Source organism: Plantactinospora sp. A48 (genome assembly GCF_055793945.1).
In genome coordinates, this window is the sequence record NZ_JBTIXF010000004.1 from 57,672 (window position 1) to 115,342 (window position 57,671).

The 57,671-nt window shown below is 73.4% G+C and carries 48 protein-coding genes and 2 pseudogenes (2 of these 50 cut by a window edge); 35 read left to right on the top strand and 15 right to left on the bottom strand.

Features of this window, described 5'->3' with window-relative positions; genetic code table 11:
* The 7 genes from ACXN5W_RS03875 to ACXN5W_RS03905 form a co-directional block, all read right to left on the bottom strand.
* On the bottom strand, positions 1-718 hold the 5' portion of the coding sequence (locus ACXN5W_RS03875; protein ID WP_473156732.1) for a glycosyltransferase family 2 protein. 422 nt of this gene lie to the left of the window's left edge; only the first 718 of its 1,140 coding nucleotides appear in the window; the start codon lies at positions 716-718; its stop codon lies off the left edge, out of view.
* Positions 715-1,758, bottom strand: coding sequence for a carotenoid biosynthesis protein (locus tag ACXN5W_RS03880; RefSeq protein ID WP_473156812.1), 1,044 nt, complete (start codon positions 1,756-1,758; stop codon positions 715-717). The genes ACXN5W_RS03875 and ACXN5W_RS03880 overlap by 4 nt, the downstream gene beginning before the upstream one ends.
* 11 nt (positions 1,759-1,769) lie before the next feature.
* Positions 1,770-2,339: a GNAT family N-acetyltransferase gene (locus ACXN5W_RS03885; protein ID WP_473156733.1), complete on the bottom strand. Its 570-nt coding sequence runs from the start codon at positions 2,337-2,339 to the stop codon at positions 1,770-1,772.
* Positions 2,340-2,432: 93 nt separating this feature from the next.
* Positions 2,433-3,140, bottom strand: a complete 708-nt coding sequence (locus ACXN5W_RS03890; protein WP_473156813.1) for a monooxygenase — start codon at positions 3,138-3,140, stop codon at positions 2,433-2,435.
* 65 nt (positions 3,141-3,205) lie between these two features.
* Positions 3,206-3,694, bottom strand: a complete 489-nt coding sequence (locus tag ACXN5W_RS03895) for a YbaK/EbsC family protein (protein WP_473156734.1) — start codon at positions 3,692-3,694, stop codon at positions 3,206-3,208.
* Between the two features lie 195 nt (positions 3,695-3,889).
* Positions 3,890-4,435, bottom strand: a complete 546-nt coding sequence (locus ACXN5W_RS03900) for an FMN-binding protein (protein WP_473156735.1) — start codon at positions 4,433-4,435, stop codon at positions 3,890-3,892.
* Between the two features lie 76 nt (positions 4,436-4,511).
* A complete protein-coding gene (locus tag ACXN5W_RS03905; protein WP_473156736.1) occupies positions 4,512-5,909 on the bottom strand; it encodes a ferredoxin reductase family protein in 1,398 nt (465 codons plus the stop codon).
* Between the two features lie 687 nt (positions 5,910-6,596).
* On the opposite strand from ACXN5W_RS03905, the gene ACXN5W_RS03910 reads away from it, so the two are divergent.
* The 5 genes and pseudogenes from ACXN5W_RS03910 (at position 6,597) to ACXN5W_RS03930 (ending at position 13,798) form a co-directional block, all read left to right on the top strand.
* Entirely contained in the window at positions 6,597-7,043 is a 447-nt protein-coding gene (locus ACXN5W_RS03910) for an SAV_6107 family HEPN domain-containing protein (protein WP_473156737.1), read from the top strand.
* Between the two features lie 64 nt (positions 7,044-7,107).
* A pseudogene (locus ACXN5W_RS03915) lies at positions 7,108-7,851 on the top strand (hypothetical protein); the annotation flags it as partial.
* Between the two features lie 130 nt (positions 7,852-7,981).
* Positions 7,982-8,212, top strand: a complete 231-nt coding sequence (locus ACXN5W_RS03920) for a hypothetical protein (protein WP_473156826.1) — start codon at positions 7,982-7,984, stop codon at positions 8,210-8,212.
* Positions 8,213-8,239: 27 nt separating this feature from the next.
* The gene (locus ACXN5W_RS03925; protein ID WP_473156738.1) at positions 8,240-9,805 is read left to right on the top strand and encodes a DNA polymerase Y family protein; all 1,566 of its coding nucleotides are present in this window, start codon (positions 8,240-8,242) and stop codon (positions 9,803-9,805) included.
* Positions 9,806-10,156: 351 nt separating this feature from the next.
* Complete coding sequence (locus ACXN5W_RS03930; protein ID WP_473156814.1) at positions 10,157-13,798, top strand: error-prone DNA polymerase; 3,642 nt, start codon at positions 10,157-10,159, stop codon at positions 13,796-13,798.
* Positions 13,799-13,922: 124 nt separating this feature from the next.
* Here the strand turns inward: ACXN5W_RS03930 and ACXN5W_RS03935 are convergent, their stop codons facing one another.
* Both ACXN5W_RS03935 and ACXN5W_RS03940 read right to left on the bottom strand, forming a co-directional pair.
* Positions 13,923-14,645, bottom strand: coding sequence for a sulfite exporter TauE/SafE family protein (locus ACXN5W_RS03935; RefSeq protein WP_473156739.1), 723 nt, complete (start codon positions 14,643-14,645; stop codon positions 13,923-13,925).
* Between the two features lie 59 nt (positions 14,646-14,704).
* Positions 14,705-15,529, bottom strand: a complete 825-nt coding sequence (locus ACXN5W_RS03940; protein WP_473156740.1) for an SDR family NAD(P)-dependent oxidoreductase — start codon at positions 15,527-15,529, stop codon at positions 14,705-14,707.
* An 80-nt stretch (positions 15,530-15,609) separates the two neighbouring features.
* Between ACXN5W_RS03940 and ACXN5W_RS03945 the strand changes: the two genes are divergently transcribed.
* The 5 genes and pseudogenes from ACXN5W_RS03945 to ACXN5W_RS03965 all read left to right on the top strand — a co-directional run bounded on the left by ACXN5W_RS03945 (position 15,610) and on the right by ACXN5W_RS03965 (position 20,102).
* The gene (locus tag ACXN5W_RS03945; RefSeq protein WP_473156815.1) at positions 15,610-16,053 is read left to right on the top strand and encodes a MarR family winged helix-turn-helix transcriptional regulator; all 444 of its coding nucleotides are present in this window, start codon (positions 15,610-15,612) and stop codon (positions 16,051-16,053) included.
* 110 nt (positions 16,054-16,163) lie between these two features.
* Positions 16,164-16,925, top strand: coding sequence for a methyltransferase domain-containing protein (locus ACXN5W_RS03950; protein WP_473156741.1), 762 nt, complete (start codon positions 16,164-16,166; stop codon positions 16,923-16,925).
* Positions 16,922-18,076: an alkaline phosphatase family protein gene (locus tag ACXN5W_RS03955; protein WP_473156742.1), complete on the top strand. Its 1,155-nt coding sequence runs from the start codon at positions 16,922-16,924 to the stop codon at positions 18,074-18,076. Before ACXN5W_RS03950 ends, ACXN5W_RS03955 begins: the two co-directional genes overlap by 4 nt.
* A 238-nt stretch (positions 18,077-18,314) precedes the next feature.
* Positions 18,315-19,638, top strand: a pseudogene (locus tag ACXN5W_RS03960) (DNA polymerase IV).
* Between the two features lie 80 nt (positions 19,639-19,718).
* A complete protein-coding gene (locus ACXN5W_RS03965; protein ID WP_473156743.1) occupies positions 19,719-20,102 on the top strand; it encodes a DUF3040 domain-containing protein in 384 nt (127 codons plus the stop codon).
* Between the two features lie 752 nt (positions 20,103-20,854).
* Here the strand turns inward: ACXN5W_RS03965 and ACXN5W_RS03970 are convergent.
* Genes ACXN5W_RS03970 through ACXN5W_RS03980 form a run of 3 tightly spaced genes read right to left on the bottom strand, consistent with a single transcriptional unit; the run spans position 20,855 to position 25,661 of the window.
* The gene (locus ACXN5W_RS03970; protein WP_473156744.1) at positions 20,855-23,305 is read right to left on the bottom strand and encodes a transglutaminase TgpA family protein; all 2,451 of its coding nucleotides are present in this window, start codon (positions 23,303-23,305) and stop codon (positions 20,855-20,857) included.
* On the bottom strand, positions 23,302-24,600 hold the full coding sequence (locus ACXN5W_RS03975) for a DUF58 domain-containing protein (RefSeq protein WP_473156816.1): 1,299 nt from the start codon (positions 24,598-24,600) through the stop codon (positions 23,302-23,304). Before ACXN5W_RS03975 ends, ACXN5W_RS03970 begins: the two co-directional genes overlap by 4 nt.
* A 2-nt stretch (positions 24,601-24,602) precedes the next feature.
* Positions 24,603-25,661, bottom strand: a complete 1,059-nt coding sequence (locus ACXN5W_RS03980) for an AAA family ATPase (protein WP_473156745.1) — start codon at positions 25,659-25,661, stop codon at positions 24,603-24,605.
* A 431-nt stretch (positions 25,662-26,092) separates the two neighbouring features.
* On the opposite strand from ACXN5W_RS03980, the gene leuS reads away from it, so the two are divergent.
* The 3 genes from leuS to ACXN5W_RS03995 all read left to right on the top strand — a co-directional run bounded on the left by leuS (position 26,093) and on the right by ACXN5W_RS03995 (position 30,902).
* The gene (gene leuS, locus ACXN5W_RS03985; protein WP_473156746.1) at positions 26,093-28,933 is read left to right on the top strand and encodes a leucine--tRNA ligase; all 2,841 of its coding nucleotides are present in this window, start codon (positions 26,093-26,095) and stop codon (positions 28,931-28,933) included.
* Between the two features lie 894 nt (positions 28,934-29,827).
* Positions 29,828-29,956 (top strand): hypothetical protein, encoded by a 129-nt coding sequence (locus tag ACXN5W_RS03990; protein ID WP_473156747.1) that lies wholly within the window; start codon positions 29,828-29,830, stop codon positions 29,954-29,956.
* Positions 29,957-30,146: 190 nt separating this feature from the next.
* Positions 30,147-30,902, top strand: coding sequence for a hypothetical protein (locus ACXN5W_RS03995; protein WP_473156748.1), 756 nt, complete (start codon positions 30,147-30,149; stop codon positions 30,900-30,902).
* Positions 30,903-30,911: 9 nt separating this feature from the next.
* Here ACXN5W_RS03995 and ACXN5W_RS04000 read toward each other — a convergent pair whose 3' ends face one another.
* The 3 genes from ACXN5W_RS04000 to ACXN5W_RS04010 form a co-directional block, all read right to left on the bottom strand.
* Positions 30,912-31,634, bottom strand: a complete 723-nt coding sequence (locus ACXN5W_RS04000; RefSeq protein ID WP_473156749.1) for a TVP38/TMEM64 family protein — start codon at positions 31,632-31,634, stop codon at positions 30,912-30,914.
* Positions 31,635-31,774: 140 nt separating this feature from the next.
* On the bottom strand, positions 31,775-32,497 hold the full coding sequence (locus ACXN5W_RS04005; protein WP_473156750.1) for a type 1 glutamine amidotransferase: 723 nt from the start codon (positions 32,495-32,497) through the stop codon (positions 31,775-31,777).
* Complete coding sequence (locus ACXN5W_RS04010; RefSeq protein ID WP_473156817.1) at positions 32,487-33,728, bottom strand: MurT ligase domain-containing protein; 1,242 nt, start codon at positions 33,726-33,728, stop codon at positions 32,487-32,489. The genes ACXN5W_RS04005 and ACXN5W_RS04010 overlap by 11 nt, the downstream gene beginning before the upstream one ends.
* 512 nt (positions 33,729-34,240) lie before the next feature.
* On the opposite strand from ACXN5W_RS04010, the gene mraZ reads away from it, so the two are divergent.
* The 22 genes from mraZ to ACXN5W_RS04120 form a co-directional block, all read left to right on the top strand.
* Positions 34,241-34,672: a division/cell wall cluster transcriptional repressor MraZ gene (mraZ, locus tag ACXN5W_RS04015; protein ID WP_473156751.1), complete on the top strand. Its 432-nt coding sequence runs from the start codon at positions 34,241-34,243 to the stop codon at positions 34,670-34,672.
* 205 nt (positions 34,673-34,877) lie between these two features.
* On the top strand, positions 34,878-36,032 hold the full coding sequence (gene rsmH / locus ACXN5W_RS04020) for a 16S rRNA (cytosine(1402)-N(4))-methyltransferase RsmH (protein ID WP_473156752.1): 1,155 nt from the start codon (positions 34,878-34,880) through the stop codon (positions 36,030-36,032).
* A gap of 197 nt (positions 36,033-36,229) precedes the next feature.
* Positions 36,230-36,910, top strand: coding sequence for a cell division protein FtsL (gene ftsL / locus ACXN5W_RS04025; protein WP_473156818.1), 681 nt, complete (start codon positions 36,230-36,232; stop codon positions 36,908-36,910).
* A 3-nt stretch (positions 36,911-36,913) separates the two neighbouring features.
* The gene (locus ACXN5W_RS04030; RefSeq protein WP_473156753.1) at positions 36,914-39,160 is read left to right on the top strand and encodes a peptidoglycan D,D-transpeptidase FtsI family protein; all 2,247 of its coding nucleotides are present in this window, start codon (positions 36,914-36,916) and stop codon (positions 39,158-39,160) included.
* Between the two features lie 91 nt (positions 39,161-39,251).
* Positions 39,252-40,778, top strand: a complete 1,527-nt coding sequence (locus tag ACXN5W_RS04035; protein ID WP_473156754.1) for a UDP-N-acetylmuramoyl-L-alanyl-D-glutamate--2,6-diaminopimelate ligase — start codon at positions 39,252-39,254, stop codon at positions 40,776-40,778.
* Positions 40,775-42,181, top strand: a complete 1,407-nt coding sequence (locus ACXN5W_RS04040) for a UDP-N-acetylmuramoyl-tripeptide--D-alanyl-D-alanine ligase (protein ID WP_473156755.1) — start codon at positions 40,775-40,777, stop codon at positions 42,179-42,181. The genes ACXN5W_RS04035 and ACXN5W_RS04040 overlap by 4 nt, the downstream gene beginning before the upstream one ends.
* Positions 42,178-43,281, top strand: coding sequence for a phospho-N-acetylmuramoyl-pentapeptide-transferase (gene mraY / locus ACXN5W_RS04045; protein ID WP_473156756.1), 1,104 nt, complete (start codon positions 42,178-42,180; stop codon positions 43,279-43,281). The genes ACXN5W_RS04040 and mraY overlap by 4 nt, the downstream gene beginning before the upstream one ends.
* A 280-nt stretch (positions 43,282-43,561) precedes the next feature.
* Positions 43,562-44,968 (top strand): FtsW/RodA/SpoVE family cell cycle protein, encoded by a 1,407-nt coding sequence (locus tag ACXN5W_RS04050; RefSeq protein ID WP_473156819.1) that lies wholly within the window; start codon positions 43,562-43,564, stop codon positions 44,966-44,968.
* Positions 44,968-46,074 (top strand): undecaprenyldiphospho-muramoylpentapeptide beta-N-acetylglucosaminyltransferase, encoded by a 1,107-nt coding sequence (murG, locus tag ACXN5W_RS04055; RefSeq protein ID WP_473156757.1) that lies wholly within the window; start codon positions 44,968-44,970, stop codon positions 46,072-46,074. Before ACXN5W_RS04050 ends, murG begins: the two co-directional genes overlap by 1 nt.
* A 139-nt stretch (positions 46,075-46,213) precedes the next feature.
* Positions 46,214-47,695 carry a UDP-N-acetylmuramate--L-alanine ligase gene (gene murC / locus ACXN5W_RS04060; RefSeq protein WP_473156758.1) on the top strand — a complete coding sequence of 494 codons (1,482 nt, stop codon included), beginning with the start codon at positions 46,214-46,216 and terminating at the stop codon, positions 47,693-47,695.
* 176 nt (positions 47,696-47,871) lie between these two features.
* Positions 47,872-48,642 (top strand): cell division protein FtsQ/DivIB, encoded by a 771-nt coding sequence (locus ACXN5W_RS04065; RefSeq protein WP_473156820.1) that lies wholly within the window; start codon positions 47,872-47,874, stop codon positions 48,640-48,642.
* A 211-nt stretch (positions 48,643-48,853) separates the two neighbouring features.
* Positions 48,854-49,966 (top strand): cell division protein FtsZ, encoded by a 1,113-nt coding sequence (gene ftsZ, locus ACXN5W_RS04070; RefSeq protein ID WP_473156759.1) that lies wholly within the window; start codon positions 48,854-48,856, stop codon positions 49,964-49,966.
* 47 nt (positions 49,967-50,013) lie between these two features.
* Entirely contained in the window at positions 50,014-50,751 is a 738-nt protein-coding gene (locus ACXN5W_RS04075) for a YggS family pyridoxal phosphate-dependent enzyme (RefSeq protein ID WP_473156760.1), read from the top strand.
* A gap of 209 nt (positions 50,752-50,960) precedes the next feature.
* Positions 50,961-51,704: a cell division protein SepF gene (locus ACXN5W_RS04080; protein WP_473156761.1), complete on the top strand. Its 744-nt coding sequence runs from the start codon at positions 50,961-50,963 to the stop codon at positions 51,702-51,704.
* 16 nt (positions 51,705-51,720) lie between these two features.
* Entirely contained in the window at positions 51,721-52,026 is a 306-nt protein-coding gene (locus ACXN5W_RS04085) for a YggT family protein (RefSeq protein WP_473156762.1), read from the top strand.
* Positions 52,027-52,066: 40 nt separating this feature from the next.
* Complete coding sequence (locus tag ACXN5W_RS04090; protein ID WP_473156763.1) at positions 52,067-52,870, top strand: DivIVA domain-containing protein; 804 nt, start codon at positions 52,067-52,069, stop codon at positions 52,868-52,870.
* Positions 52,871-52,977: 107 nt separating this feature from the next.
* Entirely contained in the window at positions 52,978-53,592 is a 615-nt protein-coding gene (locus ACXN5W_RS04095) for a hypothetical protein (protein ID WP_473156764.1), read from the top strand.
* A gap of 145 nt (positions 53,593-53,737) precedes the next feature.
* Positions 53,738-54,040, top strand: coding sequence for a DUF167 domain-containing protein (locus ACXN5W_RS04100; RefSeq protein WP_473156821.1), 303 nt, complete (start codon positions 53,738-53,740; stop codon positions 54,038-54,040).
* Positions 54,037-55,539 (top strand): potassium/proton antiporter, encoded by a 1,503-nt coding sequence (locus ACXN5W_RS04105; protein WP_473156765.1) that lies wholly within the window; start codon positions 54,037-54,039, stop codon positions 55,537-55,539. Before ACXN5W_RS04100 ends, ACXN5W_RS04105 begins: the two co-directional genes overlap by 4 nt.
* Before the next feature lie 332 nt (positions 55,540-55,871).
* Complete coding sequence (locus ACXN5W_RS04110; RefSeq protein WP_473156766.1) at positions 55,872-56,288, top strand: TraR/DksA family transcriptional regulator; 417 nt, start codon at positions 55,872-55,874, stop codon at positions 56,286-56,288.
* Between the two features lie 99 nt (positions 56,289-56,387).
* Positions 56,388-57,020, top strand: a complete 633-nt coding sequence (gene lspA, locus ACXN5W_RS04115) for a signal peptidase II (RefSeq protein WP_473156767.1) — start codon at positions 56,388-56,390, stop codon at positions 57,018-57,020.
* 2 nt (positions 57,021-57,022) lie between these two features.
* Positions 57,023-57,671, top strand: the 5' portion of a protein-coding gene (locus ACXN5W_RS04120) for an RluA family pseudouridine synthase (protein WP_473156822.1). The gene runs 299 nt beyond the window's last position; the window shows 649 of its 948 coding nt (coding positions 1-649); the start codon lies at positions 57,023-57,025; the stop codon falls past the right edge of the window.

Sequence of the window (57,671 nt, forward strand, 5' to 3'; positions counted from 1 at the left end):
CGCGGGCCAGCTCGACGTCCTCCAGGATCCGGTCCCGGACCGCGCCGTGCCCGCCGGCCGCCGTGTAGCCGGTCCGGTCCACCACCAGGAACTGCCCGCCGGCCGCCGCCAGGGACGGGCGGCGGGAACGCTCCATCGCGCGCAACGGCAGGAAGGTCAGCCACAGCCACTGCAACAGCGGCTGCGCCAGCCGTTCACCGACGGACTCCGCCTCGATCCGCGGGTACGGCGACAGCAGCGTCACCCCCGCACCGCGCAACTCGGCCACCGCGGCGGCCACCGCGTGCGGGGCGAGCACCACGTCCGCGTCCACGAAGACCAGCACGGTGGCCGCCGGGTCCGCGTGCCCGGCCAACTGCTGGCAGGCGTACGGCTTGCCGAGCCAGCCGGCCGGCGGTGGTGTCCCGGTCACCAGCCGCAGTCGGGGGTCCCCGGCGGCCACCCGGCGGACCACCTCGGCGGTACCGTCGGTCGAACCGTCGTCGAGCACCACGATCTCCAACTCCGGCACCCCGCGCTGGGCCAGCAGGGCGCGCAGGCACGGCGTGACCCGGTCCGCCTCGTCCCGCAGCGGCAGCAGCACGGCGACCCGCTCGGCCGACCGGTCGGGCCCGGACGAAGGCCGGCGCAGCCAGCGGCCCGCGTTCACCATCGTGTGCGCGGTCAGCCCGGTCACGACGGCGGTGAGCACGATCGCGACGGCGAGCCAGACGCTCATGCCGGCGTCCGGGTCGCCGGCCGGTCGGAGGCGGGTCGACGCCGGGACCGCAGCAGGGTCACGGCCAGCGGAACGGCCACGGTGCCCATCGCGGTCGCTCCCCACACCGCCGACGCGGGCAGGCCCAGGAAGACCGCGTGGGCCAGCACGCTTGCCGCGTAGGTCCACAGGTACAGGGCGTACATCGGCGCGTCGCCGACGCCGTCCGCGCCGTCCTTCGCCGGTCCGGTGCCGGGGTGGGCGCTGGCCGGTCCGGTGGCGGGGTGGGCGCTGGCCGGTCCGGTGGCGGGGTGGGCGATGGTTGGTCCGGCGGGGTGGGCGACGGCCGGTCCGGCGGCGGGGCGGAGCAGGGCCATCAGCGCGACGGCGAAGAGCAGCCAACCCAGGTAGTTGCTGACCGGGATGCCGGGGACGCCGGGCAGCGCGGGCGTGCGGTCGTGCCAGGTCCAGTAGCCCTCCGAGACCATCTGCGGGTCGAGGAAGACGTCCCAGGCGGCGAGGCCGACCCCGGCGAGCACCACCCGCGCCACGGCCGGTCCGGCCCCATTCCAGTCCCACAGGCCCCGGCGCGGCAGGTCCCGGCGCGGCAGATCTTGGACGTGAACCGTTCGCGGCGAACGGTTTACGTCCAAGATCTGGAGATGACCGGCCCTGGCGGGAGCGGTGCTGAGCCGGAGCGCGGCCAGCCAGGCGGGCCAGGCCATCCAGGTCCAGGCCAGCGGGATCACCAACGGCACCCCGGCCAGCTCCGGCCCGAGGGCGCCGGGATAGTCGTACCGGCCGAAGGGCACCCCGGTGGCCACGCCGATCGCCTCCACGGCGAACCCGCCGCCGGTGGTCACCAGCACGAGCGCGGCGGCCACCCGAGGACCACGGCTGAGCAGGGCATGGCTCACCGACAGCAGGTAGCCGAGCAGCACGGTGGCCACCGTGAACCGGGCCCGGGTGGTGCCGCCGGTGAGTGGATAGCAGACCTGGGCCAGCACCAGCGTCCCGAGCAGCAACCAGGACAGCCCGGTCCGCCAGATCGGTCGGCCCAGGCGGCCGGCGGTCATTCGGCCGGCCGGTCCAGCGGCAGTTCCCGGTCCAGCGGCAGTTCCCGGCCCAGTACCGCGAACGACCGCTCGTCGCCCGGGAAGTAGAAGTTCCGCAGTGCGTCCACGAAACCGAACCGGCGGTACAGCCGCCAGGCCCGGGAGGTCCGCTCATCGGCCTCGGGGGTCGACAGTAGCGCGCTGTTGCCCTCGGCCATCCGCAGCAGCGCGGACAGTTGCCGGGCGCCCAGCCCGTGTCCCTGGGCGGCCGGCCGGACGTGCAGCTCCACCACCTCGAAGCAGTCCGGGAACCACAGTTTGCGCTGGTCGTCGGCGAGCGCGCCGAACACCTGGTCGTGCCACCACTGGCCCGGGGCGGACAGGTAGCCGTACCCGAAACCGGCCAGCCGGCCGTCGGTGGTCAGCGTGGCGACGGCGCGGAACCCGGGTCGGCGCAGATGGGTGGCGATGTACCCCCGGCGGGCCTCCAGCAGTTCCGGACGGTAGCCCATGGCCTCGCCGTAGACGGCGACCACGTCGTTCAGCCGCCGGGACAGGTCGTCCGGCCGCCACGGCACCAGCCTCATCCTCGTGCGCTCCTCGTCCTCGACCGCCCGGTGTCGGTCGCCGTCATCGTTCGTCCACCAGCCACGATCATGATGGACGCCCGTCCATGCCGATCATGATGGCCGGTCGTCCGTCATCCAGCCCAGCACCGTCCGGTCGCCGTGTACAGCCCGTACGGTGAACCGGGCGAACAGCTCCTCGGCGTACCAGTCCGCCACCGGGGTACGGTCGACCGCGGCCCGGTGCTCCGGCCGACGGTACGCGAAGTCGACCAGGTCAGCCGGGCTGCGCCACACGCTGATCGTGCCCTGCCAGCCGAGCGGTGCCTCGCCCACGCCGAACCGGGCCAGCAGACCGGGCGTACCGGTCAGGGCCGTGGCCACCGGCGGCACCGCGCGCCAGAAGGTGGCCGCGCGGGTCGGCCGTAGCCGGGCCCGGGTGAGCGCCAGCACCGGCCCGTCGGTACGACCGCCGGCCGGGTTCCCGAACGGCTCGACCCCGGACCACCGGCCGCGACTGCTCAACGGGCCCAGATCCAACCGCGCGCCGCTGATGCTCAGGGCCGACCAGGCCCGACCGACCGGAGTGTCGTCGAAGCCGGCGACCCGCGCCGGATCGTCCCAGACGACCAGCGCCGCCCACCGGGTGAGATCCGCGTCCGACGGGCCGAAGCTGGTACCCGTACCGGTGCCGAGCAGCTTGCCGAACCGTACCCCCGGGGTGGCGCGCAGCCGGCGTCGGTCGCGGGCCATGCGCCACAGCGCCCGGGGCAGCGCGCCGCGGCCGATCCGCCAGACGTGCAGGGTGACCAGCCCCGGCACGGCCGCCGAACGGCCCGCTCCGGCCTCCGGATGGTCCGGTGCCGGTGTCCGCCGGTCGGGGTCGGTCACGCCACCTCGGTCGGGGCGCCCGAGGTGATCCGCACCAGTTCGGCGTAGGTGGTCGGGAAGACCGCCCGGGGTACGCCACCGGCCGCCCAGATCTCGTCGTACGCGGCCAGCGCGGTGTCGACCAGGGTGCGTACCTGGCTCGGGTGGCCGATCGGGGCGACCCCGCCGATCGGCTGCCCGGTGTGCTCGCGGACGAACTCCGGGGTGGCCCGTTTGAGGCTGGTCACGCCGATCCGCGCGGCCAGGCCGGCGGTGTCCACCCGGTGCGCGCCCGAGGTGAGCACCAGCAGCGGCGCCCCGTCAGCGTTGAAGATCAGCGAGTTGGCGATCTGGCCGACCTGGACGCCGAGCGCGTCGGCCGCGGCCTGTGCGGTGTGTACGGCGTCGGGCAGTACGCGAACCCGACTCGGATTCTCCGCGCCGTCCCGGGCCGCGGCCTTGTCCAGCGCGTCCTGCACCGCCAACACGTTCGGATGCGATTCCATGCCGCCATCTTTCCCGCCGTACCCGTCGGGTTGGCCATCGGGTCGACTGCCGGCCCGCCGTCGGCTACCGCGTGTAGATCATGGAATCCTGCTGCCCCTCCAGCGGTAGCAGAATTCCATGATCTCGTTGCCGCACCGCGGCGCACCGCGGCGCGGTGGCGGCGGGTGGGGGCGGGCGTCTGGGCGCGACGTGGCTCAGCCCAGGTGGGCGGCGTCGAGGGCGGCCTGGAGGGATTCCAGGTACCCGTCGCTGGTTACGGTGGCACCGGAGACGGACTGGATCTGGGCGCTCTGTGCGGTCAGCACCTCCTGCTTGAGGATGGGCACGGCGTAATTGTTGATCTGCTGGTCCCGGAAGTTGTTGTCCGGCACCTGGACGGTCTGGACGTCCGTGATCCTTCCGCCGGAAACGGTGATCCGTACCTGTACCGGACCCCATCGGGTCTGCGCCACGGACCCGTCATAGCTGCCATTCTTCGCCGCGCCGCCCGAGGTCGACCCCGAGCCGCCCGAGGTCGACCCCGAGCCGCCCGAGGCCGAGCCTGAGTTGCCCGAGGTCGAGCCTGAGCCGCCCGAGGTCGAGCCCAAGCCGCCCGGAGACGAGTCGGACCCGGCGGCGGTGTCGCCGGTCAGTGTGGCCGCCGAACTGTCACCGCCCACGCCCATGGTGCTGGTCCGGTAGCTGAACAGCAGCACCACCGCGGCCACCGTCGAGACCAGCCAGAGGGTGATCCGTCGCATGTCAGTCTCCTTGTTCGGTCATCGGCCGCGGGCGTCCGTCGGAAAGTGGGAGGCGAGTCCGGTCGCCTGAGCGCCATCACCAGGAGAAACGTTCCAGGTGTACGTGCGGTGCCGGCACTCCGGCCGCCGCGACCGCCTCGCGGGCCGCCTCGGTCCACCGTTGCGGCCCGCAGACGTAGACGTCGTGCCGGTCGATGTCCGGGGTGATCCAGCGCAGCGCGTCGAGGTCGGAGACGTGCGCGCAGTCGCGGGGTAGCCAGGATCGCCGGGAGGATCGCGGTCCGAGCAGGTAGTGGACCCGAATTCCGCGGTACGCCGCGAGCCGCTCGATCTCGTCCCGGAAGGTCAGGTCGGCCAGGCTCCGGGCCCGGTAGACCAGCACCGCCTGGCCGGGGGCGTACGGCAGTTCGTGCAGCAGTGCCAGCAGCGGCGTGACGCCCACCCCGCAGGCCAGCATGGTGACCGGGCCGCCGCGCCAGGTCTCACCGGTGAGCCGGCCGTACGGGCCCTCGATCAGTACCTTCGTGCCGGGGCGCAGCCGGGCCACCCGGGCGCTGCCGTCGCCGAGGTCCTTGACGGTGATCCGCAGCCGGTCGCCGTGCGGCGGGGCGGACAGCGAGTACGGGTGTGCGCGGGACCAGCCGGCACCGTCCAGGAAGCGCCAGCAGAAGAACTGGCCGGCCCGGACCGGCAGCCGGTCCAGCCGCCGGCCGCGCAGATACACCGAGGTCACCCCGGGTGACTCGGGGACCACCGCGGTCACCTCCAGTCGGTGCCGGGCGCTGCGCCAGGCCGGTACGCCGAGCCGGAACACCAGCACGCTGCCGGCGGCCGACAGGTACAGCGTCCACCAGTACGCGCGGGCGGCGGGCGAGGAGACGAAGTCCGCGCCGGTCCAGAGTTGGTGCGGTAGCGCGAGGGCGGTGCCCAGGTATGCGTAAAGGTGCAGCAGGTGCCAGGACTCGTAGCGCAACCGGCGCCGGGCCGCGCGCAGCGACGTGACCACCACCATGACCAGCAGCGCCAGCGCCGCCGTGGCCAGCAACATCCCCGGGTACGCGGCGACCAGCAGCCAGCTCTGTCCGAGCAGCCCGGTGCGGGTGGTGGCCGCGTAGCCGACCGTGGTCAGCGTCACGTGCCCGAGCAGCAGGTTGAACGAGGTGAACCCGGCCAGCCGGTGCCAGCGGGCGATCCGGTCCTGGCCGTGGCCGCGCTCGATCCACGGCACCCGGGCCATCAGCACGACCTGGATCAGCATCAGGTCGGCCGACAGCAGGCCGGCGAGCCGGCCGGCGGAGGTGAGGCCCGGTCCGGTACCACCGACGAGTTCCTGCAGCCCTCGGTTGGCGACCCAGAATGCGGTCACGATGACCAGGCTGATCAGCGCGGCGCTGCCGGCGAGATCGGCCCACCAGCGGGGGGTCACCGGGAGCCGGCGGCCGGCGTGCGGCGGGATGAGGGTGGCGGCGCTCATCGGGCCGGCCGGGAGGCCACCGGTTCGGGCGGTGGGGCTCATCGGGCCGGCCGGGAGGCCACCGGTTCGGGCGGTGGGGCTCATCGGGCCGGCCGGGAGGCCACCGGTTCGGGCGGTGGCGCCAGTGTCGAATCGCTCATGACGTCGATGGTGCGCGGCTGGTTTTGGCGCAATCTTGGTGGAGCCTGTGACCCGACTGTGCGGGGCGCTCATCTCGGAATCGTCGCCCACCGGCCCTTTCCCGACCCTTCTGCGGATTCCGGCTCGGGCTGTCCGGCGGGCCCGTGCGTCGGTCCCGGCGACGTTGCGTTTTTGTCGGAGGCACGGTGTACTGTCATCAGTAGTTAGAACGCGTGTTCGATCAAATCGTACGCTCGTTCTAGCGGGGAAAGGCGTGTTCGCGGCACGGCCTTTCCCGGTGCGGTTTTCGCGGACCGCACGGGTCCGGGCAGTCGCGAGCCCGGCCCCCAGGCGGGCCGCCACCCGCCACCCACCGACCCCCGGGTGGTGGGTGACGGATCCGCCGGCTCGGCCGGTCGGGTGTGGTGTGGGGAAGCGTCCACATCCGACCGGCCAGCAACAACCGGTGCGCCTTCCTCCGCAGCCGGCTGGCTCGACCGTTATCGCGTCGCGCCGGGCATCCGGGCCCGACCGACGCGCGACCTGGTGACGCGGAGGAGACAGGCCATGCCGACCAGCCCGGTGCCGACCGTGCCGGCGCACATGCTGCCGCACCGCACCCCGACCCAGCTGCTCGTGATCGCCCGACGCGGGTTGGCGGAGGCTGCCCAGACCCGCCCCGACGGGCTGCGCTACGCCGCCGCCCACCTGGCCGCGCTGCGTGCCGCGGCCGCCATGCTGGCCGCCCGCGCCCGCCCCGCGCCCGTGCGGCGACAGCGGGTCACCAGCGTCTGGGCGCTGCTCGTGACGGTGGCTCCCGAGCTGGGCGAGTGGGCCTCCTACTTCGCCACCGGCGCGAGCAAGCGGGCCGCCGCCGAGGCGGGCATCCCCCGGGTGGTGACCGCCCGGGAGGCCGACGACCTGCTGCGCTCGGCGGAACAGTTCGTGACGTTGGTCGAGGACACCCTCGGGGTGGCCCACCAGCCAGCGCTCGACGGGCTGACCGCGGCCTGAGGCCGGACCGGTCGCACGACCAGGACGGCGGGGGCACCGAACACGAAACGGGGGGAGTGAGCCCATGGCGGGCCGGATGGTGATCGGTTCCGCCGCGTTGGCCGGGTTGGTCCGGCCGGCGAGCGAGTCCGCACCGGGCGGGCACCGGATGCTGCCCGTGTTGCCGGAACTGACCGGGCTGCTGCCCGGCCGGGGGTTGCGCCGGGGCAGCACGGTGGCCGTGGCCACCGGTCGGCCGGCCCCCGGCGGGGGCACCTCGCTGGTGCTGGCGCTGCTGGCCGAGGCGTCCCGCAACGGTTCGTGGTGCGCGGTTGTCGGAGTGCCCACGCTCGGCGCGGTGGCCGCCGCCGAGCTCGGCATCGCGCTCGACCGGCTCGCGCTGGTACCCAACCCGGGCCCGGAGTGGGCCACCGTCGTCGCGGCCCTGATCGACGGGGTGGACGTGGTGGTGGTCGCGGTGCCGGCCTCGGTCAGCGCCTCGGTCACCAGTCGACTGGCCGCGCGGGCCCGGCAGCGCGGCAGCGTGCTCGTCCCGTACGGCCGGTGGGACGGCGCGGACCTCAATCTCCAGGTGCTGCGCGGGGTCTGGGAGGGCCTTGGTCAGGGACGGGGCCGGTTGCGCCGGCGCGAGGTGACGATCCGGGCCCGGGGCCGGGGTTCCGCCGCCCGCCCCAAGGAGATCACCGTCTGGATGCCTGGCGACGGGAACCGCCACGACGTATCCGCGCCGGGCACGCCGACGACCGCTCCCGCCGACCAACCGGGTACGTCCGGCGCGGCGCTGGCCACGGCGGTGCCGGCCCCGGACCGGCCCGGGCCGGGGCAGGTGTCTCCTTCCCTTGTCGTTGTTGGGATGGTAACCGTACCGACGAATCCACCGGCCGGGATCCGTTCCGGCCAGGCTTTCCCACGGCCGCGGACTGGGTCACCATGGCGGCATGCGCGGAGCCGGATGGCCGCTGGCCGGCCTGGTCCTGGGCGCCCTCGCCGGCGGCCTCTGGGGATGGTCGTCCGGCTACGAGGGCGGGGACTCGGCGCTGGGCACCGGCCTGTTGGGTGCCGTGGTTGGCCTCCCACTCGGTGCCCTCGCGTGGCGCTTCTTCGGCCGGCGGAACGTCGGCGGGCGGGGCGCCGACCACGGGAACGCCGGCCACCGAGGTCCCGACTGACCGGGGAACCGCTCCGGAGCGTCGGGCATGACCACCCGGACACTGCTGCTCTGGTGCCCCGACTGGCCGGTCGTCGCCCTGGAGATCGCCGAGGGGATTCCAGCCGTCGGGCCGGTCGCGGTGCTGCACGCCAACCGGGTGGTGGCCTGCTCGCCGGCGGCACGGGCCGAGGGGGTCCGCCGCGGGCTGCGCAAGCGCGAGGCGCAGAGCCGGTGCGCGGCGCTGGTGATCGCCGACCACGACCCCGGCCGGGACACCCGGGCCTTCGAACCGGTGATCGCGGCCGTCGAGCAGGTCGTCGCCGGCGTCGAGGTGGTCCGGCCGGGTGCCTGCGCGCTGGCCATCCGCGGCCCGGCCCGGTACTTCGGCGGTGAGGAACGGGCGGCCGAGCGGATCGTCGAGCAGGTCGCCCAGACCTGCGCGGTGGAGAGCCAGGCCGGCATCGCCGACGGGATGTTCGCCGCCGGACTGGCCGCTCGGTCCGGCCGGATCATCCCGCCCGGCCAGACCGCCCGGTTCCTCGCCGGGCTGTCCGTCGAGGCGATCAACCGGCCGGCCCTGACCGACCTGCTGCGCCGGCTCGGCATCCGTACCCTGGGCGACTTCGCGGCCCTGCCGGCCGGGGACGTGCTGGCCCGGTTCGGGTTCGACGCGGCGCTGGCCCACCGACTGGCCGCCGGAGAGGATCATCGCCCGCTGGCCGTCCGTCGCCCGCCGCCGGACCTGGAGGTCACGGAGACGTACGACGAACCGCTGGACCGGGTCGACGCGGCGGCCTTCGCGGCCCGTTCGCTGGCCGAGCGCCTGCACGAGCGGCTCGCCGGGCATGGCCTGGCCTGCACCCGGCTGGGCATCGAGGCGGTCACCGCGCACGGCCAGGAGCTGCACCGGGTGTGGCGGCACGACGGCCTGCTGACCGCGACGGCGATCGCCGACCGGGTCCGCTGGCAACTCGACGGCTGGCTGTCCGGGACCCACCGGCGGCCCGGCGCCGGCGGTGCCGCGCCGACCGCGCGGCCCACCTCGGGAATCGTCCGGCTGCGCCTGGCCCCCGAGGGCGTGCTGACGCGCCTCGGCCAGCAGCCGGGGCTGTGGGGCGAGACGGGCAAGGACCATGAACGGGCGCACCGGGCGCTGCACCGGGTGCAGGGCATCCTCGGCCCCGAGGCGGTGCTGACCGCCGTACTCGGTGGCGGCCGGTCCCCGGCGGACCGGGCCAGCCTGGTGCCCTGGGGTGACGAGCGGGTGCCGGCGCGACCGGCCGAACCGCCGTGGCCGGGCCGGTTACCGCCCCCGGCGCCGGCCGTGGTGCTGCCCGCCCCGCTGGCCGTCACCGTCTCCGACGAGGCGGGACGGCCGGTGGGGGTGAGCGCCCGGCTGCGACTCACCGCCACGCCGGCCCGGCTGGCCGTGGGTACCGCCGCGCCCGTGGCGATCACCGCCTGGGCCGGCCCGTGGCCGGTCGACGAGCGTTGGTGGGCACCCGCCGAGGCCAGTCGCCGGGCCCGCTTCCAGGTCTGCCTGGCCGACGGCACCGCGCTGCTGCTCTCGCTGGCCGGTGGCCGGTGGAGTGTGGAGGCGATCTATGACTAGGACACACTTCGGACCGCGCCTTGCGGGGCGGCGGCTCGCGTACCGGTGCCGGGGCCGCGTCGCGGGCGGTGGCTGCTGATGGGCTTCCACAATCCGGACATGCCCTGGTCGGAGCTGGAACGTCTGCTCTCCGGCCGGCGGACCGGCCCGCCCGGGACCGCTGGTGGTGCCGGCCCCGAGGACCCATCCGGGACCGTCAGCGCCGAGGACGCTGCGGCCCCTGTCGCTGACGGCGCCGACGGGGCGGCCGGGGCGAATGGTCCGGCCGGGCCGACCGGCGGCTGGCTCGGACCAGTCGAGGGGGACCGGCGTACCGGGACCTGGTTCGGCGGCAACCGGGTCCGGCGCCATCTGCGGGTGGTGGACCCGCTCGCCGATGACGGGCGCGGCGACGGTGGCGACTCGCCGGCCTGGAGCCGGAAGCGGGACGGCTACGCGCCACCGGCCGGGTTGGCCGGACCGGCGGGAAAGCCGAGCCGGTGCTCGCCTGCGCCAAACCCCGGCTCCGGCTGTGCGCCGGATGGGAAGCCGAGCCGGTGCTCGCCTCCGCCAGACCCCGGCTCCGGCTGTGCGCCGGATGGCACCGTTCCGTACGCGGAACTGCACGCGCACAGCAATTTCAGCTTCCTGGACGGTGCCAGCCATCCCGAGGAACTGGCCGAGGAGGCCACCGCCCTCGGGCTGACCGCGCTCGCGGTGACCGACCACGACGGGTTCTACGGTGTGGTGCGGTTCGCCGAGGCGGCTCGGGCGCTGCGGCTACCCACCATCTTCGGCGCCGAACTGTCCCTGGCACCATCCGGGCCGCCGCCGAGGTCCGCCCGGGAGCGCGAGGCGCTGTCCCGCGGCGGCAGCCCGGACCCGCTCGGACGGCACCTGCTGGTGCTGGCCCACGGCCCCGACGGGTACGCCCGGCTGGCCCGGACCATCGCGCGGGCCCACCTGCGGGGTGGGGAGAAGGGCCGGCCGGCCTACGGCGACCTGGCGGAGGTGGCCGCCGAGCTGCGCGACCACGTCCTCGTGCTCACCGGATGCCGCAAGGGCCATGTGCCGGCCGCGCTGCTCACCGAGGGAGTCGACGCCGCCGCGCGGGAACTCGACCGGCTCACCGAACTGTTCGGCGCCGATACGGTGGCGGTGGAGCTGACCGATCACGGCGACCCGACCGACGGCGACCGCAACGACGCGCTGGCCGAGCTGGCCGCCGCGGCCGGCCTGCCCACGGTCGCCACGACCAACGCGCACTACGCCGCCCCGGCCCGGCGCCGGCTGGCCACCGCGCTCGCGGCGGTCCGGGCCCGGCGCAGCCTCGACGAACTGGACGGCTGGCTACCGGCCGCCGCCACCGCGCACCTGCGCAGCGGTGCCGAGCAGGCCGCGCGGTTCGCCGCGTATCCGGGTGCGGTGGCCCGGGCCGCCGAGTTCGGCGCCGAACTCGCCTTCGACCTGCAACTGGTCGCCCCGCAACTGCCCGCGTACGAGGTGCCGGCCGGGCACACCGAGATGAGCTGGCTGCGCAGGCTGACCATGGACGGCGCGTTGGAGCGCTACGGGCCACCCGAGGCGCATCCGAGGGCGTACGCGCAGCTCGAGCACGAGCTGCGGATGATCGAGGAGCTGGACTTTCCCGGCTATTTCCTCGTGGTGTACGACATCGTGACGTTCTGCCGGCGGAACGACATCTACTGCCAGGGGCGGGGTTCGGCGGCGAACTCCGCGGTCTGCTACGCGCTGCGGATCACCAACGTCGACGCGGTCCGGCACCACCTGCTCTTCGAACGGTTCCTCGCTCCGGAGCGGGACGGTCCGCCGGACATCGACGTGGACATCGAGTCGGACCGTCGGGAGGAGGTGATCCAGCACATCTACACGACGTACGGCCGGGAGCACGCCGCCCAGGTCGCGAACGTCATCACCTACCGTCCCCGGTCGGCGGTCCGGGACATCGCCAAGGCGTTCGGTTTCTCGCCCGGCCAGCAGGACGCCTGGAGCAAACAGATCGACCGGTGGGGCGGGGTGTCGACCGTCGATGTGGAGGGGATCCCCGAGCAGGTCGTCGGGTACGCCAACGAACTGCAGGGCTTTCCCCGCCACCTGGGCATCCACTCCGGCGGGATGGTGATCTGCGACCGGCCGGTGATCGAGGTGTGCCCGGTGGAGTGGGGCCGGATGCCGGGCCGGTCGGTGTTGCAGTGGGACAAGGACGACTGCGCCAGCGCCGGGTTGGTCAAGTTCGACCTGCTCGGCCTCGGCATGTTGTCCGCGCTGCACTACGGGTACGACCTGATCGGCGACACCCTCGACCTCGGTGACATGACGCTGGACGACCCAGAGGTGTACGACATGCTCTGCCGGGCCGACTCGGTCGGGGTGTTCCAGGTGGAGAGCCGGGCCCAGATGGCCACCCTGCCCCGGTTGAAGCCCCGGGAGTTCTACGACCTGGTGGTGGAGGTGGCGCTGATCCGGCCCGGCCCGATCCAGGGCGGCTCGGTGCATCCGTACATCCGGCGCAAGAACGGCCAGGAGCCGGTGACGTATCCGCACCCGCTGATGCGCAACGCGCTGGAGAAGACGCTCGGGGTGCCGCTGTTCCAGGAGCAGCTGATGCAACTGGCCATCGACCTGGCCGGCTTCGACGCGGCCGGCGCCGACCAGTTGCGCCGGGCCATGGGCGCGAAGCGGTCGGGGGAGCGGATGGCGCTGATCCGGAACCGGCTGTACGCGGGGATGGCCGACCGGGGCATCACCGGCGCGGTGGCCGACGACGTCTATCTGAAGCTCTCCGCGTTCGCCAACTACGGCTTCCCGGAAAGCCACGCGATGAGCTTCGCCTATCTGGTCTACGCCAGTGCCTGGCTCAAGCGGTACCACCCGGCGGCGTTCCTCGGGGCGCTGCTCAACGCCCAGCCGATGGGCTTCTACTCGCCGCAGAGCCTGGTCGACGACGCCCGCCGGCACGGCGTGGAGGTACGCCGGCCGGACGTCAACGCCAGCGGTGCGCGCGCGGTGCTGGAATCCACCCCGGACACCCGGTGGGGCAGCGCGCCCGGTGAACCGCCGCACCGGTGGGGGCTGGGTGGTCCCGCCGTCCGGCTGGGGCTGTCCGGCGTCCGTACCCTCGGCGAGGGGTTGGCCGAGCGGATCGAGGCGGAACGGGCGGCGGACGGCCCGTACCGGGACATGCCGGACCTGGCCCGCCGGGTGGGGCTGACCGCGGCCCAGCTGGAGGCGTTGGCCACCGCGGACGCGTTCGCCGGGTTCGGCCTGAGCCGGCGCGAGGCGCTGTGGGCGGCCGGCGCGGCCGCTCGCGAGGGTCCGGGCCGGGACCGCCTGGGCCGGGGCCGCTCGGCCCGGGGCCGCTCGGGTGGGCGGTCCGGCGTCGGCGGCGGGGCCCGGAGGCCGACGCTGCCAGGCGTCGCCGACGGAACCCGGACGCCGACGCTGCCGGGCGCCGACGGTGGGGCCCGGACGCCAACCCGGGCACCGACGTTGCCGGGCGCCGACGGTGGGGCCCGGACGCCCCGGGCACCGACGTTGCCGGGTACCGCCGGTGGGACCCGGGCGCCGGCGTTGCCCGGGATGGACGAGGTGGACCGGTTGCGGGCCGACGTGTGGGCCACGGGGTTGTCTCCGGAGAGCCATCCGGCGCAGTTCGTCCGGCCGCGACTTGACGAGCTGGGCGCCGTGCCGATCGCCCGGTTGGGCCGGGTCGAGCCCGGCCGGCGGATCCGGGTCGGCGGCATCGTCACGCACCGGCAGCGACCGGCCACGGCGGGCGGTGTCACGTTCCTCAACTTGGAGGACGAGACCGGAATGCTCAACGTCACCTGTTCACCGGGGCTGTGGCAGCGCTACCGCAGGGTGGCCCGGACCAGCGCGGCGCTGGTGGTGCGCGGCCGGCTCCAGCGGGCCGAGGGGGTGGTGTCGCTGGTCGCCGACCGGCTCGACGAGATCACCGCCCCGGTCAGCCCGCCGTCCCGGGACTTCCGCTGACCAGGCGACCGGGGCGACCCGCCGTCCCGCAACTCCGGGTCTCCGCGACTCCGGCTCTCCGCGACTCCGGGTCTCCGCGACTCCGGGTCCCGCGACCCTCATCGACCGGCGGCCGGCCCCGGTGTCAGCCGGCCAGGGCGCGCAGCAGGGTCGTACCGGCGCTGGCCAGCAGCCCGACCAGGACGATCCGGCGGAACGCGGCGGGGTTCACCCGGGCGAAGATGCGGTTGCCCAACCGCCAGCCGAGCAGCACGGCCGGCAGCCCCACGGTGGCGAGCCGGACCGCCCCTCGGTCGATCTGCCCGGCGGCCACGAAGCTGGCCAGACCGATCACGCCGCTACCGGCGAAGGCGGCGGCCAGGGTGGCCCGGAAGGTCCGCGGGTCGTACCCGAGGGACTGGAAGGCGGCCACCAGCGGCGGACCGTTCGTCCCGGTGGAGGTGCTCAGCACACCAGAGAAGACGCCGACCAGACCGACCATCGCGGGGCTGGCCCGGAACCGGACCCGACGCCAGACCAGCACGGTGCAGCCGAAGACGATGATCGCGATGAGGAAGGTCAGCAACCGGTCCGGGGCTAACGTGAGGATCAGCAACCCGGCCGGCATGCCGAGCGCGGCGGCGGCGGTGAGCAGCGCCGCGGTCCGCCAGCGGGCGTGCGCGCGCTCCCGGGTGGCGGTGACCAGGGTGAGGCCGATGCCGGTCAGCGCGGTCACCACCACGGCGGTGCGCGGGTCGGTGGTGATCGTGAGCAGCGGTACGGAGACCAGCGCGAAGCCGAAGCCGCTGACCGCCTGGGCGACCGCGGCCAGCAACACGATGCCGAACGCGGCAAGGAGGGTGACCATCACCTGCGAGCGTGGCAGCGGGAATGCGGCCTTCGCAACGACGTGGCTCCCGATGCGATTCAGGACACCGTGGCCGAACCGGCGGTCAGGGCCCGGGTGACCTCGGCGAGCCGGGCTCGGGCGGCCGGGTCGTACGCCTGGGCGTGCGCGGGCGCGTCGGTGAACCTGTCGAAGTATCGGCCGGTGACGTGCCGGAGCGCGGAGTCGACCACCAGCCGGAGGGTGGGCAGTGCGCCGTCGTCGACCGTGGTCTCGGGGACGAAGCCGCTCTGCCGGACCATCCCGGTGTCCATCAGGTGGGCCGGATGCAGAGCGTTGACCGTGATGCCCGCGGCACGCAGTTCCTCCGCCAGGTCGAAGGTCGTCATGATCATCGCGAGCTTGCTTCGGCAGTAGGACAGCACCCCGTCATAGGAGCGGGTGAACATCAGGTCGTCGAAGTCGATCGGCGCCTGACCCGCCGAGGCGACGTTGACCACCCGGGCCGGGGCGCCGGTGGTGAGCAGCGGAATCAGCTCCCGGGTGAGCAGGTGGGGCGCCAGATGGTTGACCGTGAGGCGGAGTTCGTGACCCTGCCGGCCGATCTCCCGACGCCAGGGTTCGGTGCCTCCGCCGACGGCGGCGTTGTTGACCAGCACGTCCAGTCGCGACTCGGCGCGGCGGAGGTCGGCTGCCAATCGCCGTACCTGGTCGAGGTCGGTCAGGTCGGCCAGGTACGGCCGGACCTCCGGGGTCAGGGCCGCAAGCTCGGTCGTCAGCCGGTTCAGCCGTTTCTCGTCCCGACCATGTACCAGCAGGGTGGCCCCGCGCACCGCCAGGTCACGGGCCAGCAGGCGGCCCAGGCCGGTCGTCGCGCCGGTGATGAGAACGGTTTTTCCGTGCATCGGGCCTCCTATTGTCAGGACCTTGATGGTAATTCAGGTCCTGATGACTGTCCAGCCAGAGCTATGCTCGCCCGGTGACCATGCCTGCCAGCGAACGTCTCGGCCTGGATGTCAAACGGGCGGAGCAGGTGCTGATGGCGGCGAAAAGTGCTGCTCTACGGGCCACCGACCTCACCGTGGCCCAGTACGCCGCGCTGGCCGTGCTGGCGGAACACCCGGGCATCTCCGGCGCGGCGCTGGCCCGGGAGTGCCTGGTCACGCCCCAGGCGATGGCGGCCGTCCTCAAGACCCTCGACGAACGTGGGCTGATCACCCGGTCTCCGCATCCCTGGCACCGGCACGTGCTGGAGAGCCGTCTCACCCCGGCCGGCCGGGACCTGTTGGAGACGGCGGACCGGGCGGCCGTCCGGATCGAGCGCCGGATCGCCGACGTGCTCACCCCCGATGAGCGACAGACGCTGCGTGACCTGCTGGCCCGTTGCGTACGCGCGATCCAGGAGGGCGAACCGCCGGCCGGCCCCTGATCCGGCCCGGACGGGGCCCGTCGCCGGGGGTGCCGACCGGCAGCGGCGGCGCGGCCCCGAGATCAACGGCCGGTGGGTACCGGAACGGCCGGTGGCCTAGGCTCGGCCGCGTGGAAGCGACACAGCCCCGACCCGGCCCGTCCGCGGCCCGGCCTGGCACCGGCGCCCGGACCGCGGTGATCTGGACGGTGCTGCGCCAGGAACTCGACCGGCGGTCGGGAGACACCCTGACGGTCCTGGACGTGGGCGGTGGAACGGGCGGCTTCGCCGTACCACTGGCCAAGGCCGGACACCGGGTGACAGTGGTGGACGCCAGTCCCGACGCGCTGGCCGCGCTGACCCGCCGGGCCGCCGAGGCCGGGGTGGCCGATCGGGTACGTGCGGTGCAGGGCGACGGTGACGCCCTGAGTGGACTGGTCGAGCCGGCCAGCGTCGACCTGGTGCTCTGCCACGCCGTGCTGGAGGTGGTGGACGATCCCGTACCGGTGGTCGGTGCCCTGGCCACCGCCCTTCGCCCGGGTGGCGCCGCCAGCGTGCTGGTGGCCGGGCGGGCGGCCGCCGTGCTGGCCCGGGCCACCGGTGGGCAACTGTCCGCGGCGGCGGCGATCCTCGCCGACCCGGACGGCCAGGCCGGACCGCGGGACACCCTGCGCCGCCGGTTCGACGCGGACGGCGCGACCGCGCTGCTGAACGCCGCCGGACTGCGGGTGGAGGAGGTACACGGGGTACGCGCGCTCACCGACCTGCTGCCGGCCGCCGTGGCCGACGGGGACCAGCGCGCGGTACTCGACCTCGAACTGGCCGTCGCGGGGCGCCCGCCGTACCGGGACATCGCCGCCCAGCTGCACCTGTTCGCCCGCCGTACCCCGTGACCGGCCCCGATCCGCTGGCGACCCTGCGCCCCCGGTACGACGCGGCGAGCCTGTCCGACGTGCTGCCGGGGGTGCTGGTCGCGCTCGGGGTGCCGGGGGCCGCCGACCCGCTCGGCCTGGCCGACCGGCTGGCCGGGGTACGGCGGATCGCGGTGCTGCTGGTGGACGGGCTCGGCTGGTACCAGCTCCCGCTGGCCGCGCCGTACGCGCCGACCCTGCGCGACCTGGCCCGCGACGGACGCCAGCTCACCTGCGGTTTCCCCTCCACCACCCCGACCAGCCTGGTCAGCCTGGGCACCGGCGCCCCGCCCGGCGCGCACGGCGTACTCGGCTTCCGGGTCGTCGTGCCCGACTCGGACCGGATACTCACCCACATCGACTGGCGGGACGATCCCGACCCGCGCGCCCGGCAACCCCTGCCCACGGCGTGGGAACGAGCGGCCGCGGCCGGGGTCGCGGTGACCGTGGTCAGCCGCGCCGAGCACGCCGGCTCGGGGCTGACCCGGGCGGCCAACGCGGGCGGCCGGTTCGTCGGCGCGGCGGATCCGGTGACGCTGGCCGAGCAGATGCTGGCCGCGCTGCGCGCGGGCGACGGGCCGAACCTGGTGTACGGCTACCACCCGGACCTGGACAAGTTCGGGCACCTGGCCGGCGTGGACTCGCCGAGCTGGCGGTCGGCCGTCGCGGACCTGGACGGCGCGCTGACCCGGCTGGTACACGGGTTGCCGCCGGACGCCGCGCTGCTGGTCACCGCCGACCACGGGCAGCTCAACGTCCCCACCGAGCACCGGTTCGACCTGGCCGCCGAGCCCGAGTTGCGGGCCGGGGTCCGGGTGGTGGCCGGCGAGCCGCGGGCCCGCTATCTGCACGTACTGCCCGGTGCCGAGGCGGACGTCCGGGCCGCCTGGTCGACGCTGCTCGGCGACGCGGCCTGGGTGGTCAGCCGGACCGAGGCCGTCGAGGCGGGCTGGTACGGTCCGGTGCCGCCCGAGCACCTGGCCCGGATCGGCGATCTGGTGGCGATCTGCCGGGGCAGTTACGCGGTGGTGGACTCCCGGGCGCCCACGGCGGCGGAGGCGCGGCTGGTGGCCTACCACGGCTCGGTCACGGCGGCCGAGTTGGCCATCCCGCTGCTCGTGGCCCGCGGCTGAGCCCGGGCCGGCGCCGGGTTCGAGCCCTCGGCTCCGCGCCGGGTGGGCCTGCTGCCGCTCCGGGTTTGAGCCCTCGGCCCCGTGCCGGGTGAGCCTGCCGCCGCGCCGGGTACGAGCCCTCGGCTCCGCGCCGGGTGAGCCTGCTGCCGCGCCGGGTTGCAGCTGGCGCCCGTGTCGGGGCTGAGCTCGGCCTGGCGGCGGGGCGCCGGCTGTCGTACCGGCGGGTTAGCCTGCTCGCATGGGTCGCAGCCAGTCCGTGCGGCCGGGCGCCGGTGGGCCTCCGGGCGCCGGCCGTCCCGGTTCCGGCTTCGGGCCGGACGGCGACGATGACGGCTGCCCGATCCTGCATGTCGACATGGATGCCTTCTTCGCCTCCGTCGAGGTCCGCCGCCGTCCGGAGCTGCGGGGTCGGCCCGTGGTGGTCGGTGGGCTCGGGCCGCGCGGCGTGGTCAGCTCGGCCAGCTACGAGGCCCGGGAGTACGGGGTACGCAGCGCCATGCCGATGCTGCGGGCCCGCGCGCTCTGTCCGGGTGCGGTCTACCTGCCGCCGGACTTCTCGCGGTATTCCGCCGCGTCCCGGGCGGTGATGGGGATCTTCCGTGACATGACCCCGCTGGTGGAACCGCTCTCCCTGGACGAGGCGTTCCTCGACGTCACGGGCGCCCGGCGGCTGTTGGGCCGACCCGCCGAGATCGCCCGGGAGATCCGGGCCCGGATCGTCGAGCAGGAGGGTCTGACCTGTTCGGTGGGGGTGGCGCCGACGAAGTTCGTGGCCAAACTCGGTTCCACCCTGGCCAAACCGGACGGTGTGCTCGTGGTGCCCACCGGGCGGGTGCTGGACTTCCTGCACCCGCTGCCGGTCGCCGCCCTGTGGGGGGTGGGGGAGCGGGCCGCGGAGGCGCTGCGCCGGCTCGGGCTGTCCACCGTGGGCGATCTCGCCCGGGCGCCGCACGGGCTGTTGCGGTCGGCCGTGGGCGAGGCCGCCGCGCATCATCTGCACGAACTGGCATGGGGCCGGGATCCCCGCCGGGTCAACCCGGAGCAGGTGGAGAAGTCGATCGGCACCGAGGTCACCTTCGACACGGATGTCGCGGACCCCGATCAGATCCGCCGTGCGCTGCTGGCCCTGTCCGACCGGGTCGGAGTGCGGATGCGGGCCGCGGGTCAGGTCGGACGGACGGTGTCGATCAAGGTGCGGCTGGCCGACTTCCGTACGCTCACCCGGTCCCGCACCATCGCCGTGCCGACCGATGTCGGGCGTGAGGTGTTCGAGACCGCCTGGGCGCTGTTCACCGCGCTGCGCCCCGGTGACCGGATCCGGTTGGTCGGGGTCCGGATGGAAGGACTCACGGCGACCGGTTCGACCCCTCGGCAGCCGGTGCTCGGCGCTCCCGAACACGGCTGGCGGGACGCGGAGGCGGCGGCCGACGCCGCAGCCGCGCGATTCGGTCGATCCATGATAGGTCCGGCGAGCCTGCTAAACCGGACCGATTCGCGTCCGCGATGAAAATCAACGCCGACCATGGGTCGTCCCGCTTTCCGACCCGCGAGCCCCCTCGTAGACTGGCGGGTAAGCAGCCGGTTGGCTGTCACGGTCTGTCGGTCCGTCCGGGGCCGGCCCATGTGACCGGGGAGGAGTGCCGTGCCGCTCTCGGAGCACGAGCAGCGGCTGTTCGAGCAGATCGAGCGGTCGCTTGCCGAGGACCCCAAATTCGCCTCGGCTGTGCGAGCCAGTGACCCGCGCTTTCGGGTGCGGCGCCGGCTGCTCGTCGCTGCCGGCCTGATCATCATCGGCCTCGCGGTGGTCGTCTACGGCACCGTGATCAAGACACCGCTGCTGGCTTTGGCGGGATTTGTCGTCATGCTCGGCGCGGCGGCGTACGCGTTGCAGTCACATCGGCGAGCCCAGTCGCCCGACCTGCATGTCGTGGGCGGTACCACCGCTCGACGGCCCCGTGGACGCCGGATGTCGATGATCGATCGGCTGGAGGAGAGGTGGCGCCAGCGGCCCGAGGGTCATCGTTGACGATGCCCCGGCCCTGACGCCACGCTCGCTGGCGACGGGTTCCATCGGCGCGCCCGGATCCGTCCGGGCCACGGTCCGCTCGGTTCGCACGGCTCGGTCCGCTCGGTCCGCACGGGTCGGTCCGCACGGCTCGGTCCGCTCGGTCCGCACGGCTCGGTCCGCACGGCTCGGTCCGCTCGGGTCGGTCCGAGTCCCGGTCGGCCCGAGTCCCGGTCGGCCCGAGTCCTACCTACTCACTCGCTGTCCGGTCCTGGTCGTTCTCATGCTGTTCGCCGTGCCGGCCCCGCCTGTGACCTGACCGCGCCCACGCAGGCACCCTCGGCCGAGGCCGACCGGCCCCGCGCTCTGACAACCATCGCCCGTGGCCCGACCGCGCCCACGCCCGGAAGCCCTCGACCGTGAGTGGTACGCCAGCGACCTCATCACGACTGGATGAGGTCGCTGGCGTACCACTCAGCGTGGTTGGCCCGGCGGCCAGCGCGCCACGCGATGAGCGAGACACGTGCCTCGCGGGTCAGCGACTCACCCCGGGGCGAGTAGCCGCCCGGTCAGCGTGCCCGGCCGGGTCAGCGCCCGCCCGGGTCAGCGCCCGGCCGGGTCAGCGCCCGGCCGGGTCAGCGCCCGGCCGGGTCAGCGTGCCCGGCCGGGTCAGCGTGCCGGCCTGGGATGAGTAAGGGCTCAAGTCAGCGTGCCCGCCCGGGGCGGGGTGCGGGCGGGCCGTCCGGTGAGTGGGAGCGGGGCGGGGGTGGTGGTCAGCGGGCCGCGCGGTGGGCGAGCAGTCGTCGAGGGCTCCACCGGTCCAGACTGGTCCGGGCGCGTCCCATCGAACCCACGGTCCGGGTGTAACCGTCCATGATCGCCAGACGCCAGCGCAGCAGCACCGAGGGGGGCAGGACCACGGCGAGCAGCCGGGCCCGTCGGGTGGCCCCGGCGGACAGCCCTCGACGCACGGCCCGCAGCGCGGGGCCGAGCGGCTCTTCCCGGCTGGGTGTCGGGGCGTACCGGGCCTGCTCCTCGGCCCGACCGAGTCGCCGGACGGCCACCGCCGCCGGTTCGGGTAGGCCGTCGGTGGCCAGCCGCTCGGCGGTCAGCCGGGGGGTTTCGGCCGGATTCACCGGCACCCGGAAGTCGATCATGGTGTCCAGCAGTTCGTCCCAGGCGGCGTGTACGTCGGACCGGATCCGCTCGGGCTCGCCGTCCAGCACCACCTGAACCGTCCCCGGCTCGTCGGGGCCCGGATCGGGCACCCGGCCGGCCGCCATCCGGTGGGATCGACGGCGGCGCACCAGTATCCGGCGGACAGCCGGCACGGCGAGCAGGGCCAGCAGCAGAACGATCACCGGCGCGATCCACCATGGCCGGGCCGCGGACTGGGCCGGCGGGGTGGCCCCGCTGTCCGGCACGCCGGCGTCGAGTTCCCGGTCGGACCGGTCCGCGCGTGGGTCATCGGCCGCGCCGTCCTCGGTGGCTGACCCGGGTGCGGTGGTGGCCGTCGGCAGTTCGGGCTTGTCGGTGTCCGGCGCCCAGTCCGACCGGGTCGAGCCGGGCACCGAGGCGGCGGGCGTGGCGTCGAAGGGAACCCAGCCGATGCCGGTGAAGTAGACCTCGGTCCAGGCGTGCAGGTTCTTGTTGGTCAACACGTACGACTTGCCGTCGGAGGTGCTGCCGGTGGTGAATCCGACCGCGACCCGGGCCGGGACCCCGGCCGCCCGGACCATCCAGGTCATGGCGGCGGCGTACTGCTGGCAGAAGCCCTGTTTGTTGGTCAGGAAGTCGACGATGTCGCTGCCGCTGGTGCCGCCCTTGGTGGACAGCGAGTACTGGAATCCGTTCTTGGCGGAGAAGTAGTCGTAGATGGCGCGCACCTTGGCGTAATCCGACCGCTTGCCGTTGATGAGCTGGCCGACCAGCTCGTTCACCTGCGAGACCTGTGGAACCGTGGTGAACTGGCGCATCGGGTCGGCGTCCGAGAGCGGTGTCGCCGTGGCCAGCGCGGTCTGGCTGTACTTCGAGCGCACGTACTCGAAGGAGTACTTCTTGCCCCGGGACTGGCTGCGGTTCGAGTAGAGCACCTGGAGGTCGGGGTCGAACAGCCAGTTCCCGTCGAGGCCCCCCACCTGGGCCGGGTCGGTGTAGATGGGCAGCATCGTCATCGCGAAATCGCGGGTGATCTCCACCGTGGCCTGCTCGGTCCGCCGGGTGATCCCGGCGCCGCTGGTCCGCGACGGGCTCGGCAGGCCCCGATTGACCGGCGCGCCCTTCGGCGACCGCATCCGGAGCCCGTCGGGGCGCAGCTCGTCGAGCACCCCGAGGCGCAGGTAGAACGGATCCGACTCGGTCGTGGTGAACCGGACGTACTCCCGGGTCGCCGACTCGTTGAGCTGGCCGCTGAGCGCGGCGAACAGGTTCACCCGGCCCGGCCCACCGCCCTGGCCACCGAGGCCGTTGCCCGCGCCGAGCTGGGACGACTGGAAGCTGGTCAGCAGGCCCGTGGTCATCCCCGGCACGGCCAGCGGCAGCAGCACCGCGACCAGCACGCCGATGGCGGCCAGCCGGCGCCCGGCGGCGGCCAGCGGGGACGGCTCCCACAGGTCGACGTCGCGGCCGTCCCCGGTGAACCGCCGGCCGAACCGGCGCACCCGGTTCACGTTGTCGGCGGCGAGCAGCCACAGGAAGCCGAGCGCGCCGATCACGAACGGCAGCGGCGGCACGCTGTCCGGATAGACCGCCACCGGTACGGAGTAGATGGCGAGCATCGGCAGGCCGGCCAGGGCCGGCCGGCGCAGTCCGACGCTGAGCAGGTCGACCACCACGGCCACCACGCCGACGCCGAGCACCGTGATGAACAACAGCGAGGTGACGTCCGGGACGGGGATGCCGTACGAGCGCATGTCCACGCCGGAGGTCACGACCAGGTGGCCGAAGTAGCCCAGGGTGCCCGGGGTCGGTATGACGGCGAGCCATTCGTGGCCGCTCGGGAACATCCAGGTGAGCGTGAACAGCAGGGTCACACACATCGCCCCGAACTGGGCCCACAGCGGTGCCCGGAGGGTTCGGGCCAGGGTGACCGCGCCGTATCCGGCGGCCACCACGAGAAACGACTGGACCAGCCAGGTCCACTGGTCGAAGATGGCCGACATCGGTGCCGCCGCGAGCAGCGTCGCGATGGCCGCAACGAACCCCAGGTAACGGGTACCCCTCATCGCATCCCTCCGGCCACCGTCTCGGCCATCGCCGCCCGCCGGGCGAAGCCCTGAGCCCGCCGGGCCACCTGCGGCCAGAGCCCCGGCAGCGCGACACCGTGCTCCACGCCGATCACCTTCCAGCCACCCTCCAGCAGGGTGAGCGCCGCCGCGTCGTGGGCCTGGTCGGCCTCCACCCGCGCGGCCGGGCCCAGATTGACCCAGGTGGTGCTGTCCACCAGAAAGCCGATGCAGGCCGACCCGCTGTCCCGCAGGCCGCGCAGCAACTCGGCCTCGGTCGAGGTGGACACGCCGAGCAGCGCGATCACCAGTCCGCCCCGGGTGCGCTGGCGCACCGTCTCGACGAGCAGGCCCAGATCGATGCGTTGGGCGAGTCGTACCTCCGCCAGGTGGTCGAGCAGCAGGCCCTCACCGCCGACCTCCAGGGCGTCCAGGTCGGCCTCGGGCCCGGTGACCAGCCGCACCTTGTAACCGGCGTGCCGCAGGTGGACCGCGATGCTGGCGGCGGCCGAGACGGTCCACTCGAAGCTGGCGGTCGGCCCCTCGCCGCGGTGCGCGCCGGCCCGGGTGTCGAGCACCACCGTCGCGCGGCTCTCCCACGGCTGTTCCTCGCGCCGCACCATCAGCTCACCGGTACGGGCCGTGGACTTCCAGTGCACCCGCCGCAGATCGTCGCCGTGCCGGTACTCGCGGGTGGCCGCGTCGTCCTCGCCGTGTACGGCCACCGACCGGGCCCGGCTGTCGCCGGTCCCGGCGAACTCGCCGGCCACCCGGACGTTGGGCAGCGGCACCACCTGGGGGATGACGGTGAGCCGATCGGTGCTCGGGAAGGCCCGGGTCAACTCGCACAACCCGAACGGGTCGGTCAGCCGCACCGCCAGCGGACCCACCTCGTACCGGCCGCGCACATCGGCCCGCACGGTGTACGCCACCGAGCTGCCCTGGTGGCCGCCGAGGCGTTCCAGCACCACCCGGGGACGGCTGCCCAGCGCGTACGGCAGCCGGTCCTCCAGCAGCAGTGTGCCGGTCGGCAGCCGGGACAGGTTCTGCAGGTGCAGCACGACCCGGGAGGTCGAGCCGACCGGTACCCGGCGTGGTTCCAGGGTGCGGGTGCAGGCCAGGCGGTACCGGCTGCGCCCCACGTAGGCGGCGGCCAGCAGCGGCAGCACGGCCAGCAGGACGGCCACCCGGAGCAGGTCCTTCTCGCCCAGGATCAGCGCCGACACCGCCGCGGCCACCGCGGCGGCCAGGAACGAGCGGCCCCGCGTGGTCAGTCCGCGTATCGCCGCCCGCACCGTCACCGCCCCCGCTGCTCGTACGGGGACCGGCCGGGGCCGTCCGGGTTCGCCGGCCGGCCGTCGTACGGCGAACGGCGGCGCTCCTGCGGCACCGGGAGCCGGCGGACGAGGTCGGCGACCACCGCGTCGGTGGTCCGGCGGGCGAGCTGGGCGTCGGCGTTGGGGATGACCCGGTGGGCCAGCACCGGCACGGCCAGGCTCTGCAGGTCGTCCGGCAGGACGTAGTCGCGGCCCTCCAGCGCGGCCACCGCGCGGGCGGTGCGCAGCAGTTGCAGGGTCGCCCGGGGCGACGCGCCGAGCCGCAGGTCCGGAGACTCCCGGGTGGCGGTGACCAGGTCGACGGCGTACTGCTGGACGGTGTCGGCGACATGGATGTGCCGCACCGTGGCGATCAGCCGGCGCACGGTGGCGGCGTCGGACACCGGACGCAGGTCGGCCAGCGGATCGGCGCCGCCGTGTGCGGCCAGCATCGCCAGCTCGGCCCCGACGTCGGGGTACCCCATCGCGATCCGGGCGGTGAACCGGTCCCGCTGCGCCTCCGGCAGTGGGTACGTCCCCTCCATCTCGATGGGGTTCTGGGTGGCGATCACCATGAACGGCGTCTGCAGCTCGTAGGTCACCCCGTCGACGGTGACCTGACGCTCCTCCATGCACTCCAGCAGGGCCGACTGGGTCTTCGGCGAGGCCCGGTTGATCTCGTCGCCGACGACCAGGTTGGCGAAGACGGCCCCCGGCTTGAACTCGAAGTCGTGCGTCTCCTGGTTGAACACGCTGACCCCGGTGACGTCGCTGGGCAGCAGGTCAGGGGTGAACTGGATCCGTCGGACCGAACAATCGATGGACCTCGCCAACGCCTTGGCCAGCTTGGTCTTGCCCACCCCCGGCACGTCCTCGATGAGCAGGTGCCCCTCGGCCAGCAGCACGGCCAGGGCCAGTCGCACGGTGGCTGTCTTGCCCTCGATGACCTGCTCGATGTTGGCCACGATGGCATTGCTCGCGGCGCGGAACTCGTCGTTGGGCAGCGCGCCCCCCAACTCGTCCCAGGTCTGCTGTCTCACCGGAGGTCCTCCTCGTCACTGTGCCGCGGTGCTTCATAAACAGCCGAGACCGGCAGCAAGGTTGGCGGGAGTTCTGTTCCGGTCCGGATGTCCGGTTACCCCCAGCAATCAGGCTAGCGCTCTTCTCGCGTACCGCCGACCTCCGGCCGAGGATCGCGCCTGCGGGTGACCCTCGGACTTCGGTCGGTGACCGGCCGACCGGGGCCGCGGTGGTGTCGGGAGGTACGGGTCCGCGACAGGCATCGGCGGCAGGCGCTAGACTGCTCGCATGCCCAGGGCCCACCTGCTCCTTAGCGAGCCGTGCTGACACGTCAGACGACGTCAGCACGGCAACCCCTCCCTCGTGAGGGGCTTTTTTGTGCCTTCGCGACCCGCGCCACCGAAGACCGCAGCACCCTGTCCGGCCCTGGAACCAGACCCCGAGGTGAGCAATGACGTCCGCAGCCGAGCCGACCGCCGACATCCCGCCGTTCCGGTACACCGCGCAGCTGGCCGGTGAACTGGAACTGCGCTGGCAGGACCGGTGGCGGCGGGAGCAGACCTTCCGGGCGCCGAACCCCACCGGACCGCTGGCCGAGCCGGGCCATCCGCGCGCCGGCGCCGAGAAGCTGTACGTGCTGGACATGTTCCCCTACCCCTCGGGCGCGGGACTGCACGTCGGCCACCCCCTGGGCTACATCGGCACCGACTGCTTCGCCCGGTTCCAGCGGATGGCCGGCCGCAACGTCCTGCACACCATGGGCTTCGACGCCTTCGGCCTGCCCGCCGAGCAGTACGCGGTGCAGACCGGCACCCACCCGCGGACCACCACCGAGGCGAACATCGAGCGCTACCGGACCCAGCTGAACCGGCTGGGCCTGGGCTACGACCACCGGCGCTCGGTGGCGACCATCGACACCGACTTCTACCGCTGGACGCAGTGGATCTTCCTGCGGATCTTCAACTCCTGGTACGACGCGGACGCCGACCGGGCGCGGCCGATCGACGAGCTGATCGCCGAGTTCACCGCCGGCACCCGCGCCACCCCGGACGGGCGCCCGTGGGCGCAACTGTCCCCGGAGCAGCGCCGCCGGATCGTCAACGACCACCGGCTGGCGTACATCTCGGAGGCGCCGGTCAACTGGTGCCCGGGGCTGGGCACGGTGCTGGCGAACGAGGAGGTCACCGCCGACGGCCGGTCCGAGCGCGGCAACTTCCCGGTCTTCAAGCGCAGCCTGAAGCAGTGGATGATGCGGATCACCGCGTACGGTGACCGGCTGCTGGCCGACCTGGACAAGCTGGACTGGCCCGAGCCGATCAAGCTGATGCAGCGCAACTGGATCGGCCGGTCGGTCGGCGCGCACATCGACTTCCCGACCGACTCCGGACCGGTGCGGGTCTTCACCACCCGCCCGGACACCGTCTTCGGCGCGACCTACCTGGTGCTGGCCCCCGAACACGAACTGGTGGACCGGCTGGTGCCGCCGACCTGGCCGGCCGACACCCGTCCGGCCTGGACCGCCGGGTACGGCACGCCGGCCGAGGCGGTCGCCGCGTACCGGGTCGAGGCCGCGGCCAAGACCGACGTCGAGCGGCAGGCCGACGCCAAGGAGAAGACCGGCGTCTTCACCGGCGGGTACGCCACCAACCCGGCGACCGGGCAGCGGATCCCGATCTTCGTGGCCGACTACGTGCTGGCCGGCTACGGCACCGGGGCCATCATGGCGGTGCCCGGCCAGGACGAGCGGGACTGGGACTTCGCCGAGGTCTTCGAACTGCCCATCGTGCGTACCGTCCAGCCCGCCGACGGCTTCGACGGCAAGGCGTACACCGGGGAGGGACCGGCGATCAACAGCGCCGCACCCGACCGCGGCCTGGTGCTGGACGGCCTGGGCATCGCCGACGCCAAGGCCCGGATCATCGAATGGCTGGAACAGAACGGGTACGGCGAGCGCGCCGTCACCTACCGGCTGCGGGACTGGCTGTTCAGCCGGCAGCGCTACTGGGGCGAGCCGTTCCCGATCGTCTACGACGAGACCGGGCTGCCGATCGCGCTGCCCGAGTCGATGCTGCCGGTCGAGCTGCCCGAGGTGGACGACTTCGCCCCGCGCACCTTCGCCCCGGACGACGCCGACTCGAACCCGGAGACCCCGCTGTCCCGCCGCAAGGACTGGGTGGAGGTGGAACTGGACCTGGGTGACGGTCCGAAGCAGTACACCCGGGAAACCAACGTGATGCCGCAGTGGGCCGGCTCCTGCTGGTACGAGATGCGCTACCTGGACCCGGCCAACACCGAACGGTTCGTCGACCCGGTCAACGAGCGGTACTGGATGGGCCCGAACGGCGAGGGCGACTGCGGAGGCACCGACCTGTACGTCGGCGGCGCCGAACACGCCGTGCTGCACCTGCTGTACGCCCGGTTCTGGCACAAGGTGCTGTACGACCTGGGCGAGGTCTCCTCCTTCGAGCCGTACCGGCGGCTGTTCAACCAGGGCTACATCCAGGCGTACGCCTACACCGACGCGCGGGGCAGCTACGTACCCGCCGAGGATGTCGTCGAGATCGACGGCGGCTACACGTACCAGGACGAACCGGTCCGGCGCGAGTACGGCAAAATGGGCAAGTCGCTGAAGAACGTCGTCACCCCGGACGACATGTGCGCGACGTACGGCGCCGACACCTTCCGGGTGTACGAGATGTCGATGGGCCCGCTGGAGGTGTCCCGGCCCTGGGAAACCCGAGCCGTGGTCGGGTCGTACCGGTTCCTGCAACGGGTGTGGCGGGCCGTGGTCGACGAGCGGACCGGCGCGGTACGGGTGGTCGACGAGCCGGCCGACGAACAGATCCGCCGACTGCTGCACCGGACCATCGACGGCGTGCGCGGCGACATGGCGGGGATCCGGTTCAACACCGCCATCGCCAAACTGATCGAGCTGACCAACGGGCTGACCCGGCTGACCGCCACGCCCCGCGAGGTGGCCGAACCGCTGGTGCTGATGCTGGCACCGTTCGCCCCGCACATCGCCGAGGAACTGTGGCAGCGGCTGGGCCACGCCTCGTCACTGACGTACGCGGACTTCCCGGTCGCCGACCCGGCGCTGCTGCGGGCGGAGTCGGTGACGTACCCGGTGCAGGTCAACGGCAAGGTCCGAGGCCGGATCGAGGTGGCCGCCGACGCGCCCGAGGCCGAGGTCCGGGCGGCGGCCCTGGCGGCGGTGGCCGGCTCGCTGGGCGGCAAGGAGCCGCGCAAGGTCATCGTGGTGCTGGGGCGGATGGTCTCGGTCGTCGCCTGACCCGCGCCGTCGTGGTCCTGGTGGTTGTCCGGCGGGCCCGGGGTGGTTGGTGTCCGGCCGGCCCGCCCACTCTGGGCGGTCAGGCTTGATCCCGTCGTGGGTGGGCCGGTCGGACATCCGTCCCGTGCCGGGCCCGTCCGGGGCTTGATCCCGTCGTGGGTGGGCCGGTCGGACATCCGTCCCGTGCCGGGCCCGTCCGGGGCTTGATCCCGTCGTGGGCGGGCCGGCCGGACACCCCTTCGGTGTCCGTCACTCCGCCGCCCGGGCCTCACCCCGCGCCTGCCTCGCCGCCGTGCCTCGCCGCCCGCGTGGCCTCGTCGCGCGCGTGCCTCGTCGCCCGCGTGATGATCGACTCAATGTCGGCGGAGTAGGGGAGTCCGACGGAGCAGGACCCCCCTACTTCGCCGACATTGAGTCGATCATCGGGGTCGGGTCGCCGTGGGCCTCCGGCGAGGGTGCCGGCGGGCCCGCGACCGTGGTTCCGGCGGGTCCGTGACCGTGGTTCCGGCGGGGGCCGTGACCGGGGTTCCGGCGGGGGCCGTGACCGGGGTTCCGGCGGGGCCGTGACAGTGATCAGGTGTACGCCAGCCACCTCGTCCGTGCCGGATGAGGTGGCTGGCGTACACCTCACTGCGCCGATCGGCGCGCCTGGCCGTCGTGGTGGTGGGGGAGTGTGCAGCGGGTGCCGTCGGGCAGGCGGGGCGTCGCACCAGATGCGGTGCCGGGCGTTCTGGTTGTCGTCCTCGGAGAGGGTGCGGTCGCCGAAGTCCAGCGTCGGCAGGTGGGCCAGGCTCGCCCGCAACGCGCGAGCCAGCCCGATCGCGTCGGCCCGGGTGGTGAGCCGGGTGGGCAGGTGCAGAATCCGGTACGTCACCAGTGGCCACCGTTCGCACCGTGCCTGCGGACGCCCTCGGTGGGTGGCTGACCGCGCCGGTGTTCGCCCTCGTGCTTCGCGAGCGCGGCCTGGTCTACACCGTTCCCCAGCGCGGCACCTACGTCGGTCAGGCCCCGCCCGGTAGCTGACGAAGCTCCTTCGCCAAGTCATGGCGGAGGGTCGTCGGCCGGACTGACGGGCGCGGTCGCAGGGCGGGCGCCGGCTGTCGGGGAATGGACAGGTCGAAGATCTCAACCGATCCGAGGACATAGAGTCTTGCCGCCGAGGTGCCCGCTGCTTCAGTCCGGAGGGCCCCGCTGCGCTAGCCCGGAGGACACGGTGTGGAAACTGGCGACGGAGACTGATCGTAAGGTCCACCGTGCCGCTCGGGTGGTGATCCCGATTCTTCTCGGGCTGCTCACCACCGGCTACGCGGTTGCGCTCTTCTTCCATCAGGAGCTGCGGTTGGCTGACAAGATCGAGCAGCCGCTGATAATGGCCTCGCTGCTGCTGATCATCGGTGTCCTGGTGCGGATCGAGCGTCGCCTGCCCTCGGACGAGGCGCCGGAGGTGACCATCTATCCCGACCGGACCAGTTTCTACGAGGCGACCCGGCGGGCGGTCGAGGACGCCCGGCACACCGTGCATGTGAGCTACCTGCGCGCCTGGAGCCCGGACGAGCTTGATGATGCCGTGCAACGGCACGTCGAGGCGTGTCGGAAGTGGGCCGACCGGTCGCACGAGCACAGCTTCCGTAGGGTCATCGTCAACGGCACCGATCTCCCGATGGTCGGCTTTCTTGAGCAGGAGCTTGCCGAGGTGCGGCACGCACGGGCGAACAAGCGGCATTACAACGTGAGACTGTTCGACCGTGGTGCGCAGGCCCAGGGAATGGTGAGCATCGGGCTCTACGACGGCGAGCAGGTGTTCGTCTCGTACTCCATCGACACTGACAGCATCATGGGGATGAGCATTCGCAGCCGGAAGGTCGTCCGGGACTGCTTCGCCCGATACTTCGACCATCTCTGGGAGAACGCCGTCCCCATCGAGAAATACCCGATCGGCGACGCGCCCGCGTCGGCGAGCCTTGGCTGACGTACCCGGTCAGTTCGGCTCGGTGTCGGGCGAGCCGGTGGGGGCGGTGCGGCGCCTGGTGCGTTCGGCGCGCCACCAGGTGCGGGCCAGGGCGAGGCTGGCGAACAGGCCGAGGCTGGCCGGAGCCACGGCCAGCCAGTTGAAGTGGCCCGGGGTGGTGACGGCCGCGCCGATGGCGGCGTAGCCGAACGCCGACGGCGCGCAGGCCAGCACGCTGCCGACCAGGTACGGCAGCAGTCGGGCGCCGGTCGTGCCGTAGCCGTAGCTGACCAGCCCGAAGCCGCCGACCGGCAGCAGCCGTACGGTGATCACCCCGAGCACACTCTGCCGGCTGAACCAGCCGTCCAGCCGGGCCAGCCGGCCCCGGAGCCGCTCGGCGACGAACTCCCGGCCCATCGCGCGGCCGATCCCGAAGCCGACGATCGCGGCCAGCAGGGCGGCGGCCATCATGTAGCCGGCGCCCGCCAGCGGCCCGAACAGGGCACCCCAGGCGACCGTGATGAGGGTACGCGGCACCAGCACTACCATCAGCGCGGCGCCGGCACCGACCGCGGCGACTGGGGCCGCCGGGCCGAGCCGGTCGGCCAGCCGGGGCGCCTGGGTGAAGTCCGGCGCCGGCAGGACGAGTAACGCGAGCCCGCACAGCCCGAGCACCAGGAGCAGGCCCAGGAACCGTCGCCCCGCACGCTGACCGAGCAGCGCCCGAACCCCGGCCATCGCGACCGCCGCCATCCGCCGCCACCGCCCGTCCTGGCCGGTGGGAACAGGCGGGCCGATCGGATCAGCCGGATCGGCGGGACCGGTAGGGCCAGCCGGGTCGGTCCAGCCGGTGGGGTGACTGGGGCCAGCCGGGTCGGTGGGGTCGGCCGGGGTCACTGCCGGGCGGCGGCGGCCACGGCCGCCGAGCGCTCGGAGCGCAGGCGGTCGGACCAGGTGTCGTCCAGCGGCGGCAGTTGGGCCGCGCCGATCGCCCAGCGCAGCAGCAGGTCCGCCAGTGCCGGGTTGCGGGCCAGCGCCGGCCCGTGCGAGTACGTCCCGAGCAGCTTGCCGTGCCAGGCGCCCTCGGTGGCGCCGTCGTTGCCGACCCCGGTGCTGACCCGGGCCAGCGGGGAGACCCCGGGGCCGAGGTGGGTGCGCCCGCCGTGGTTCTCGAAGCCGCTCAGCGGTGGCAGGTTGAGGCGCGGGTCGACCGGCCCGGCCAATTCGCCGACGGCCCGGGTGGGCCCGCGGTCGGAGCTGAGGTCGAGCAGGTCGAGCCCGGCGCACCGGGTGCCCTTGGCGTAGAAGGACGAGCCGAGCAGCTGGTAGCCGGCGCAGACCGCGAACACGACCGAGCCCTGCGCGACCGCGCGGTGCAGCCCGCCGTCGGCGAGCAGCCGCTGCGCGGCCAGCGCCTGCGGCCCGTCCTCGCCCCCGCCGATCAGGTAGATGTCCGCGCCCTGCGGCAGCCGCTGGTCGGAGCGCACCTCGTACATCTCCACCGGCAGGCCGCGCATCCCGGCCCGGTGGGCCAGGATCAGCATGTTGCCCCGGTCGCCGTACGTGGACAGCAGGTCCGGATAGATCCAGACGATACGCAGGCTTTCAGTTGACACGGTCCAACTCCGCTCGGATGTCCTGGAACGCGGTGTAGTTGGCGATCACCTCGAGCCGGCCCGGCGGCACCGCGGCGACGGCTTCGCGGAAGGTGCGCACGTGCTGGAACGGTACCCGGTTCACGTCGAGTCGCACCGCCAGGTCGTACGCCCGGTCCCCGGTGATCAGCACCTGGCGGCCACGCAGCGGCGCGAAGTCCACGTCGAACAGCCAGGAGGTGTCCAGCCCGTCGGGGTCCCGGGCGTTGATGGACAGCAGGGTGGGTGCCTGGTCGGCCATGTCGAACGCCTCCAGCCAACTGGCCGGGTTCTTGGCCAGCAGCAGCCGGACGTTGCGGCCGTCGCGGTCCACCTGCGCGTACCGGCCGGCGACCGAGGTCACCGTGCCGAGCCGGGAGACCGCGTCGGTGGGGCGTACCCCGAACTGGGCGGCCACGGCCAGCGCGGTGGCCGCGTTGCCGATGTTGACCTTGCCGGGGAGTTGGAGCTGGACCTTGTGCCAGGCGCCGGTGGGGTCCAGCACGCCGTCGTCCTCGACCACCCAGTGCGGCTGCGGCCGGCGCAGCGGGCAGCCCGCGCACCACCAGTCGCCGCCGGAGCGCTGGATGGTCGAGCCGCACTCCGGGCAGACCCACGAGTCGTCGTGCCAGCGCTGGCCGGCGCTGAACCAGGTGACCGCCCGTTCCGCCCGCAACGGCCCGGCCGGCGGGGTGGCCGCCCACACCACCATGGGATCGTCGGCGTTCGCCACCACCCGGGTCTCGGGGTAGCGCATCAGCGTCGCCCGCCACAGCTGCGCCATCATCGCCACCTCCTTGGCCCGGTCGAGCTGGTCGCGGGAGAGGTTCAGCAGCGCGATCGCCTGCGGCTCGGTCGCCTCGATGACCTGCGGCAGGTAGTGCTCGTCGACCTCCAGCACGGCGTACGGGGTCCGGCCCGCCTTGGCCAGCGCGGAGGTGTGCCCGGTCGGCATGTTGGCGCCGAACGAGTTGGTGGCCACCGGGCCGAGTACGCCGAGCGCGGCGGCGGTCAGCCGGGTGGTGGTGGTCTTGCCGTTGGTGCCGGACACCAGGGCGACGGCCCGGCCGGACGCCAGGTGGGTCAGCAGCTCCGGATCGATCTTGAGCCCGATCCAGCCGCCGATCACCGATCCGTCGCCGCGTCCGGCGGCCCGGGACAGCGCCGCGGCCGTCCGGGACACCGAGCTTGCCACCTTGGCCCGCATGGGCATTTTCCCGTCCGTCACGGACGCGAGATTACCGGAGCCGGCGGTCCGGCGGCCCGGCGCGTACATCACGGGCGGCTCGGCGGCGGTGGTCCGGTGGCTCGGCGGCCGCGGTCCGGCGCCGCGGCCGGACGGTGGGGGAGGGTCGGTGGAGGGGATAGCCCGGTGTGGGCGGCACGGGTGCTCCACTTTCCTCCACCTGTTGCGTCAGGGCGGTCACGAAGCCCGACCGCTCGCCCGAAATTTGCCGCTAATACCGGCATCTTGCCCCGCCCGTCGGAGCCCTGAAGCGGTTGTCGGATAGCGGACGCCGGGGCGGGTCGCCGAAACCCTCCACCTCGCCGCACCCGCTTTGACGTGCAGTTTTGTCCTCGACTTCACCGTCGCGACCGGGCGATTCCGGTTGCGGGTGGAGGGAAGTGGAGTAGAGTGGGGCGCGATGGTGGGCCTGGGAGGGCCACCGGCCCGGGGGTGGGCGGCGCCGCGAACGCCGCTGAAGGGCGAGGGGGGTTGGGCCGATGTTTCTCGGCACCCATACTCCGCGCCTGGACGACAAGGGCCGGCTGATCCTTCCGGCCAAGTTCCGGGACGAGCTGGCGGGAGGTGTCGTGATCACCAAGGGGCAGGAACGCTGCCTGTACGTCTTCCCGATGCTCGAGTTCCAGCGGATCGCGGGGCAGCTGCGCGAGCAGCCCATGACGCACAAGGCGGCCCGGGCGTACAGCCGGGTCTTCTTCGCCAGCGCCCACGACGAGGTGCCGGACAAGCAGGGCCGGGTGACCATCCCGATCCACCTGCGGGAGTACGCGGCACTGACCCGGGAGCTCGTGGTGATCGGAGCCAGCAGCCGGGTGGAGATCTGGGACCGCCAGGCCTGGGAGACCTACCTCGCCGAGAGCGAAGACGACTTCGCGGACATCGAGCAGGGGGTGTTGCCCGGCGGACTGTAGGGCCGACGAGCCTGACGTACTGCGAGATCTCCACCCGCTCGTGCTCCTGGCGCCTCTTCCCCGGTGCCAGGCGCGCGAACCGCACACCGGTGACCCGTTCGCCGGTGCGGACGGGACACGAGCGGATGGGGATCTGGCGGTATGACGAGCGGACGGGTGCTACAGACGTAATCAGACGTGGATCGGCGGTTCAGTGGGGGTCGAAATGGGGGAGCTGAGGGGCGCGCACGTGCCCGTGCTGCTCGAGCGGTGCCTCGAGCTGTTGGCCCCCGCGCTGTCCCGGCCGGGCCGTACGGTACACGTCGATGCCACGCTGGGTCTGGGGGGGCACGCCGAGGCGGTCCTCGCCGCGCACCCGGACACCGTACTGGTAGGTCTCGACCGGGATCCGGAGGCCCTGGCGCACGCCCGGGCCCGGCTGGACCGGTTCGCCGACCGGATCCACCTGGTCCACGCGGTGTACGACGAACTGCCGGCGGTGCTCGCCGACCTGGGCCTGCCCGGCGTCGACGGGGTGCTGTTCGACCTGGGCGTCTCCTCGCTCCAGCTCGACGCGCCCGACCGGGGGTTCGCGTACGCCCAGGACGCGCCGCTGGACATGCGGATGGACCAGACCACCGGCCGGACCGCCGAAGAGGTGGTGAACGGCTACTCCCACGGTGAACTGGCCCGGGTCCTGCGGGTCTACGGCGAGGAGAAGTTCGCCGGCCGGATCGCCTCGGCGATCCTGCGCGAACGGGAGCGGACCCGGATCACCTCGTCGGCCCGGCTCGCCGAGCTGGTTCGGGAGGCCATTCCGGCACCAGCCCGACGAACCGGCGGACACCCGGCGAAGAGAACGTTTCAGGCTTTACGCATCGAGGTAAACAGCGAACTGGCGGCGCTGGAGACGGCGCTGCCGGCCGCCCTGGACGCGCTCGCCCTGGGCGGCCGGATGGTGGTGCTGTCCTACCACTCGCTGGAGGACCGGATCACCAAACAGGCGTTCGCCGGCCGGGCCCGCAGCACGGGTCCGGTCGACCTGCCGGTCGAACTGCCCGGCACCGGGCCGACGCTGCGGCTGCTCAGCCGGGGTGCGGAACTACCGGGGTCGGCCGAGGTGGACGGCAACCCGCGGGCCGCCTCGGTGCGGCTGCGGGCAGCGGAACGGATCGACCCGGACGCCGGGTCGGAACGCACGGCGTGGGGCGGTCGCGACCGGCCCCGCCGTGGGGGAAGGGCAGCAGAGGGAAGGGCAGCACACACCTCCGGTGTGCTCCGGCCGGCGCGAACCGGGCGGGGTGCGGCGGAGCCGGAGTCATCCGGGCCGGACGGTCCGGAGCGACACAGCGGGACGGTAGTACAGGGGGAGGGAAGATGAACGTCGAGAAGCGCGACCGCCGGGACACCGGCGCACAGCGTGGCGCTGGGGAGCGCACACCACGGTCGGGGGGCCGGACCGTGGCGCAGCGGACCGCGGGAACAGCATCGACCACGCCCATCCGGCGGGCCGCGGCCAACCGACTGGGCGGGACCGAGCCGGTCCGCCGGCCGGGGGTCGCGGAGCAGCCGGAGCGGCTGGACGGTACCGGGTCGGGCCAGGCTGGATCGGGCCAACCGACGGCATCGGCCCAGGACCGGACGGCGACGGGCCGGGACCGGCCGGCGTCGAGCCGGGACCGCACGACAACGGGCCGGGACCGGACCTCGGGCCGGGACCGGGCGGCGTCGGGCCGCGACGGTGCGGTGCGCGGTCGGGGGACCCGTGCCTTCCCGGTCGCCGGCAACACCGCGCTGGCGCCCGAGGCGGTGCCCGTCACCGGCCGCCGGCCGGAGTCGGACTCTGCCGCGCGCCGGTCCGGCACGGCCGACACCGATCGCCGGACGCCCCGGCTGGAGGTGGCGCCGCCACCGCCGGTGCTGGTGCCCCGGGCGCCGTTCATCGCGCTGATCATCGCCGTGGTGGTGGGCGGGGTGCTGGGCATCCTGGTCGTCAACACGAAGATCAACGAGAACGCCATCCGGCTGTCCCGGATGCAGGACCAGCAGGCCGCGCTGGACCTGCGCCAGCAGCAGCTGGAGGACCAGATCACCAAGGCCGAGGCGCCGGGCAACCTGGTCGACCAGGCCCGCAAGCTGGGCCTGGTCGACTCCGGCCCGCCAGCGTTCATCCGGCTGCCCGACGGCCGGACCATCGGCGTGCCGCAGCCGGCCGAGGGCCAGCAGTCGGTGACCAGCGAGCAGGGTGCGGGAGGCTGAGCGGTGTCGCCCCGCCCGGACGATCCGCGCCGGGACGATCAGTCGTCCCGGCGCGGACCGTCGCGTACCGGTGAGTCGCGGGCCCGTGAGCCGCGTACGGGTGAGTCGCGGGCCCGGGAACCGCGTACCGGTGAACCGAATGCCGGTGAGTCGCGTGCCGGAGACCGGCGGGACGGCCGGCCCGGCGGCATCTCGGACGCCCGCGCCTACACCCCGCGCGGACGCACGGTGCGGGAGGCCGCCGAACAGCGGCGTACCCCCCGGTCCGGCCGGTCGCAGGACCCGTTCCGGCCCGCCCTGCAGGTGCTCGACGGCGGCCGGGAGGGACCCCGGTCCGGCCGGGAGGGACCCCGGTCGGCGCCCAGGATGGCGCCGGCGCCCACCCGGGGTGGCACCGGTCGAGTTCCCCCCCGGCCGGCCCGGGGCGAAGACGTGGCCAGGCCGCCGCGCCGGACGACGTCGGCCGCGCGCCAGCCGGTCCGGTCGAAGCGCCCGGTCCGGCCGCCCCGACTGGCCGATCCACGCCGCCGGCTGCGGCTGGGTACCTTCGTGGCACTGGCCCTGTTCGTCACCATCGGCATCCGGCTGATCGCCATCCAGGTGGTGCAGACCCCGGCGTACGCGGACGGTGGCCTGCAGGACCGGACCAGGCCGGTGGTGCTGCCGGCGCCGCGCGGCGCCATCTACGACCGGTCCGGGGTGCCGCTGGCGCGCAGCGTGGAGGCCCGGTACATCTACGCGGACCCGACCATGGTCAAGGACGTGCGGGCCACCGCGCGGGCGCTGCAACCGCTGCTCGGCATCCCCGCCTCGCAGCTCGAACCGCGACTGGCCCGGCAGAAGACCGACGACGGTCGGGACTCCCAGTTCGAGTACCTGGCCCGGAGCGTGCCGGTGGACACCGCCGACAAGATCATGGCTCGGGAACTGCCCGGGATCGGCCAGGGCCGGGACGAGCGGCGGGAGGTGCCCAGCGGGGACCTCGCGGCCAACCTGCTCGGCTTCGTCGGGCGGGACATGAACGGCCTCGAAGGACTGGAGGCGCGGTACGACTCGCTGCTGCGCGGCGTGCCGGGCCGGCGGACGTACGAGCACGGGGGCGGGGACCTGGATGTCCCGATCCCCGGCGGGTTCATCCAGGAGACCAAGGCCCAGCCGGGCAGCTCGCTGGAACTCACCATCGACCGGGACCTGCAGTACAAGACCCAGACCATCCTGCACGAGCGGACGAAACAGACCGGCGCCAGCGCCGCCGCGGCGATCGTGCTGGACGTACACACCGGTGAGGTGCTGGCCCAGGCCAGCGACCCGACGTACAACTCGGCCGATCCGGGCGGCAGCGACCCGGCGGCCCGGGTCGACAACGCCACCAGCTTCGTGGTCGACCCCGGTTCGGTGCACAAGGCGATCACGATCGGCGCCGCGCTCCAGGAGGGCAAGGTCAGGCCGGACGAGAGCATCCTGGTCGGGTCGACCATCACCAAGGGCGACCAGCCGTTCAGCGACACCCACCCACTGCCCGACGGGGTGCCGGTGCCGATGAGCCTGCCCGGCATCATGGCCTACTCCTCCAACGTCGGCACCATCAAGATCGCCGACCGGCTGGGCAAGGAGAAGCTGTACGAGTACCAGCGGAAGTTCGGGCTCGGCCAGCCCACCGGCGAGGGCGTCCCGGGCGAGGCGGCCGGCCTGCTGCTGCCACCCGACCAGTGGAGCGGGTCGTCCTACGGATCCGTCCCGATCGGGATGAGCGTGTCGGCCACCCCGTTGCAGATGGCCGCCGCCTACGCGGCCATCGCCAACAACGGCACCTGGGTGCAGCCGCACCTGATCAAGGAGACGATCGGTCCGGACGGCAGCCACACCCCGGCACCGGCGCCGAAGACCCATCCGGTGCTCAGCCCGGCCAACGCCGCGGCGCTGCGGACCATCCTGGAGGCGGTCACCACCGTGGACCACGCGACCGGGCTGCGGGCCGCCATCCCGAACTACCGGGTGGCCGGCAAGACCGGCACCGGCGGGCTGGTCCGCAACGGCTCCTACGCCCCCGGCGAGGTGGCGTCGTTCGTCGGCATGGCGCCGGCCGACAACCCGCGGTACGTGGTGGCCGTCTTCGCGTACACCCCGGGTGGTGAGGGGGGTGACGTCTCGGCACCGGCGTTCAAGGACATCATGGAGTTCACCCTCAGCCACTACCGGGTGCTGCCGACCGGGACGAAGCCGCCCAACTTCGTCGTCTATCCCCGGTGACCAGGGACTGCGGGCCATCATCGGTAGGTGCGGCAGATGCGGCGGGGCGGCGGTGCGGTCGGGACGGCCGGACGGGGTAGGGTCTGACGCCGTGTCCGGCAATCCGCGTCCCCGTACCGTGCCCCCGGTACCGCTCGGCGACCTCGCCGCGCGGATCGGGGCGGCCCTCCCGGCGGGCGCCGCCGGTACGCCGGTCTCCGGCGTCACCCACGCGAGCACCGAGGTCCGCCCCGGTGACCTGTACGCCGCGCTGTCCGGCGCCCGCCGGCACGGCGCCGAGTTCGTTCCGGCGGTCGCCGCGGCCGGTGCGGTGGCCGTACTGACCGATCCGGCCGGTGCCCCGGCGGCGGCCGAGGCCGGGCTGCCGGCACTGGTGGTCCCGGACCCCCGGCAGGCGCTCGGCCCGGTGGCCTCGGCGGTCTACGGCGACCCGACCGCCGCGCTGACCGTCATCGGCCTGACGGGTACGGCCGGCAAGACCTCCACGGCCTACCTGGTGGAGGCGGGCCTGCGGGCCGCCGGCCGGACCACCGGGCTGATCGGCACGGTCGAGACCCGCCTCGGTGACCTGCGGGTGGACAGCGTCCGGACCACGCCCGAGGCCACCGACCTGCACGCGATGCTGGCGGCGGCCCGGGAGCGCGGGGTGACCGACGTGGTGATGGAGGTGTCCAGCCACGCCCTCGCGATGGGCCGGGTCGGCGGCGTCCGGTTCGCGGTCGGCGGCTACACCAACTTCGGCTCCGACCACCTGGACTTCCACCACAGCGTGGCGGACTACTTCGCCGCCAAGGCGCTGCTGTTCGACGGCCGGTGCGCGGTCGAGGTGCTCAACGCCGACGATCCGGCGCTGGAGTCGCTGCGCAAGCCGGCCACCGTCACCTACTCGGCGTCCGGTGACCGCACGGCGACCTGGTGGGCCGGCGACGTCGCCGGGTCCGGCTTCGCCCAGCGGTTCACCGCGCACGGTCCGGGCGGCATCGAGGTGCCGGCCGGAGTGACCCTGCCGGGCCGGCACAACGTGGCGAACGCGCTGCTGGCCATCGCCGCGCTGGTGGGCGCGGGCGTCGCCCCGGCGACCGCCGCGGCCGGGGTGGCGGCCTGCCCCGGGGTGCCGGGCCGGCTGGAACTGGTCGACACCGGCGGACCGGTGCGGGGGGTGGTGGACTACGCGCACAAACCGGACGCCATCGTGGCGGCCCTGGCCGCGCTGCGCGAGCTGACCGCCGGCTCGGGCCGGCTGATCTGCGTCATCGGCGCGGGCGGCGACCGCGACAGCGGTAAGCGCCCGGTGATGGGCGACGCGGCGGCCCGGGGCGCCGACCTGGTGCTGGTCACCGACGACAACCCGCGCAGCGAGGAACCGGCCGGGATCCGGGCCCAGGTACGGGCCGGCGCCGAGCGGGCCGGCGGCGCGGAGGTCGTGGAGGTGGCCGGCCGGCGGAACGCGATCGACGAGGCGGTCCGCCGGGCGGAGCCGGGCGACATCATCGCGCTGCTGGGCAAGGGACACGAGCGCGGGCAGGAGATCGAGGGCCGCACGCGGCCCTTCGACGACCGGGTGGAGCTGGCGGCGGCGCTGACCGACCGGTTCGGTCGGCTGGTGGGTCAGCGATGATCCCGCTGACCCTGGCCGAGGTGGCCACCGCGGTCGACGGCCGGCTGGTGGCGGCCGACCCCACCGCCCGGGTGACCGGTACGGTCGAGTACGACTCCCGCCGGATCACCCCGGGTGGGCTGTTCGTGGCGTTCGCCGGGGAGAACGTGGACGGGCACGACTACGCGGCCACGGCGGTACGCGGCGGGGCGGTGGCCGTGCTCGGTACCCGGGCGGTCGAGGGCGTGCCGACGGTGCTGGTGGCAGACGCCCTGGCCGCCATGGCGGCGCTGGCGCGGGCGGTGCTGGACCGGCTGCCGGAGCTGACCGTGATCGGACTGACCGGCTCGTCCGGCAAGACCAGCACCAAGGATCTGATCGGGCAGCTGGTGAGCCGGCTCGGACCGACGGTCGCCCCGGCCGGCTCGCTGAACAACGAACTGGGCCACCCCTGGACGGTCCTGCGGGCCGACGAGACGACCCGCTACCTGGTACTGGAGAAGGGCGCCCGGGGTCCCGGGCACATCCGCTACCTGTGCGGGATCGCGCCACCCCGGATCGCCGTGGAGATCAACGTGGGGGTGGCGCACATCGGCGAGTTCGGCTCCCGGGAGGCCATCGCGGCGGCCAAGGGCGAACTGGTCGAGGCGCTGCCACCGGACGGTCTGGCCGTGTTGAACGCCGACGACCCGCTGGTCCGGGCGATGGCCGAGCGGACCTCCGCCCGGGTGGTGCTGGCCGGTGAGGCGGCCGACGCCCAGGTGCGGGCGGTCGACATCCACCCGGACGAGCGCGGCCGGCACTCGTACACGCTTGTCACCCCGCAGGGGCGGGTCCCGGTCCGGCTCGGGCTGACCGGGGCGCACCAGGTGGGCAACTCGCTGCTGGCCGCGGCCGTGACACGGGAGCTCGGGATGCCGCTGGAGGAGTTGGGGAGGGCGCTCGGTGAGCTCACCCTGGTCTCCACCCGACGGATGGACGTCTTCGACCGCGCCGACGGGGTGACGGTGATCGACGATTCGTACAATGCCAATCCCGCCTCCATGGCGGCGGCGCTGCGGGCGTTGACCGGTCTGGGCGACGGCCGGCGGACCATCGCGGTCCTCGGCTACATGGCGGAGTTGGGCCCGTTCGAGCGGGACGGGCATGCGGAGGTCGGCCGCCTGGCGGCCGAGTTGAACGTCGACCGGGTGCTGGTCGTGGCGGAGGCGGCTGCGCCGATCCACGACGGGGCACGCTCGGTCGCGACCTGGGGAGGAACATCGGTGCTGGTGACCGATCAGGCGGCGGCGATCGAGGAGCTGCGGCGCGACCTGCGCCCCGGTGACGTCGTCCTGGTGAAGGGTTCGCGCTACCGCACCTGGGAGGTGGCCGACGCGCTGCGCGCCGACGGCACGGTATCGACCGAGGGCGAGCCGGCGTGAGGGCGGTCATCGTCGCGGCGGCGGTGGCGTTCATCGTGTCGCTGTTCTGCACCCCGATCGGCATCCGGATCTTCCGGGCGCTCAAGGCGGGTCAGCCGATCCGTACCCTCGGGCCGGCCAGCCACCAGGGCAAGAAGGGCACCCCCACGATGGGTGGGGTGGTGTTCATCGTGGCCACCGTGATCGCCTACGTGGCCGGGCACCTCGCGCTGACCACGCTGCCGGAGGCGCAGATCGCCCAGGTCCGGCCGACGGTCACCGCGCTGGTGCTGCTCGGGCTGTTCGTGTTCTGCGGTGCCGTCGGGTTCCTCGACGACTACCTCAAGGTGCGCAAGCGCAACAGCCTCGGGCTGAGCGCGCGGGGCAAGCTGATCGGCCAGTTGCTGGTGGGCACGGTGTTCGGGGTGATCGCCCTGTACTTCCCCAGCACCAACGGGCAGACCGTGGGCAGCACGACGATCTCCTTCATCCGGGACATCAACGTGCTGAACGTCGGCAAGGTGGTCTCGGTGATCATCTTCGTGCTGGTGGTGATGGGCGCCAGCAACGGGGTCAACCTCACCGACGGGCTCGACGGCCTGGCCACCGGGGCCTCGGTGATGGTGCTGGGCGCGTACGCCCTGATCGCCTTCTGGCAGTACCGGCACTGGTGCGGTGACCGGGACTACAGCGCGGGTGGCAACTACTGCTACGCGGTCCGGGACCCGTTGGAGATCGCCCTGATCGCGGGGGCGGCGGCCGGGGCCTGTGTCGGGTTCCTCTGGTGGAACACCTCGCCGGCGCGGATCTTCATGGGCGACACCGGCGCGCTGGGGCTGGGCGGCCTGATCGGCGGTCTCGCGATGGCCTCCCGGACCATGCTGCTGCTGCTGATCCTCGGTGGTCTTTTCGTGATCATCACGATGTCCGTGGTGATCCAGATCATCTCGTTCAAGACCACCGGTAAACGGGTGTTCCGGATGTCACCGTTGCAGCACCACTTCGAACTGGCGGGGTGGAGCGAGGTCAACATCGTGGTCCGGTTCTGGATCATCGCGGGCATCGGGGTGGCGATCGCGCTGGGGCTGTTCTACAGCGAGTTCCTGACCGCCACGAGCTGAGCGGCGGGTCGCGGCCCGGCCACCGGCCGGTCCCGGCGTGGCAGGCCGGCCGCGTGGCCAGGCGGCGCTGGTGCGACACGCCGACCGGCGGGCTGCGCCGGCCCGGCGTGCCGAGGCTCGATGATGGTCGGATGGCCCAGCACCGGAAGACGCGCGCATGACCGGCGCCCAGCCCGCTGACCAGGCGGGACCGCCGAGGCGCCGGCCGGAACCGCCGGCCGGTACGCCGGCACCGGCCACCCCGACCCCCCGGCCGGCGTGGCGGTTCGACCCGCCGGCGATGCTGGCCGCGCTGCGCGGGCTGCTGGCCCGGCCGCTCGCCTCCTACTACCTGCTGATCTCCAGCTCCGGACTGCTGCTGATGATCGGCCTGACCATGGTCTTCTCGGCGACCAGCGTGCAGGCGTACGCGGAGAACGGCAACGCCTTCGCGGACCTGGCCAAGCAGGCGTTCTACGCCTTCATCGGGCTTGTCGCGTTCTGGATCTGCCAGCGGTTGCCCGCCGGGTCGTTCCGCTCGCTGGGTGGCCCGGTGCTGATCGGCTCGCTGCTGCTGCTGGTGGTCCTGGACCTGCTGCTGGTCTACCAGTCGCTGGCCGACCTGGAGGTGGCCCGCGTGGGGCCGCTGGAGGCCGACCTGCTCTGGCTGTACATCGGGCCGATCGGGTTGCAGCCGTCCGAGATCGCGAAGTTCGGCATGGTGCTGTGGGGCGCCGAGGTGGTGGCCCGCAAGGGCCCGGCCGTGGGCTGGTGGCGGGAACTGCTGATGCCGCTGGCCCCGGCGGTGGGGCTGCTGTTCCTGCTGGTCGGCTACAACGACCTGGGCACCATGCTCTGCCTGCTGGCCATCGTGGTGGGCCTGCTGTGGGCGGCCGGCGTCCGGATGCGGATCTTCGCCACCCTCGGCGCGGTCGGGCTGGTCGGCATCGGCCTGCTGATCGCCGCCGCCTCCCTGGGCGCCGGCTCGGGCAGCACCGACGCGGAGAACTACCGGCTGGTGCGGCTGACGGCGTTCCTGCACCAGAACGATCCGAAGTGCCTGGAGGCCGCCTGCTACCAGCTCGGCATGGCGCGCAGCGCGATCGACCACGGCGGCTGGTTCGGGGTGGGCCTGGGCAAGAGCAGCCTCAAGTGGGACTGGCTGCCGCAGGCGCACAACGACTTCATCTACGCGATCCTGGCCGAGGAACTGGGGGTGGTCGGCTGCGTGGTCGTGCTCGCACTGCTGGCCGTGCTGGCGTACACCGGACTGCGGATCGCCCGCCGGGTGACCGACCCGTTCCGCCGGCTGGCCGCGGCGGCGGCCACCACCTGGCTGGTCAGCCAGGCCATCATCAACATCGGCGGGGTGGTCGGCCTGCTGCCGATCACCGGCCTGCCGCTGCCGTTCATCTCCGACGGCGGCAGCGCGCTCGTGGTCACCCTGGCCGCCGTGGGCATGCTCGCCTCGTTCGCCCGGGCCGAACCGGATGCTGCCAGAGCCCTGAACGCCCGTCCGCCGGCACCCTGGGTCCGACTACTCTGGGCCCCGTTGCCGCCGATTCCCGGCCGGCGGCGCCCCGGCCCGGAGCCGGCGGCGCCCGCCCGGGGGTCCGGACCACGGTCCGGACCACGGCGGGAGGCCCGGCCGAACGACGGCCGGGCGACCAGAGTGCGCGCCGAAACGGCGAGCGAGAGGAGACGCTGATGGGTCCGCTGCGGTCGGTGGTGCTCGCGGGAGGCGGCACCGGGGGGCACATCTACCCCCTGCTCGCCTTCGCCGACTGTCTGCGCAGACACGACCCCGGCGTCCGGATCACCGCGTTGGGCACACCCAAGGGGCTGGAGAACGAGCTGATCCCGCCGCACGGCTACGACCTGCGGCTGATCCCGGCGTACCAGCTGCCCCGGTCGGTGAACATGAACCTGCTGCGTACCCCCGACCGGATGTGGCGGGCGGCCCGGGAGGCGGGCAAGGTGATCGACGATGTGCGCGCCGACCTGGTGCTGGGCTTCGGCGGGTACGTGTCGGTGCCGGCCTACCTGGCGGCGTGGCGGCGGGAGCTGCCGATCGTGATCCACGAGGTGAACGTGCCACCGGGGGTGGCGAACCGGATGGGGATGAAGTTCACCAGGGATGTGGCGGTGGGCTTCCCGCACCAGCCCGTCCAGGCCGAGGCGCTGCGCGACGCCCGGGTGGTGGGGGTGCCGCTGCGGCGGGCGATCACCGGGCTGGACCGGACGGTGCACGGAGCCGCCGCCCGGGCCCACTTCGGGCTGCGGCCGGACCTGCCGACCCTGTTCGTCTCCGGCGGATCCCAGGGCGCCCGGTCGATCAACCTCGCGGTCGCCGGGGCGGCCAAGGAGCTGTCGGCGGCCGGCATCCAGGTGCTGCACGTCATCGGCGCCCGCAACGAGGGCGTCTCGGTGCCGACCGACCTGCCGGTGCCGTACGTGACCCTGCCCTACCTGTCCGAGATGGAACTGGGCTACGCGGCGGCGGACCTGATGCTCTGCCGGGGTGGCGCGATGACCTGCGCCGAGGTGGCCGCGATCGGTCTGCCCGCGGTCTACGTGCCGTACCCGCACAGCAACCAGGAGCAGCGCCGCAACGCGCTGCCGGTGGTGGAGGCCGGCGGCGGCCTGCTCGTCGACGACGCCGAGCTGAGTCCGGGTTGGATCGAGCAGCACGTGATCCCGCTGCTGCGCGACCCGCGCCGGCTGGCCGGGATGGGCGCGGCGGCCGGCGCGTACGGCCGGCGGGACGGCGACGAGGCGCTGCTGGACTTCGTCTACGAGGTGCTGAACCGGTGAGCGCGCGGGAACTGCCACGGCGGAGCGCGGGGGTCGGCCCGGCGGGCGCGGCGAAGTGTGCCGCGGCGGAGCATGGGGTCGGCCCGGTGAGCGCGCGGAGCGTGCCGAGCGCCCTGGTCGCGAACGGAGATGGGAACTGATGGTGGCGTTGAACACCGCGGAGCTGTCCCCGGCGGGCACGGTCGCCGCCGAGGAGCTGGGCACCGTACACCTGATCGGGATCGGCGGGGTCGGGATGAGCGGCCTGGCCCGGTTGCTGCTCACCCGCGGCGTCCCGGTCACCGGCAGCGAGCTGCGGGAGTGGCCCTCGCTGGTCGGGCTGCGGGCGCTGGGCGGCACGATCCACATGAGCCACCGGCCGGAGAACCTGGACGGCGTGGACACCGTGGTCTACTCCTCGGCCATCCCGCCGGAGCACCTGGAGCTGGTCGAGGCGCACCGGCGCGGGCTGCGGGTGCTGCACCGCTCCGAGGCGCTGGGCGCGGTGATGACCGGCCGCCTCACGATCGCGGTCGCCGGCACGCACGGCAAGACCACCACCACCTCGATGGTGACAATGATCATGCAGCGGGCCGGGCTCGACCCGTCGTTCGTGATCGGCGGGGAGATCTCCGAGGTCGGCTCCAACGGCCATCACGGCACCGGCGAGTACGTGGTGGCCGAGGCCGACGAGAGCGACCGGTCGTTCCTGCTCTACCGCCCGTACGCCTCGATCATCACCAACGTCGAACCGGACCACCTGAACACCTACGGCGACTACGCCGGGCTGGAGGCCGGGTTCGCCGAGTTTGCCGGGCTGACCGAGCCGGACGGGTTCGTGGTGCTCTGCGCCGACGACCCGGGCACCCGCCGGCTGGCCGTCGGGCTGCGCGGGCAGGGCCGGACCGTCTTCACGTACGGCACGGCCGACGACGCCGACCTGCGGATGACCGACATCGCCTCGTCCGCGCAGGGGGTGCGCTACCTGGCCACCCTGCACGGCGAGCCGCTGGGTGAGATCCGGCTGTCGACGCCGGGCCGGCACCTCGGGCTGAACAGCGCCGCGGCGGTGCTCACCACGCTGAAGCTGGGTGTGCCGTTGGAGGCCGCGCTGGCCGCGCTGGCGTCGTTCCCGGGCGTACGTCGGCGGTTCGAGCGCAAGGGCACGGTCGCCGGGGTCCAGGTCTGGGACGAGTACGCCTACCACCCGACCTCGATGACGTTGGCCCTGGAGACGCTGCGTGAGGTGGCCGCCGGTGGCCGGGTGATCGTGGTGTTCCAGCCGTACCGGCTGTACCGCACCCGTGACCTGCAGTCCGACCTGGCCCGCGCGCTGAGTCTCGCCGACGAGGCGGTGGTGCTGGAGGTCTTCGGTCCGGGTGAGGTGCGCGAGCCGGGCGAGGGCGGCGTGGCGCTGACCGAGGAGATCGACCTGCCGGCCGGGCGCAAGGTGTTCCTGCCGTCCTGGGACGACGTACCGGCCGAGGTGGCCCGCCGGGCCCGGCCGGGTGATCTGGTGGTGACGATGGGCGCCCCGCCCATCTCGCTGCTCGGGGACGAGCTGTTGGCGGCGTTGGCCGACCGGGTTGGTCCGGCCGGCGTGGACGCCGGGCTGGACGCCGCTCCCCGTACGGCCGGATGAGCCCGGCCGCCGGTCGCGGCCGGTCGCCGGGCGGGCCGCGCGGGACCGGCGGGTCGCGTTCCGGCGCCGGCGGGCGGCCGGCGGGTCGGGGCCCGGTGCGCCGCGCCGGTGCCGACCGGCTGTCGGTGGCCCGCCCGGAGCCGGCCGCCGGTCGGCCCGAGGGCGGCGCGGACCCGGTGGCCCGGCCCGGTCCCGCCCGCCGGTGGCGGCTGGTCCGGGCCGGCAACGCCGCGGTGCCCCCGTCGGCCCGGCGCTTCATGCGTCGGGCCCGGCAGCGCCGGCTGCGCGCCGCCCTGCCCTGGCTGATCGTGGCCGGCGGCCTGTGGGTGGTGGTGCTCGCCGGCTGGCTGGTGCTGGGCACCGGCCTGCTCGGGGTGGACGAGGTCCGGGTCGCGGGCACGGGCGTGCTGACCCCGGCGCAGGTGCGCGCGGCGGCGGCCGTACCGGACGGCACGCCGCTGGCCCGGGTCGACCTCGGTGGGGTGCGTCGCCGGGTGGCCGCGCTGCCGGCGGTCCGCCGGGTCACGGTGCACCGGTCCTGGCCGGGCACCCTGGTCATCGAGGTCGTCGAGCGGACGCCGGCGCTGGTCGTGCCGCGCCCCGACGGGTACGCCGTGCTGGACGGCACGGGGGTGGTGTTCCAGTCGGTGCCCATCCGCCCGGAAGGCCTGCCGCTGGCCCGGATCGGTTCGCCCGGTCCGGATGATCCGGCGACCCGGGCGGCGACGCAGGTGTTCGGCGCGCTTCCGGCCGAGTTGCGGCAGCAGGTGACCGAGGTGGGTGCGGCGAGTCCGGCCCGGATCACGCTGCTGCTGGCCAGCGGCCGGACGATCATCTGGGGAGATTCCTCGCAGCCCGAGGTGAAGGCCCGGGTCGCGCTGTCCTTGCTGGCCGGGAAGGGAAACACCTTCGATGTCAGCGCCCCGGATGTGGTGACCATCCGCTGACCGGCGCGGCGACACGCCGAGGCGGGTCCTTGGCAGCCGCCGGGCCGGCGCTTACGTTGCCCCGAGAGGATCAGTGGTTGACATAACTCTAAGCCTCTAGTAGAGGGTGAGGGTTTAGCCTTCGCGCTCCGTCGCCGGGGAATGTCAACCGTGCTCCGGCCCGGCCGTACCACGCTCGGCGCACCTGCCGATCTCGAAGGAAAGGACCCCGATGACACCTCCGCACAACTACCTGGCGGTCATCAAGGTCGTCGGCATCGGTGGGGGCGGTGTCAACGCCGTCAACCGCATGATCGAGGTTGGGCTCAAGGGCGTCGAGTTCATCGCGATCAACACCGATGCGCAGGCGCTGCTGATGAGCGACGCCGACGTCAAGCTCGACGTCGGCCGCGAACTGACCCGGGGCCTCGGCGCCGGGGCCAACCCGGACGTCGGCAAGAACGCCGCCGAGGACCACCGGGACGAGATCGAGGAGGTGCTCAAGGGCGCCGACATGGTCTTCGTCACCTGCGGCGAGGGCGGCGGCACCGGCACCGGCGGGGCGCCCGTGGTGGCCAACATCGCCCGAAAGCTCGGCGCGCTGACCATCGGCGTGGTGACCCGGCCGTTCTCGTTCGAGGGCAAGCGCCGGCAGGTCCAGGCCGAGGCCGGGATCGAGGAACTGCGCAACCAGTGCGACACCCTGATCGTGATCCCCAACGACCGGCTGCTGGCCCTCGGCGACCGGGGCATCAGCATGATGGACGCCTTCCGGCAGGCCGACCAGGTGCTGCTCTCCGGTGTCCAGGGCATCACCGACCTGATCACCACGCCGGGTCTGATCAACCTGGACTTCGCCGACGTCAAGAGCGTGATGAGCGGGGCCGGCAGCGCGCTGATGGGCATCGGCAGCGCCCGGGGGGACAACCGGGCGGTGGAGGCGGCCGAGGCGGCCATCTCCAGCCCGCTGCTCGAGCAGAGCATGGACGGCGCCCGTGGCGTGCTGCTGTCCATCGCCGGCGGCTCCGACCTGGGCCTCTTCGAGATCCACGACGCGGCGCAGCTGGTCACCGACGCGGCGCACCCGGACGCCAACATCATCTTCGGCGCGGTCATCGACGACGCGCTCGGCGACGAGGTGCGGGTCACGGTGATCGCGGCCGGCTTCGACGGGGGGACCCCGGCGTACAAGTCGACCGAGACGCCGCGCAAGAGCGGGCCGCCGACCGGGCCACCGCCGGCCGTTCCGGCTCAGCCCGCCACGCCGGCCACGCCGACCCCGCAGCCGCGGCGGGTGCTGTTCGACGACGTCGACGTGCCCGACTTCCTCAAGAACGGCTCCTGAGTACGTCTGGTACGGCTCACCCCTGCGACCGTGGAAGACGCGCTCCGTTGACGAACAATCCTGCCGGCGCCCGGCGCGCCGAGTTGGCCGGCAACCTCGCCCGGGTCCAGGACCGGATCTCGGCGGCGTGCGCCGCGGCCGGCCGGGACCGGGGCGAGGTCCGGCTGATCGCGGTCACCAAGACCTACCCGGCCAGCGACGTACTGCTGCTGGCCGGGCTCGGCGTCACCGACGTGGGGGAGAACCGTGACCAGGAGGCGGCGCCGAAGGCCGCCGAGGTCCGGGCCGGCGGTGCCGGCCCACGCTGGCACTTCGTGGGCCGGTTGCAGCGCAACAAGTGCCGCTCGGTGGTCGGGTACGCCGACACGGTCCAGTCGGTGGACAGCGCCCGGCTGGCCATGGCGCTGTCCGGCGCCGCGACGGCGGCCCGGGACAGCCCGCTGGACGTCCTCGTGCAGGTCAGCATCGACGGCGACCCGGACCGCGGCGGCGCGCTGCCGGACAGCGCGGATCCCGATCTGGGTCTGGGGGCGGTGACCGACGCGGTCGCCGGGGCCCCGGGCCTGCGCCTGGCCGGGTTGATGGCGGTGGCGCCGCTGGGGTGGGAACCGGACCGGGCCTTCGGCCGGCTGGCCGAGTTGGCCGGCGCGGTTCGGGCCGAACATCCGGGGGCCACCGTGCTGTCGGCCGGGATGAGTGGCGACCTGGAGGCGGCGGTGGCGCACGGTGCGACACTCGTACGGGTTGGTAGCGCGTTGCTCGGAATGCGTGCCACGCTGCGGTAGCCTGGCGCCGACGGTGAATTACACGGGTGTTGTTCAGGCCGGAGCTGGTGTTCCGGGGCGATCTGACCTTCCGCGAGAGCAGGGGACTGACGGCTCGGTCGACCCGGGCCGTCGTGGTCTTGTGACCGGTGGGCGCGGTGGGTGTCCACGCGAGTGGACGGTGAAGCGGCACGGGGGCGCGTGCCGCATGGTGGACGGAGGGCGCGGGGATGGGTGCACTGCGCAAGGCTGGCGTCTGGCTCGGGCTCGTCGAGGAGGATGACGAGCGTGGGTACGACGACGACGGGGCCTATGACAAGGGTGGATACCGCGAGTCGCGCTACCGGCAGAGCCGGTACGCCGAGGACTACGACGACGCCGATGACGAGCCGGAGGCGCCGGTGACCCCGCCGCGAGCCCGGTCCGGTGACCGTGGCCGGCTGACTGACCGGACGACCAGTCGCGGCAGCGACCTGGACCGGAGCGAGGACGACCGGGCCGAGCGGCTCGACCGGGCTGAGCGGCTGGACCGCACCGAGCGGATGGACCGGACCGAGCGGGCCAGCGTGCGTTCCATCACCCGGCCCGGCGCGGGCGACTCCGCGAACACGCACTCCTACCACACCCGGGACAACCTGGCCCTCGCCCCGCAGGCTCAGCCGCCGGTCCGGGCCAGTCAGCCCGAGGAGGAGCAGCGTTACCAGATCACCACGCTGCACCCGACCACCTACCGTGAGGCGCGGACGATCGGTGAGCATTTCCGGGACGGGGTCCCGGTGATCATCAATCTTACCGAGATGGATGAGGCGGATGCCCGCCGTCTGGTGGACTTCGCTGCCGGACTGGCGTTCGGGCTCCGGGGTACGATCGAGCGCGTTACCAACCGGGTGTTCCTGCTCTCACCGGCCAATGTCCAGGTCACTGCGGAGGACAAGGCCAAGATCGCTGAGGGCGGGTTCTTCAGCCTGAGTTAGTCGACTGAGGGGTTCCGTGTTCTCGATCTTCTTCCAGGTCCTGTACCTGCTCCTCTACGTGTTTTTGTTGGTGATTTTAGCCCGATTTGTTCTCGGCGCCGTGCTCCAGTACGGCCGGCGCTGGCAACCTGGCCGCGCGGCGTCCGCCGGACTCGAATCCGTGTGGAGCGTCACTGATCCCCCTCTCAAGGCGTTGAGGCGTGTGATCCCGCCATTGCGAATTGGTACCGTGAGCATCGACCTGGCCTCCCTTGTGCTCCTGGTTATCCTGTTCGTGCTGATGAGGTTCGTGGTGCAGCCGCTGATCACATCGACAATCTGACCAGCGTGCTACGCGGCCGCAACTGACCCGAGGAGTTTCGATGCCGCTGACCCCGGCCGACGTCCACAACGTCGCCTTCAAGAAGCCACCGATCGGCAAACGGGGGTACGACGAGGAAGAAGTCGACGCTTTCCTGGATGAGGTCGAGCGCGAGCTGGCCCGTCTGATCGAGGAGAACAACGAGCTGCGCGCCCAGGTCGAGCGTGGTGGCCGTGGCGGTGCTCCGGCCGGCCCCGGTGCCGACCCGCGGCTGGCCGCCGAGCTCAACGATGTCAAGGCACAGCTTGACCGGGTGCAGCGGGACAAGGCCGCCGCGGAGCAGGCCGCCCGCGCCATGCAGGCCGAGCTCGAGCAGGTGCGCGCCCAGGGCGGCGTGGTCGGCGGCGGCGACGGCGAGCAGCAGGCGCTGCGGGTGCTGATGATGGCCCAGCGGACCGCCGACGACCACGTCTCGGACGCCCGCCGCGAGGCTGACCAGTTGCTCTCCGAGGCCCGTTCCAAGGCCGAGGAGGTCACCCGGGAGGCGCGGGCCAAGGCCGACGCCCTCGAGCGGGACGCGCGCCAGCGGCACCAGGAGGCCATGGGCGGCCTGGACGCCAAGCGCACCGCGTTGCAGAAGCACATCGAGGAGCTCAAGCAGTTCGAGCGCGAGTACCGCACCCGGCTCAAGGCGTACCTGGAGAGCCAGCTGCGGGACCTCGACGGACGTGGCCAGGGTCTCGAGGTGGAGATGGGTCGGACCGAAGGCAATCGGTCCGGTGCCAACCCCGCCAGCCTCGCGACGGCCGGCCTCGCCAACTCGTACGGCGGCGGGCGTTCCGGCGCCCTCGAGTCCGGCCGCTGAGCCCGGCGCCCGGCCCGACCTGGGCGGTCGTGCCGGGCCGGCGGGCGGCAGCGCCCGGAGTGCCGACCGACAACGTATGACAGGGACGAAGCGGCGGGGGTGAGCCCGTGATAGTGGGAAGCCTATTGCTCATCCTCGTCGCTATCGCGCTGCTCGTGTTCGGGTTGGCCAGCGGCTCCAGCGTGCTCCTCGTCAGTTCCATCGCGGCCAGCCTGCTGGCCGCCGTGGCACTGGTGGTCGGAGCCCGGCAGGCGGCGGTCGGCCGGGCGGCGGCCGATCCGGGCAGACCCCGGTTCGGTTCGCCCACCCGCCGGACCGACCGGGACGACCCGCGATCCTTCGCCGGTGACCTCGACGAACCCCGGTCCGCCGACGGGTGGGTCGGCACGGTCCACGGGGCGGACCCGGACGAGCCCGCCCCGGCGGATGAACGGGCCGCCGGGACGACGGTTCCGCACCAGTCGGGACCGGAGTCCGACGAGTTCTCCGACGAGCCCGGTGTCCAGTCCAGCCCGGCCGCCGACGCGGCCCTGGTGGCACAGTTGACCGATGACGTCCTCGTGGTCGACGGTCGCCCCCGCTACCACATCGCCGGGTGTTCGTACCTGACCGGTCGGCCCGCCGAGGCGTTGCCGGTCCGGGACGCGATCGGATACGGCTTCACCCCCTGCGCGCTCTGCGAGCCGGACACGGCCCTGCTCGCCGGTCAACCCCGGGGCTGAGCGCCGGGTGGCAGCGCACCGAGGCGCGCCCCGCGCGGTGGATGACCCGACCCGTGGCGCCGCCCGACGGCACGGCCGCCTGCCCGGCGCGGGGAATGACCCGATCCGTGGCTCCGCCCGACGGCACGGCCACGCGTCCGGCGCGGTGGATCCGGCTCCCTTCGTCGTGCCGGTCCGGGTGCGGCCGGGTGCGGCCCGGACCCGGGTGGGCGACGTCCGTTCCGGCCCGCACGGCCCGGCGCTGATGATCCTGGTGCCGGCGCCCGCGGTGGACGGACGGGCCACCGAGGCGGCCCGGCGGGCGCTGGCCGAGGCCCTCGGGGTACGGCCCGCCTCGGTGACGTTGCGGGCCGGCGCGACCAGTCGGGACAAGCTGTTCGAGATCGCCGACCCGCCGCCGGACCTGGCCGACCGGCTGAACGTGCTGCGCGCCGGACCCCCGGCGTGACCTCCCCGCTCGACCTCGCGCTGCTGGTCGGCGCCCTCGTCCTGCTGATCGCGGTCGGTGCGGTACGTCTCTCCACCCGGCTCGGGGTACCCAGCCTGCTGGTCTACCTCGCCCTCGGGGTGGCCATCGGCGAGGCGGGGCTGGGGATCCGGTTCGACGACGCGGAGCTGACCCGCAACCTCGGTTTCTGCGCGCTCATCGTGATCATCGCGGAGGGTGGCCTCACGGCCCGGTGGAGCACCCTGCGTCCGGTGCTCGGGCTGTCCGCGACACTCGCGACGGTCGGCGTGGTGGTCAGCATCGTCGTGGTCGGGGTGGCCACCCATCTCCTGCTGGACCTGTCGTGGCGGCTGGCCCTGCTCTACGGCGCGGTGCTGTCCTCCACGGACGCGGCGGCCGTCTTCGCCACGTTGCGCCGGCTGCGCCTGCCGGCCCGTCTGGTGGCGACCCTGGAGGCGGAGTCGGGCATGAACGACGCTCCGGTGGTGCTGCTGGTGCTGCTGCTGTCCCGGGATCCGTCGGCCGCACCGCACTGGGGATGGGAGCTGCTGACCATCGGCTACGAGCTGGCTGTCGGCGCCGCCGTCGGCTTCGCCACCGGGGTGGCGGGCCGGACCACGCTGCGCCGGGCGGCCCTGCCGGCGGCCGGCCTCTACCCGATCGCCGTGATCGGGCTCACCGTCCTGGCGTACGCGGCCACCGGGGTGCTGCACGGTTCGGGATTCCTCGCCGTCTACGTCGCCGGAGTCGTCCTGGGCAACGCCCGGCTGCCGCACCGGCAGGCCATCCTGGGGTTCGCCGACGGGTTGGCCTGGCTGGCCCAGATCGGTCTGTTCGTGCTGCTGGGTCTGCTGGTCGGGCCGGGTCGGCTGGGCGCGGCGGTGCTGCCGGCCGTGGTGGCCGGCCTGGCCCTGGTGCTGCTGGCCCGTCCGCTGTCGGTGGTGATCTCCGCCACCGGGTTCCGGGTGGGTGTCCGGGAGCAGGCGTTCCTGTCCTGGGCCGGCTTGCGCGGGGCGGTCCCCGTGGTACTGGCCACCATTCCGCTGTCGCTGCGGGTGCCCGGCGCGGACCGGCTCTTCGACGTGGTCTTCGTGCTTGTGGTGATCTTCACGGTGGTCCAGGCCGGCACGCTGCCCGCGGTGGCCCGCCGGCTGCGGGTCACCGCGCCGGGGGAGGTCACCGAACTGCGGGTGGAGACGGCGCCGCTGGAGCGGATGCGGGCCGATCTGCTCCAGTTGGAGATCCCGCCCGGCTCGCGGCTGGCCGGCGTCCACGTGGACGAACTGCGGTTGCCGGTGGGCGCCTCGGTGACCCTCGTCCTGCGGGACGGCCAGGGCTTCGTGCCGGGGCCGGACACCCGGCTGCGGCTGGGCGACAGCATGTTGATCGTGGCCACCGGCCAGGCCCGGGAGCTGGCCGAGCGGCGGCTGCGGGCGGTCAGCCGGCGGGGTCGGCTGGCCCGCTGGTTTGGAGAGTACGGCGACGGCCGGAACCGGTGATCTGCTAGCGTCGCTTTGCCCGGTTTGCGATAACAATCGGGCGGATCAAGGACATATCGGTGCGGCGCGTTGTCGGACGTCTGTACGTTCCGTATTCTTGCCAACCTCTGGAGTGCGCGAGACCACGTCGCGCGCCCCTTTCTGCATCTGGGGGAGTGATGACCGGACCGGCTACCCTTCCCGGCACGGCGTCACGCCCCGACGGTGTCACGGCGCCGACGGGGCGCCGTACCAGCCGGACCGCGCCGACCACCGGTTCCCGGACGGCCGAGCCGGGCGACCCTGTCCAGGCACCGCCGATCGCCGCGGAATCCGCGGCCTAGGGAGCGACGATGGCGAAGCCAGTCGAGACGAAGACCGCCGGCCGCAAGCCCCAGCGGGGCACCCGCACCGCCGCCGAGACCGAGAAGATCCGGGCCGCCCTGGCAGCCCGCCGGGACGAGTTGCGAGGCGAGTACGATCAGACGCTGAGCGAGATCACCGAGTTGCAGCGCGAGCGACTGACCGACTCGGCCGGCGATGACCAGGCCGACACCGGCACCAAGACGTTCGAGCGGGAGCAGGAGATCTCCCTCGCCAACGGCATCCTTGACCGGATCACACAGGTGGAGCGGGCGTTGGAACGCCTCGACGCCGGCAACTACGGCTGGTGCGAGCGGTGTGGCGATCCGATCCCGGTCGAGCGCCTGGCGGCGTTCCCGTCGGCCACCCTGTGTGTGAAGTGCAAGCAGCTGGAGGAGCGGCGATAGGGCCGGCCGCCGCAGTGGCCCCGTCGTCGGCACCGCGCGCTAGGGTGCGGTGTTTGATCTGCGGTCCAACGGTGACCGCGCACCGTCGATGGGGAGCAGATGACCGAAGCACGGCCCGTCCGGCCGGAGACCGTTCCGCCGCCGTCGGTGGCCCGGCGCCGGCGGGCGGTGCTCGTCCTGCTGTCGACCGCCGCGGTGGCGTTGCTGGTCGACCTCGGCAGCAAACAGTGGGCGCTGTCCGGGCTCACCCCCGGTGAGCCGGTCCGGCTGCTCGGCGGCGTCATCTGGCTGAGCCTCATCCGCAACAGCGGCGCCGCGTGGAGCCTGGGTTCCGGGCACACCTGGGTGTTCCCGATCATCACGCTCGCGGTGATCGGCTGGATCGCCTGGATGGCCGCCCGGCTGCGCTCGGTGCCCTGGGCCGTCTCCCTCGGCCTCGTGCTCGGCGGGGCCCTCGGAAACTTCGCCGACCGGGTCTTCCGGGCGCCCGGCGTGTTCCTCGGTCACGTCGTGGACATGATCAGCCTGTTCGGGCCGTACGGGGAGCACTTCCCGGTGTTCAACCTGGCCGACAGCTCGCTGTTCTGCGGGGTGGTGCTCGCGGTGCTGCTCGAACTCACCGGACACCGCCGGGACGGTGGCCGGGTCGACCGGACCGCCACCCTGGCGCAGCCCGGCGGCTCGGCTGGTGATCCGGGGTCCGGGTCCGGTGGAACGGAGGAACGCGCGTGACGATGCTGCCCGGTTCCGCCTCGCCCGCCGGTGCCGAACGGTCGCTGCCGGTTCCCGACGGCCTGCACGGGATGCGGTTGGACCAGGCCGTGTCCCGACTGTTCGGGCTCTCCCGGACCGCCGCGGCGGCGCTCGTGGAGGCCGGCGACGCGCGGGTCGACGGCGTACCCCGGCCCAAGTCGGACAAGGTGACCGCCGGGTCCTGGTTGGAGGTCACGCTGCCCGCCCCGCCCGCCGCGCCGACGGTGATCCCGCAGTCGGTCCCGGGCCTGACCGTGGTGTACGACGATGACGACATCGTGGTGGTCGACAAGCCGGTGGGGGTGGCCGCCCATCCCAGTCCGGGGTGGACCGGTCCCACGGTGATCGGCGGGCTCGCCGCGATGGGGCACACGGTCGCCACGAGTGGTGCCGCCGAGCGCCAGGGCGTGGTTCACCGGCTGGACGTGGGCACCACCGGCCTGATGGTGGTGGCGAAGAGCGAGCTGGCCTACAGCGTCCTCAAACGGGCCTTCAAGGAACGTGAGGTCGACAAGCGCTACCACGCCGTGGTGCAGGGCCACCTCGACCCGCTGCGGGGCACCATCGACGCGCCGATCGACCGGCACCCGCACCACGACTACCGGTGGGCCGTGGTCTCCGACGGCAAAC

Coding starts and splice junctions, on each gene's coding strand:
- ACXN5W_RS03885 (WP_473156733.1), bottom strand. CDS start 2,339: ATGAGGCTGGTGCCGTGGCGGCCGGACGACCTGTCCCGGCGGCTGAAC.
- ACXN5W_RS03895 (WP_473156734.1), bottom strand. CDS start 3,694: ATGGAATCGCATCCGAACGTGTTGGCGGTGCAGGACGCGCTGGACAAG.
- ACXN5W_RS03900 (WP_473156735.1), bottom strand. CDS start 4,435: ATGCGACGGATCACCCTCTGGCTGGTCTCGACGGTGGCCGCGGTGGTG.
- ACXN5W_RS03905 (WP_473156736.1), bottom strand. CDS start 5,909: ATGAGCGCCGCCACCCTCATCCCGCCGCACGCCGGCCGCCGGCTCCCG.
- ACXN5W_RS03910 (WP_473156737.1), top strand. CDS start 6,597: ATGCCGACCAGCCCGGTGCCGACCGTGCCGGCGCACATGCTGCCGCAC.
- ACXN5W_RS03920 (WP_473156826.1), top strand. CDS start 7,982: ATGCGCGGAGCCGGATGGCCGCTGGCCGGCCTGGTCCTGGGCGCCCTC.
- ACXN5W_RS03925 (WP_473156738.1), top strand. CDS start 8,240: ATGACCACCCGGACACTGCTGCTCTGGTGCCCCGACTGGCCGGTCGTC.
- ACXN5W_RS03935 (WP_473156739.1), bottom strand. CDS start 14,645: ATGGTCACCCTCCTTGCCGCGTTCGGCATCGTGTTGCTGGCCGCGGTC.
- ACXN5W_RS03940 (WP_473156740.1), bottom strand. CDS start 15,529: ATGCACGGAAAAACCGTTCTCATCACCGGCGCGACGACCGGCCTGGGC.
- ACXN5W_RS03945 (WP_473156815.1), top strand. CDS start 15,610: ATGCCTGCCAGCGAACGTCTCGGCCTGGATGTCAAACGGGCGGAGCAG.
- ACXN5W_RS03970 (WP_473156744.1), bottom strand. CDS start 23,305: ATGAGGGGTACCCGTTACCTGGGGTTCGTTGCGGCCATCGCGACGCTG.
- leuS (WP_473156746.1), top strand. CDS start 26,093: ATGACGTCCGCAGCCGAGCCGACCGCCGACATCCCGCCGTTCCGGTAC.
- ACXN5W_RS04000 (WP_473156749.1), bottom strand. CDS start 31,634: ATGGCGGCGGTCGCGATGGCCGGGGTTCGGGCGCTGCTCGGTCAGCGT.
- ACXN5W_RS04010 (WP_473156817.1), bottom strand. CDS start 33,728: ATGCCCATGCGGGCCAAGGTGGCAAGCTCGGTGTCCCGGACGGCCGCG.
- mraZ (WP_473156751.1), top strand. CDS start 34,241: ATGTTTCTCGGCACCCATACTCCGCGCCTGGACGACAAGGGCCGGCTG.
- rsmH (WP_473156752.1), top strand. CDS start 34,878: ATGGGGGAGCTGAGGGGCGCGCACGTGCCCGTGCTGCTCGAGCGGTGC.
- ACXN5W_RS04040 (WP_473156755.1), top strand. CDS start 40,775: ATGATCCCGCTGACCCTGGCCGAGGTGGCCACCGCGGTCGACGGCCGG.
- ACXN5W_RS04050 (WP_473156819.1), top strand. CDS start 43,562: ATGCTGGCCGCGCTGCGCGGGCTGCTGGCCCGGCCGCTCGCCTCCTAC.
- murG (WP_473156757.1), top strand. CDS start 44,968: ATGGGTCCGCTGCGGTCGGTGGTGCTCGCGGGAGGCGGCACCGGGGGG.
- murC (WP_473156758.1), top strand. CDS start 46,214: ATGGTGGCGTTGAACACCGCGGAGCTGTCCCCGGCGGGCACGGTCGCC.
- ftsZ (WP_473156759.1), top strand. CDS start 48,854: ATGACACCTCCGCACAACTACCTGGCGGTCATCAAGGTCGTCGGCATC.
- ACXN5W_RS04080 (WP_473156761.1), top strand. CDS start 50,961: ATGGGTGCACTGCGCAAGGCTGGCGTCTGGCTCGGGCTCGTCGAGGAG.
- ACXN5W_RS04090 (WP_473156763.1), top strand. CDS start 52,067: ATGCCGCTGACCCCGGCCGACGTCCACAACGTCGCCTTCAAGAAGCCA.
- ACXN5W_RS04110 (WP_473156766.1), top strand. CDS start 55,872: ATGGCGAAGCCAGTCGAGACGAAGACCGCCGGCCGCAAGCCCCAGCGG.
- lspA (WP_473156767.1), top strand. CDS start 56,388: ATGACCGAAGCACGGCCCGTCCGGCCGGAGACCGTTCCGCCGCCGTCG.